At 72.2% G+C, this 54,620-nt stretch carries 51 protein-coding genes (1 of these 51 running past the window's edge); 31 read left to right on the forward strand and 20 right to left on the reverse strand.

Going from position 1 to position 54,620, the window contains the following annotated elements; genetic code table 11:
- A protein-coding gene (locus tag ACHFIV_RS23585) for a carbohydrate kinase family protein (RefSeq protein ID WP_398972424.1) crosses the window boundary here: on the reverse strand, positions 1–498 show its 5' portion. 477 nt of this gene lie to the left of the window's left edge; the window shows 498 of its 975 coding nt (coding positions 1–498); it begins with the start codon at positions 496–498; its stop codon lies off the left edge, out of view.
- A gap of 159 nt (positions 499–657) precedes the next feature.
- Here ACHFIV_RS23585 and ACHFIV_RS23590 point away from each other — a divergent pair, with 159 nt between their 5' ends.
- Positions 658–855, forward strand: a complete 198-nt coding sequence (locus tag ACHFIV_RS23590) for a hypothetical protein (protein WP_398972427.1) — start codon at positions 658–660, stop codon at positions 853–855.
- A 128-nt stretch (positions 856–983) separates the two neighbouring features.
- A complete protein-coding gene (locus ACHFIV_RS23595) occupies positions 984–2,441 on the forward strand; it encodes a hypothetical protein (RefSeq protein WP_398972430.1) in 1,458 nt (485 codons plus the stop codon).
- A gap of 74 nt (positions 2,442–2,515) precedes the next feature.
- Here the strand turns inward: ACHFIV_RS23595 and ACHFIV_RS23600 are convergent, their stop codons facing one another.
- Complete coding sequence (locus ACHFIV_RS23600; RefSeq protein WP_018103583.1) at positions 2,516–2,872, reverse strand: iron-sulfur cluster assembly accessory protein; 357 nt, start codon at positions 2,870–2,872, stop codon at positions 2,516–2,518.
- 220 nt (positions 2,873–3,092) lie between these two features.
- Here ACHFIV_RS23600 and nadA point away from each other — a divergent pair, with 220 nt between their 5' ends.
- Positions 3,093–4,280: a quinolinate synthase NadA gene (nadA, locus tag ACHFIV_RS23605; RefSeq protein WP_398972433.1), complete on the forward strand. Its 1,188-nt coding sequence runs from the start codon at positions 3,093–3,095 to the stop codon at positions 4,278–4,280.
- 106 nt (positions 4,281–4,386) lie between these two features.
- Here the strand turns inward: nadA and ACHFIV_RS23610 are convergent, their stop codons facing one another.
- From ACHFIV_RS23610 to ACHFIV_RS23630, 5 genes are all read right to left on the reverse strand, one after another.
- Entirely contained in the window at positions 4,387–7,539 is a 3,153-nt protein-coding gene (locus ACHFIV_RS23610; RefSeq protein ID WP_398972436.1) for an efflux RND transporter permease subunit, read from the reverse strand.
- A gap of 211 nt (positions 7,540–7,750) precedes the next feature.
- Entirely contained in the window at positions 7,751–8,440 is a 690-nt protein-coding gene (locus tag ACHFIV_RS23615) for a response regulator (RefSeq protein ID WP_398972439.1), read from the reverse strand.
- A complete protein-coding gene (locus ACHFIV_RS23620; RefSeq protein ID WP_398972441.1) occupies positions 8,437–9,702 on the reverse strand; it encodes a sensor histidine kinase in 1,266 nt (421 codons plus the stop codon). The genes ACHFIV_RS23615 and ACHFIV_RS23620 overlap by 4 nt, the downstream gene beginning before the upstream one ends.
- A 121-nt stretch (positions 9,703–9,823) precedes the next feature.
- The gene (pspAA, locus tag ACHFIV_RS23625) at positions 9,824–10,102 is read right to left on the reverse strand and encodes a PspA-associated protein PspAA (protein WP_398972443.1); all 279 of its coding nucleotides are present in this window, start codon (positions 10,100–10,102) and stop codon (positions 9,824–9,826) included.
- Between the two features lie 10 nt (positions 10,103–10,112).
- Positions 10,113–10,895 carry a PspA/IM30 family protein gene (locus tag ACHFIV_RS23630; RefSeq protein ID WP_398972446.1) on the reverse strand — a complete coding sequence of 261 codons (783 nt, stop codon included), beginning with the start codon at positions 10,893–10,895 and terminating at the stop codon, positions 10,113–10,115.
- 296 nt (positions 10,896–11,191) lie between these two features.
- Between ACHFIV_RS23630 and ACHFIV_RS23635 the strand changes: the two genes are divergently transcribed.
- The 3 genes from ACHFIV_RS23635 to ACHFIV_RS23645 all read left to right on the forward strand — a co-directional run bounded on the left by ACHFIV_RS23635 (position 11,192) and on the right by ACHFIV_RS23645 (position 13,733).
- A complete protein-coding gene (locus tag ACHFIV_RS23635) occupies positions 11,192–11,791 on the forward strand; it encodes a DUF3043 domain-containing protein (protein WP_033299954.1) in 600 nt (199 codons plus the stop codon).
- Between the two features lie 59 nt (positions 11,792–11,850).
- Complete coding sequence (locus ACHFIV_RS23640; protein ID WP_398972571.1) at positions 11,851–12,585, forward strand: class I SAM-dependent methyltransferase; 735 nt, start codon at positions 11,851–11,853, stop codon at positions 12,583–12,585.
- Positions 12,586–12,659: 74 nt separating this feature from the next.
- Positions 12,660–13,733 (forward strand): S1C family serine protease, encoded by a 1,074-nt coding sequence (locus tag ACHFIV_RS23645; RefSeq protein ID WP_398972449.1) that lies wholly within the window; start codon positions 12,660–12,662, stop codon positions 13,731–13,733.
- A 72-nt stretch (positions 13,734–13,805) separates the two neighbouring features.
- On the opposite strand, the gene ACHFIV_RS23650 is transcribed toward ACHFIV_RS23645, so the two are convergent.
- Positions 13,806–14,009: a hypothetical protein gene (locus ACHFIV_RS23650; protein WP_099176312.1), complete on the reverse strand. Its 204-nt coding sequence runs from the start codon at positions 14,007–14,009 to the stop codon at positions 13,806–13,808.
- A gap of 86 nt (positions 14,010–14,095) precedes the next feature.
- On the opposite strand from ACHFIV_RS23650, the gene ACHFIV_RS23655 reads away from it, so the two are divergent.
- Together ACHFIV_RS23655 and cobT are read left to right on the forward strand one after the other, a co-directional pair.
- A complete protein-coding gene (locus ACHFIV_RS23655) occupies positions 14,096–15,298 on the forward strand; it encodes a bifunctional adenosylcobinamide kinase/adenosylcobinamide-phosphate guanylyltransferase (protein WP_398972453.1) in 1,203 nt (400 codons plus the stop codon).
- Positions 15,299–15,412: 114 nt separating this feature from the next.
- Positions 15,413–16,516 (forward strand): nicotinate-nucleotide--dimethylbenzimidazole phosphoribosyltransferase, encoded by a 1,104-nt coding sequence (cobT, locus tag ACHFIV_RS23660; RefSeq protein WP_398972454.1) that lies wholly within the window; start codon positions 15,413–15,415, stop codon positions 16,514–16,516.
- 6 nt (positions 16,517–16,522) lie between these two features.
- On the opposite strand, the gene ACHFIV_RS23665 is transcribed toward cobT, so the two are convergent.
- Entirely contained in the window at positions 16,523–17,299 is a 777-nt protein-coding gene (locus ACHFIV_RS23665) for a hypothetical protein (RefSeq protein ID WP_398972457.1), read from the reverse strand.
- Positions 17,300–17,387: 88 nt separating this feature from the next.
- Here ACHFIV_RS23665 and ACHFIV_RS23670 point away from each other — a divergent pair, with 88 nt between their 5' ends.
- From ACHFIV_RS23670 to ACHFIV_RS23705, 8 genes are all read left to right on the forward strand, one after another.
- Complete coding sequence (locus tag ACHFIV_RS23670) at positions 17,388–18,176, forward strand: adenosylcobinamide-GDP ribazoletransferase (protein WP_398972460.1); 789 nt, start codon at positions 17,388–17,390, stop codon at positions 18,174–18,176.
- Positions 18,177–18,347: 171 nt separating this feature from the next.
- Positions 18,348–19,895, forward strand: coding sequence for a leucyl aminopeptidase (locus ACHFIV_RS23675; RefSeq protein WP_398972463.1), 1,548 nt, complete (start codon positions 18,348–18,350; stop codon positions 19,893–19,895).
- A 345-nt stretch (positions 19,896–20,240) separates the two neighbouring features.
- Positions 20,241–21,629, forward strand: a complete 1,389-nt coding sequence (gene lpdA / locus ACHFIV_RS23680) for a dihydrolipoyl dehydrogenase (RefSeq protein WP_398972466.1) — start codon at positions 20,241–20,243, stop codon at positions 21,627–21,629.
- A gap of 56 nt (positions 21,630–21,685) precedes the next feature.
- Positions 21,686–23,503, forward strand: a complete 1,818-nt coding sequence (sucB, locus tag ACHFIV_RS23685; RefSeq protein WP_398972469.1) for a 2-oxoglutarate dehydrogenase, E2 component, dihydrolipoamide succinyltransferase — start codon at positions 21,686–21,688, stop codon at positions 23,501–23,503.
- Between the two features lie 148 nt (positions 23,504–23,651).
- Entirely contained in the window at positions 23,652–24,275 is a 624-nt protein-coding gene (locus ACHFIV_RS23690) for a GntR family transcriptional regulator (RefSeq protein WP_398972471.1), read from the forward strand.
- Between the two features lie 270 nt (positions 24,276–24,545).
- Positions 24,546–27,215, forward strand: coding sequence for a pyruvate dehydrogenase (acetyl-transferring), homodimeric type (gene aceE, locus ACHFIV_RS23695; RefSeq protein ID WP_398972472.1), 2,670 nt, complete (start codon positions 24,546–24,548; stop codon positions 27,213–27,215).
- Positions 27,216–27,294: 79 nt separating this feature from the next.
- Entirely contained in the window at positions 27,295–28,263 is a 969-nt protein-coding gene (locus ACHFIV_RS23700) for a helix-turn-helix transcriptional regulator (RefSeq protein ID WP_398972475.1), read from the forward strand.
- A gap of 83 nt (positions 28,264–28,346) precedes the next feature.
- Positions 28,347–28,868, forward strand: coding sequence for a DUF4240 domain-containing protein (locus ACHFIV_RS23705; protein WP_398972574.1), 522 nt, complete (start codon positions 28,347–28,349; stop codon positions 28,866–28,868).
- Here the strand turns inward: ACHFIV_RS23705 and ACHFIV_RS23710 are convergent.
- Positions 28,832–29,443 carry a GNAT family N-acetyltransferase gene (locus ACHFIV_RS23710; protein WP_398972478.1) on the reverse strand — a complete coding sequence of 204 codons (612 nt, stop codon included), beginning with the start codon at positions 29,441–29,443 and terminating at the stop codon, positions 28,832–28,834. The two genes, ACHFIV_RS23705 and ACHFIV_RS23710, sit on opposite strands and share 37 nt — an antisense overlap.
- Positions 29,444–29,531: 88 nt before the next feature.
- Between ACHFIV_RS23710 and ACHFIV_RS23715 the strand changes: the two genes are divergently transcribed.
- Both ACHFIV_RS23715 and ACHFIV_RS23720 read left to right on the forward strand, forming a co-directional pair.
- Positions 29,532–30,431 (forward strand): TIGR01777 family oxidoreductase, encoded by a 900-nt coding sequence (locus ACHFIV_RS23715; RefSeq protein ID WP_398972479.1) that lies wholly within the window; start codon positions 29,532–29,534, stop codon positions 30,429–30,431.
- A 185-nt stretch (positions 30,432–30,616) separates the two neighbouring features.
- Positions 30,617–31,930 carry an NAD(P)/FAD-dependent oxidoreductase gene (locus ACHFIV_RS23720; RefSeq protein ID WP_398972482.1) on the forward strand — a complete coding sequence of 438 codons (1,314 nt, stop codon included), beginning with the start codon at positions 30,617–30,619 and terminating at the stop codon, positions 31,928–31,930.
- Between the two features lie 64 nt (positions 31,931–31,994).
- Here the strand turns inward: ACHFIV_RS23720 and ACHFIV_RS23725 are convergent, their stop codons facing one another.
- On the reverse strand, positions 31,995–33,614 hold the full coding sequence (locus ACHFIV_RS23725; RefSeq protein ID WP_398972484.1) for a regulator: 1,620 nt from the start codon (positions 33,612–33,614) through the stop codon (positions 31,995–31,997).
- A gap of 315 nt (positions 33,615–33,929) precedes the next feature.
- Between ACHFIV_RS23725 and lipB the strand changes: the two genes are divergently transcribed.
- The 4 genes from lipB to ACHFIV_RS23745 all read left to right on the forward strand — a co-directional run bounded on the left by lipB (position 33,930) and on the right by ACHFIV_RS23745 (position 37,062).
- Positions 33,930–34,748, forward strand: coding sequence for a lipoyl(octanoyl) transferase LipB (gene lipB, locus ACHFIV_RS23730; RefSeq protein ID WP_398972487.1), 819 nt, complete (start codon positions 33,930–33,932; stop codon positions 34,746–34,748).
- Positions 34,749–34,875: 127 nt separating this feature from the next.
- Positions 34,876–35,841 carry a lipoyl synthase gene (gene lipA / locus ACHFIV_RS23735; protein ID WP_398972490.1) on the forward strand — a complete coding sequence of 322 codons (966 nt, stop codon included), beginning with the start codon at positions 34,876–34,878 and terminating at the stop codon, positions 35,839–35,841.
- 282 nt (positions 35,842–36,123) lie between these two features.
- Positions 36,124–36,324, forward strand: a complete 201-nt coding sequence (locus ACHFIV_RS23740; RefSeq protein ID WP_398972493.1) for an SCO2195 family GlnR-regulated protein — start codon at positions 36,124–36,126, stop codon at positions 36,322–36,324.
- Between the two features lie 30 nt (positions 36,325–36,354).
- Complete coding sequence (locus tag ACHFIV_RS23745) at positions 36,355–37,062, forward strand: DUF4191 domain-containing protein (RefSeq protein WP_398972495.1); 708 nt, start codon at positions 36,355–36,357, stop codon at positions 37,060–37,062.
- A 101-nt stretch (positions 37,063–37,163) separates the two neighbouring features.
- On the opposite strand, the gene ACHFIV_RS23750 is transcribed toward ACHFIV_RS23745, so the two are convergent.
- The gene (locus ACHFIV_RS23750) at positions 37,164–37,631 is read right to left on the reverse strand and encodes an RDD family protein (RefSeq protein ID WP_398972498.1); all 468 of its coding nucleotides are present in this window, start codon (positions 37,629–37,631) and stop codon (positions 37,164–37,166) included.
- Positions 37,632–37,853: 222 nt separating this feature from the next.
- Between ACHFIV_RS23750 and glnA the strand changes: the two genes are divergently transcribed.
- Positions 37,854–39,263 carry a type I glutamate--ammonia ligase gene (gene glnA / locus ACHFIV_RS23755; protein WP_398972501.1) on the forward strand — a complete coding sequence of 470 codons (1,410 nt, stop codon included), beginning with the start codon at positions 37,854–37,856 and terminating at the stop codon, positions 39,261–39,263.
- Between the two features lie 88 nt (positions 39,264–39,351).
- On the opposite strand, the gene ACHFIV_RS23760 is transcribed toward glnA, so the two are convergent.
- The 5 genes from ACHFIV_RS23760 to ACHFIV_RS23780 form a co-directional block, all read right to left on the reverse strand.
- Entirely contained in the window at positions 39,352–41,163 is a 1,812-nt protein-coding gene (locus tag ACHFIV_RS23760) for a choline/carnitine O-acyltransferase (RefSeq protein ID WP_398972503.1), read from the reverse strand.
- A gap of 82 nt (positions 41,164–41,245) precedes the next feature.
- Entirely contained in the window at positions 41,246–42,052 is an 807-nt protein-coding gene (locus ACHFIV_RS23765) for a class I SAM-dependent methyltransferase (RefSeq protein ID WP_398972506.1), read from the reverse strand.
- Positions 42,053–42,176: 124 nt separating this feature from the next.
- A complete protein-coding gene (locus ACHFIV_RS23770; protein ID WP_398972509.1) occupies positions 42,177–43,046 on the reverse strand; it encodes a HalD/BesD family halogenase in 870 nt (289 codons plus the stop codon).
- A 141-nt stretch (positions 43,047–43,187) separates the two neighbouring features.
- Entirely contained in the window at positions 43,188–43,994 is an 807-nt protein-coding gene (locus tag ACHFIV_RS23775; protein WP_398972511.1) for a hypothetical protein, read from the reverse strand.
- A gap of 84 nt (positions 43,995–44,078) precedes the next feature.
- Complete coding sequence (locus tag ACHFIV_RS23780) at positions 44,079–44,348, reverse strand: hypothetical protein (protein ID WP_398972514.1); 270 nt, start codon at positions 44,346–44,348, stop codon at positions 44,079–44,081.
- A gap of 119 nt (positions 44,349–44,467) precedes the next feature.
- Between ACHFIV_RS23780 and ACHFIV_RS23785 the strand changes: the two genes are divergently transcribed.
- A complete protein-coding gene (locus ACHFIV_RS23785; RefSeq protein WP_398972516.1) occupies positions 44,468–44,827 on the forward strand; it encodes an arsenate reductase family protein in 360 nt (119 codons plus the stop codon).
- On the opposite strand, the gene ACHFIV_RS23790 is transcribed toward ACHFIV_RS23785, so the two are convergent.
- Entirely contained in the window at positions 44,757–45,686 is a 930-nt protein-coding gene (locus ACHFIV_RS23790) for an alpha/beta fold hydrolase (RefSeq protein WP_398972518.1), read from the reverse strand. The genes ACHFIV_RS23785 and ACHFIV_RS23790 overlap by 71 nt on opposite strands.
- A 50-nt stretch (positions 45,687–45,736) precedes the next feature.
- Between ACHFIV_RS23790 and ACHFIV_RS23795 the strand changes: the two genes are divergently transcribed.
- Positions 45,737–46,204, forward strand: coding sequence for a MarR family transcriptional regulator (locus ACHFIV_RS23795; RefSeq protein ID WP_398972521.1), 468 nt, complete (start codon positions 45,737–45,739; stop codon positions 46,202–46,204).
- 98 nt (positions 46,205–46,302) lie between these two features.
- Here ACHFIV_RS23795 and ACHFIV_RS23800 read toward each other — a convergent pair whose 3' ends face one another.
- Positions 46,303–47,226, reverse strand: a complete 924-nt coding sequence (locus ACHFIV_RS23800; protein WP_398972524.1) for a Gfo/Idh/MocA family protein — start codon at positions 47,224–47,226, stop codon at positions 46,303–46,305.
- A gap of 347 nt (positions 47,227–47,573) precedes the next feature.
- Between ACHFIV_RS23800 and glnII the strand changes: the two genes are divergently transcribed.
- The 4 genes from glnII to ACHFIV_RS23820 all read left to right on the forward strand — a co-directional run bounded on the left by glnII (position 47,574) and on the right by ACHFIV_RS23820 (position 51,737).
- The gene (glnII, locus tag ACHFIV_RS23805) at positions 47,574–48,608 is read left to right on the forward strand and encodes a glutamine synthetase (protein ID WP_398972526.1); all 1,035 of its coding nucleotides are present in this window, start codon (positions 47,574–47,576) and stop codon (positions 48,606–48,608) included.
- Positions 48,609–49,026: 418 nt separating this feature from the next.
- Positions 49,027–49,656, forward strand: a complete 630-nt coding sequence (locus ACHFIV_RS23810; protein ID WP_398972529.1) for a winged helix-turn-helix domain-containing protein — start codon at positions 49,027–49,029, stop codon at positions 49,654–49,656.
- A 180-nt stretch (positions 49,657–49,836) separates the two neighbouring features.
- Positions 49,837–51,105, forward strand: coding sequence for a sensor histidine kinase (locus ACHFIV_RS23815; RefSeq protein ID WP_398972531.1), 1,269 nt, complete (start codon positions 49,837–49,839; stop codon positions 51,103–51,105).
- Positions 51,090–51,737: a LuxR C-terminal-related transcriptional regulator gene (locus tag ACHFIV_RS23820; RefSeq protein ID WP_398972533.1), complete on the forward strand. Its 648-nt coding sequence runs from the start codon at positions 51,090–51,092 to the stop codon at positions 51,735–51,737. The genes ACHFIV_RS23815 and ACHFIV_RS23820 overlap by 16 nt, the downstream gene beginning before the upstream one ends.
- Positions 51,738–51,757: 20 nt before the next feature.
- Here ACHFIV_RS23820 and ACHFIV_RS23825 read toward each other — a convergent pair whose 3' ends face one another.
- Positions 51,758–52,240: a MarR family winged helix-turn-helix transcriptional regulator gene (locus ACHFIV_RS23825; protein ID WP_398972536.1), complete on the reverse strand. Its 483-nt coding sequence runs from the start codon at positions 52,238–52,240 to the stop codon at positions 51,758–51,760.
- A 69-nt stretch (positions 52,241–52,309) separates the two neighbouring features.
- Between ACHFIV_RS23825 and ACHFIV_RS23830 the strand changes: the two genes are divergently transcribed.
- Positions 52,310–52,855, forward strand: a complete 546-nt coding sequence (locus ACHFIV_RS23830) for a carboxymuconolactone decarboxylase family protein (protein ID WP_398972539.1) — start codon at positions 52,310–52,312, stop codon at positions 52,853–52,855.
- A 99-nt stretch (positions 52,856–52,954) separates the two neighbouring features.
- On the forward strand, positions 52,955–54,481 hold the full coding sequence (locus ACHFIV_RS23835) for a DUF1996 domain-containing protein (protein ID WP_398972542.1): 1,527 nt from the start codon (positions 52,955–52,957) through the stop codon (positions 54,479–54,481).
- Positions 54,482–54,620 lie beyond the last annotated feature (139 nt).

Consider the following 54,620-nt stretch of genomic DNA (forward strand, 5'->3'; position numbering starts at 1 on the left):
GAAGGGAATGCCCCGCGAGCGGCACTCCTCGGTGTGCCGGAGCATCGCCTCGGGGTCGTCCGCCCCGATGGAGACGAGGTCGAGACCGCCCACGCGGTCGGCGACGCTCTTGAGCTCGATCAGCCTGGCCTCGCTCATCGCGCCCGTGTAGAAGGAACCGATCTGGTTGTGGTCGGAGTCCGTGGTGCAGACGAAGCGCGCCGTGTGCAGGACCTCCGAGATGCGGATCGACCCGGTGTCGACCCCGTGCCGGTCGAGCCAGGCGCGGTAGTCGTCGAAGTCGGCGCCGGCCGCACCCACGAGGACCGGCCGGGTTCCGAGCACGCCCATCCCGAAGGCGATGTTGGCCCCGACACCTCCGCGGCGCACGTCGAGGTTGTCGACCAGGAAGGAGAGCGAGACCGTGTGCAGCTGATCGGCGACCAGTTGGTCCGCGAATCGGCCGGGAAAGGTCATGAGGTGGTCTGTGGCGATGGAGCCTGTGACTGCGATGCGCACGAGGAGACTGCTCCTGCGGAAGGCGAAGGAAGCGCGTGAGCACCCCTCCGGGACGGCATGACAGTTCACGCTACCCGGTAACGCCTGCGCGCTCGAATAGGCAAAACTACCCGATAGTAGGTCTTTCTACCTGGCCGGTGCCGTGCGTACGGTGCGGTTATGTCGAACACCATCGTTCCGCGTGAGTCCGAGATGAGCCTGGCCGAGCTGCGCGGTGACTGCGCGCGGATGGCGCCGCACTGGGCCGTACCCGCGAAGACCGCCGCGAAGCCGGTGGAACCGTCCCGTATCCACGGCGTCACGGTGCCGCCGTCGTCCGCCCGGCTGCTCGACGCCATGTCCGACTACGGGGACTGACCGGCCGGGCCGGGCGGTTCCCCGCGTCCGCCGGGGAACCGCGCGCTCCTCCGCTCCGTCCCACCGTCGTCCCCACCCGGGGACGGGCGATGAGCCAGTGGCGGCCATGCAGGCGAAGGAGCGATCCGGTGAGCACCGAGCGACCCGAGAACGACGTGACCGGCCCACGGCGGCGGCGTTCGCCGTTCGCCGTGGCCTCGGTGGCGGCAGCGGTGCTGCTGGCCGGGGGTGGTGGAGCCTACTGGGCATCGAGCAGCGCGGGCGAGGCCGCGCCCGGGCTCCTGCCCGGCCCCGGGGCGGGCTCGCCCCCTCCTCTCTCCCTCGACGCCCCGGCGGACAGCGGCCCGGCCGCGCCCCCGCAGGGCATCGCCCCGGGCGAACCCGACCCCCATGGCGGCGTGACCGTCTACCGCGCCTCGGGGAAGCTGCCCGACGGCCCGGAGTCGGCCGCCGTCCACCGGGCGACGGGCACGGTCACCGCGGCGGAGGTGGCACGCCTCGCCGAGGCGCTCGGGGTGCGGGGGACGCCGCGCACGGAGGGCACGGCCTGGAAGGTGGGCAGTGACGGGGACGGGTCAGGACCGCTCCTGCGGGTGACCAAGCAGGCTCCCGGCACGTGGACCTTCGCCCGGTACGGCTCCGGCGGCCCGGACGCCTGCGAGGGGGTGTCCAGCTGCTCGAAGGGCGCCTCGCCGGGAACCGGCCCCGGCGACGGCTCACCGGTGAGCGAGAAGGCCGCCAGGGCCGCCGCCGCGCCGGTGCTGAAGGCCGTGGGGCAGGACGGCGCCGCGCTGGACGCGGACCAGCTGATGGGGTCCGTACGCGTGGTGAACGCCGATCCCGTGGTGGGCGGGCTGCCGACGTACGGCTGGTCCACCGGGATCCAGATCGGTGCCGACGGCGGGATCGTCGGGGGCAGCGGGCACCTGAAGAGTCTGGAGAAGAGCGACAGCTATCCCGTGACCGGCGCGGACGAGGCGCTGCGGCAACTGAACGCCGAGAGCCGGCGGGCGCCGGGGTCCGGCGTCGGCGGGTGTGCGACCTCCGAGCCGCTGACAGGCGATCCAGGGTCACCGGCGGCCGGCTGCGGGAAGCGGGGCGGCACTCCGCCGGCCACCACGGTGACGGTCGACGCGGCCGAGTTCGGGCTCGCGGCGCGGTACGCGGACGGCGAGCAGATCCTCGTACCCTCCTGGCTCTTCTCCGTACGGGCGGAAGGGGGCGGCCCCGGGAACACGGTCGTCCAGGTCGCCGTGGAGCCGGATCACCTGGCGGACGGGAGCACGTCGCCCTCTCCCGCCCCGACGCAGGACCCGGGGGGCACGGGGCCGGGCATCACCTCGTACAGCGCGGACGGCCGGACGCTGGAGGTGACGTTCTGGGGCGGCGTGTGCAGCACGTACACGGCCCGCGCATCAGAGGACGGCAGCACGGTGCGCGTCACGGTCGCCGAGGCGGAGCCCGAGCCCGGGAAGGCCTGCGTCATGATCGCCAAGGAGCTGTCCCGGACGGTCACGCTGGACGCGCCGCTGGACGGGCGGAAGGTGGTCGACGCGGAGTCGGGCAGGACGGTACCGCGCGCCTGAGGTCAGCACGCGGGCACGACAGCGGCGGCGTCCCCGGATCCGGGGACGCCGCCGCTGTCGGTACGACTCAGGGTTCAGCTGAAGGAGTCACCGCAGGCGCAGGAGCCCGTGGCGTTCGGGTTGTCGATCGTGAAGCCCTGCTTCTCGATGGTGTCCACGAAGTCGACGGAGGCGCCGCCCAGGTACGGGGCGCTCATCCGGTCGGTGACGACCTTGACGCCGTCGAAGTCCTTCACGACGTCCCCGTCGAGCGAGCGCTCGTCGAAGAAGAGCTGGTACCGCAGGCCCGAACAGCCTCCGGGCTGCACGGCGACGCGCAGCGCGAGGTCGTCCCGGCCCTCCTGCTCCAGCAGGGCCTTGACCTTGGCTGCGGCGGCGTCGGACAGGAGGATGCCGTCGCTCACGGTGGTGGTCTCGTCCGATACGGACATCTGCTTCTCTCCCGGGTTGTACGGACTGCTTGCCGACGGTCCAACCATCGGGGCCGCGGATTCATTCCGGGCCAGGCGCGTGTCTGTTCCCTTCATGCTCGCACACCGCGTACGCCGGGGGATGCGTCACATCGACGCTATCGGCATCGTCAAGCTGACACGAAGCGGTTATGATAGATAGCGTCAATTAGACGAAAAGGCGTTTCGCGGAAAAGAAAGGGTGCGTGTCGTGACCACCGCCCAGCCCCTGGATGTCCAGCCGACACCCCTCGCCCTTCTGCTGCTCGGCCGCGAGGCCGACCCGCGGAGCGAGCGCGGGGTCGATTGCCCCGGCGACCTGCCCTCCCCGTCCGACCCGGACCTGGTGGAGCGGGCCCGTGCCGCCAAGGAGAAGCTCGGGGACAAGGTCTTCGTGCTCGGCCACCACTACCAGCGCGACGAGGTCATCCAGTTCGCGGACGTCACCGGCGACTCCTTCAAGCTCGCCCGGGACGCGGCGGCACGGCCGGAGGCGGAGTACATCGTCTTCTGCGGCGTGCACTTCATGGCCGAGTCCGCCGACATCCTGACGGGTGACGACCAGAAGGTCGTCCTCCCGGACCTGGCAGCCGGCTGCTCGATGGCCGACATGGCCACCGCGGAGCAGGTCGCGGAGTGCTGGGACGTGCTGACCGAGGCGGGCGTGGCCGACCGGGTCGTGCCGGTCTCGTACATGAACTCCTCCGCCGACATCAAGGCGTTCACCGGCAGGCACGGCGGCACGATCTGCACGTCGTCCAACGCGAAGCGGGCGCTGGAGTGGGCGTTCGAGCAGGGCGAGAAGGTGCTCTTCCTGCCCGACCAGCACCTGGGCCGGAACACGGCGGTGCGGGACATGGGGATGACCCTGGAGGACTGCGTCCTCTACAACCCGCACAAGCCGAACGGCGGCCTGACCGCCGAGGAGCTGCGCGACGCGAAGATGATCCTGTGGCGCGGGCACTGCTCGGTGCACGGGCGGTTCTCGGTGGAGTCCGTGGAGGACGTCCGCGCGCGCATCCCCGGGGTGAACGTCCTGGTGCACCCGGAGTGCAAGCACGAGGTCGTGGCGGCCGCGGACCACGTGGGCTCGACGGAGTACATCATCAAGGCCCTGGAGGCGGCACCGGCCGGTTCCAAGTGGGCGATCGGCACGGAGCTGAACCTGGTACGCCGGCTGGCGAACCGTTTCGCCGCCGAGGACAAGGAAGTCGTCTTCCTCGACAAGACCGTGTGCTTCTGCTCGACGATGAACCGGATCGACCTGCCGCACCTGGTGTGGACGCTGGAGTCCCTGGCCGAGGGGAACCTCGTCAACCGGATCCAGGTCGACCCGGAGACGGAGAAGTTCGCGAAGCTGGCACTGGAGCGGATGCTGGCACTGCCGTAGGGGCCGGGGCTCCTCCCCCGCCCCCGGACCGGCCCTGCGAGAAGAAGGCCCCCGACGCCGTCGTACGGCGTCGGGGGCCTTCCCCTCGTCCTGCGGAGCCGTGCCGTCAGGCCTTGGCGGGCTCCGGCTCGTCGGTGGTGGCTTCCCGCGCCGTCTCCGAAGGGTTGCCGGTCTTCGCCTCGCGCTTGGCCGCCTTCTTCTTCGCGCGGCGCTCCTTGCGGAGTTCGACCATCGCGTAGAGCGTCGGCACCAGGAGCAGGGTCAGCAGCGTGGAGGTGATCAGACCGCCGATCACCACGACCGCCAGCGGCTGGGAGATGAAGCCGCCCTCACCCGTGACGCCGAGCGCCATCGGGAGCAGGGCGAAGATCGTCGCCAGTGCCGTCATCAGGATCGGGCGCAGACGGTGGCGTCCGCCCTCGACGACCGCCTCGACGACGCCCATCCCCTGCGACCTGTACTGGTTGATCAGGTCGATCAGCACGATGGCGTTCGTCACCACGATGCCGATCAGCATCAGCATGCCGATCATCGCCGGGACGCCCATCGGGGTACCGGTGACGATCAGGAGACCGAGTGCGCCCGTGGCCGCGAACGGGATGGAGACCAGCAGGATCAGCGGCTGGATGAGCGACCGGAAGGTGGCCACCAGCAGCATGAAGACGATCGCGATGGCCGCCAGCATGGCGAGGCCCAGCTTCATGAAGGCGTCGTTCTGGTCCTCGGAGACACCGCCGATGGTCGCGGTGGCGCCGTCCGGGAGGTCCAGTTCGTTGATCTTCGTCTGGAGGGAGGCGGTGACCGCGCCCGTGTTGTCGCCGGTCGGCTTGGCGGTGATCGTCGCCGCGCGCTGGCCGTCGATCCGGGTCATCGAGACCGGGCCGGGGACCAGCTTCACGTCGGCGATCTGACCGAGCTTCACCGGACCGAGCGGCAGGGCCTTCAGCTCCGCCAGCGTGGCGGCGGGCCTGGCCGGCTTCACCAGGACGTCACGCTCGGTGTCGTCCATGATCGCCTTGCCGGACGGGGTGCCGCGCACCGCGCCGGCGACCGCGGCGCCGAGCGTGGTCTCGTTGAACCCGGCGTCGGCCGCCTTGTCGTTGGCCTTGACCGAGATGCGCGGGACGCTCTGCGCCAGGTCGCTCTGGACGTCGGTGACGTCCTTGATCTCGGCGACCTCGGCCCGCACGGCTTCGGACGCCTTCTGCAGGACGTCCGCGTCGGCGGCCTTGACCACGACGCTGAGGTCCTGGCTGGCGAAGCCGTCGCCGCCGGCGATCGTGGTGTCGCCGATGCCGTCGAGCTCGCCCAGGGCCTCGTCGATCCGGTCCTGGGTGGCGTCGAAGTCCGCCGAGTCCTTGAGAGTGACCTGGTAGGAGGCCTGGTTGGCCCCCGTGCCGCCGCCGAAGGCGGCCATGAAGCCGGAGGAGCCGACGGTGACCTGGTAGTCCTCGACCCCGTCGTCGGCCGCGAGGACCTTCTCGACCTTCCGCGCGGCCTCGTCCGCCGCGTCCAGACCGGTGCCGGGAGTCAGCTCCTGTTTGATCGAGAGGACTTCCTGCTCGCCCTGGTCGAAGAAGTTCGTCTTCAGCAGCGGTGCCATGCCGAAGGTGCCGAACAGGACCACGAAGGCGATGACGATGCTGGTGACACGGCGGCGGGTCGCGAAGCGCAGCACCGGGACGTAGATCCGCTGGAGCCGGCTGGCGGCTTCCTTCTCCTCGGCCTTGCGGCGCGCCTCGTCCGGATCGGTGTCGGTGCCCTTGGGCGCCCGCAGGAACCAGTACGAGAGCACCGGGACCACGGTCAGCGAGACCAGCAGGGACGCCAGCAGGGCCGCCGTGACGGTGAGGGAGAACGAGCCGAAGAGCTGACCGACCATGCCGCCGACCAGCCCGATGGGCAGGAAGACCGCGACGGTGGTGAGCGTGGACGAGGTGACCGCGCCTGCCACCTCCTTGACGGCGGTGATGATCGCCGACTGGCGCTCCTCGCCGTAGCCGAGGTGCCGCTTGATGTTCTCCAGGACCACGATCGAGTCGTCGACGACACGGCCGATCGCGATGGTCAGCGCGCCCAGGGTGAGCATGTTCAGCGACAGGTCGCGGGTCCAGAGCACGATCAGCGCGAGGACCACGGAGAGCGGGATGGAGACCGCGGTGACCAGCGTCGACCGGATCGAGGCGAGGAACACCAGGATCACGACGACCGCGAAGAGCAGGCCGAGGGCGCCCTCCGTGGTCAGGCCGGAGATCGCCTTGGAGACGGCGGGGCCCTGGTCGGAGACGACGGTCAGCTCGGCGCCGGCGCCGAGGTCGTCGCGCAGGTCCGGCAGCTTGTCCTGGACCGCGTCCGAGATGGCGACGGCGCTGCCGTCCTTGTCCATCGTCGCCATGACGGCCAGGCTCGGCTTGCCGTTCGTACGGGTGATGGAGACGGCGGTGGCGGGCTCCTGCTTCACCGTGGCGACGTCACCGACGCGGACCGGCTTCCCCGCCCTGCCCGTCGCCGGGTTCGCCGCGGAGACCTTCAGGTCCTCGATCTGCTGGAGCGAGGTGAAGGATCCGCCCACCTGGATCGTGCGGCTCTTGCCCGCCTCGGAGAAGGAACCGGCCGGGACCGTGGCACCGCCGGCCTGGAGGGCCTGGGCCAGCGACCCGGCGTCCATGCCCGCCGCAGCGAGTTTCCTGTCGTCCGGGACGACGGCCACCTGGAGGTCCTGGACCCCGTCGACCGCGACCTGCCCGACTCCCTCGATGTCCTCGAGCGCCGGGACGACGGTGCGGTCCAGCTGGTCGGCGAGCGCCTGCTGGTCCTTGTCGGAGGTGACGGCGAGGACGACGGTCGGGATGTCGTCCGTCGAGCCGGCGATGACCTGGGGGTCCACGTCCTCCGGCAGCTGGGCGCGGGCCCGGTTCACGGCCTGCTGGATGTCGGCGACGAGCTGCTTCGTGCCCTCGTCACCGAAGTCGAAGGACGCCATGACGACGGCGCTGCCCTCGCCGGCGGTCGAGGTGATGCCCTCGACCCCGTCGACGGCCTTGATGGCGTCCTCGAGGGGTTCGACGACCTGCTTCTCGACCACGTCGGGGGACGCACCCTGGTAGGGGGCCAGCACCGACACCATCGGGAGTTCGATGGTGGGCAGCAGCTGCTGCTTGAGCTGCGGGATCGCGATCGCTCCGAACACGAGCGCGACGATCGAGATCAGCCCGATCAGGGCCCGTTGCGCGAGGCTGAATCTGGACAGCCAGGACATGGGTGGGTCTCTCTTCTGTGGCTTACGCGGCAGGTGGACGGCTGATCGGTGCTCACCTCGGCGCCCGCACTGCGGAGCTCACCTCGGCGATCACGGGGGGACACAGCCCGCCCACCTATACGATCGCCCGTCCCCCGGGCGGAATCGTCGCCCCCCGGGTTGCTTTCTTATGCCGCGCATACCGCAGCTGGAGTAGCCGGGACTACACCTGTCAGTCCGCCCTGGGGCGGACCAGGCCCGATTCGTAGGCAATGACGACCAATTGCGCCCTGTCCCGCGCACCGAGCTTCGCCATGGCCCGGTTCACATGGGTCTTGACGGTGAGAGGGCTGACGACGAGCCGGTCGGCGATCTGGTCGTTGGAGTGTCCGCCCGCGACCTGGACGAGCACCTCGCGCTCGCGCCCCGTGAGCGCGGCGAGGCGCTCGGCGTACTCCGCGCCGTCCGGGCCCTCGTCCGCACTGCCGCCCTGGGCGAGGAAGCTGGCGATGAGCCCCTTGGTCGCCACCGGGGAGAGCAGCGCCTCGCCGGCCGCGGCGACACGGATGGCGTTGAGCAGTTCGTCGGGTTCCGCGCCCTTGCCCAGGAATCCGGAGGCGCCCGCCCGCAGGGACTGCACCACGTACTCGTCCACCTCGAAGGTGGTGAGCATGACGATGCGTACGTCCGTCAGGTCCGGGTCCGCGCTGATCATCCGCGTGGCCGTGAGTCCGTCCGTGCCCGGCATCCGGATGTCCATCAGCACGACGTCGGCGCGGGTCGAACGGGCCAGGGCCACGGCCTCGGCCCCGTCGGCGGCCTCACCGACGACCCGCATGTCGGGCTCCGAGTCGACCAGCACCCGGAAGGCGCTGCGCAGCAGCGCCTGGTCGTCGGCGAGCAGCACCTTGATGGGCGTCATGCGCGTCCCCCCGTCGTCCCCGCCGTGCCCGGCCCTTCCGGCGCGCGTGTGCGGGACGTGACGGGCAGGATCGCATGGACCCTGAACCCGCCTCCGTAACGGGGGCCCGCCGTGAGGGTGCCGCCGAGGGCGGTGACGCGCTCGCGCATGCCGATCAGGCCGTGCCTTCCGCCGTCGGCCGGCACGGGCCGCGGTTCCGCTCCCCTGCCGTCGTCGAGCACGGTGACCTCGGCGGTCCCCCCGACCCGTACGACGCTCACCTCCGCCTTCGCGTCGGCTCCCGCGTGCTTGCGCACGTTGGTCAGGGCCTCCTGGATGATCCGGTAGGCCGCGAGGTCGACCGCCGCGGGCAGTGGGCTGTCGGGGTCGGTGCAGGCCACCTCGACGGGCAGCCCGGCGCGACGGAACGTGTCGACCAGGGTGTCGAGGACGGCGAGCCCCGGGGCCGGTTCGGTGGGCGCCTCCGGGTCACCGGACTGGCGCAGCAGTCCGACCGTGGTCCTCAGTTCGTCGAGGGCGGAGCGGCTGGCCTCCCGTACGTGGGCGAGTGCCTCCTTCGCCTGGTCGGGGCGCTTGTCCATGACGTGGGCCGCGACCCCGGCCTGGACGTTGACCAGGGCGATGTGGTGGGCGACGACGTCGTGCAGGTCCCGGGCGATCCGCAGCCGCTCCTCGGCGACCCTGCGGCGGGCCTCCTCCTCCCGGGTGCGCTCCGCGCGCTCGGCCCGCTCCCTGATCGCGTCGACGAACGCGCGTCTGCTGCGCACGGCGTCGCCCGCGGCCCCCGCGAGACCCGTCCAGGCGAGGACGCCGAGGTTCTCCTGGCTGTACCAGGGCGTCGTGCCGGCCACCATCGCGGTCACCGCGAGCACCACCATGGTCAGCAGTCCGACCCGGTAGGTGGTGGGGCGGTCGGTGCTGGCCGCGACGGTGAAGAGCGCGATGACGGCGCTGATCACGACGGGGGCGGGCGGATCCGTCAGGGCGAACTCTGCGGCGGACAGCAGTCCGGTCACGGCCAGTACCGCCATGGGCCTGCGCCGGCGCAGGACGAGCGCCGCGGCACCGAGCACCATCAGCAGCACGCTCGGCGCTCCGGGCGTCCGGGCGCCGAAGACGGGTGTGTGGCCCGGGCCGGGTTCGGCGAACGACACACAGATCATGCAGACCAGCACGGCCGCGGCGAGGCCGCCGTCGAAGGCGAGGGGATGGCCGCGAAGCCAGCGTCGGGCGCGTACGAGCCCGGTTCCGAGGGTGGTCACGTCGGACCACGCTACGGCGTACCGTCGGCCGGGCGGGAGCGGGCGGTGTGCGCACGGCACGACGCCCCGCGCCGGGCGTGCCGGAGCGGGGCGTCGTCAGGAGTGCGGAGCGGCCGGGCGGTCAGCCGGGGATCAGCCCGTCGTCGCGGAGCATGGAGCGCACCTCTTCGAGGGACGCGTCGGGTGACGGCAGGATCAGTTCGGACGGTTCGAGGGCGTCGTCGGGAAGCGGCGAGCCGAGCTCGCGCACCTTGTCCAGAAGCGCGTGGAGCGTGGTGCGGAAACCGGGTCCGTCACCGCTCTCCATCTCCGCGAGGAGTATGTCGTCGAGCTTGTTCAGCTCGACGACATGACTGTCGGCCAGTACGACCTGGCCCTCCCCCATGATCCGTACGATCATGACGCCGCCCTCACTGCTTGTCGAACCTGTGCGGAGACTGCTGCGACTGCGGTGCCGCGTCCTGGGCGCCACCCTCGATGGCCTGCTGCTGTCCGGCGGAACCGCCGGCCAGTTCGGCCTTCATGCGCTGCAGCTCCAGTTCCACATCCGTACCACCGGAGATCCGGTCCAGCTCGGCGGCGATGTCGTCCTTCGCCGTGCCGGAGGGGTCGTCGAGGGCTCCGGAGGCCAGCAGTTCGTCGATGGCTCCCGCACGCGCCTGGAGCTGCTGGGTCTTGTCCTCCGCCCGCTGGATCGCCAGGCCGACGTCGCCCATCTCCTCGGAGATGCCGGAGAAGGCCTCGCCGATCCGGGTCTGGGCCTGGGCGGCGGTGTAGGTGGCCTTGATGGTCTCCTTCTTCGTCCGGAAGGCGTCGACCTTGGCCTGCAGACGCTGGGCCGCGAGGGTGAGCTTCTCCTCCTCACCCTGCAGCGTCTGGTGCTGCGTCTCCAGGTCCGTGACCTGCTGCTGGAGGGCGGCACGCCGCGACAGCGCCTCGCGGGCCAGGTCCTCGCGGCCGAGCGCGAGCGCCTTGCGGCCCTGGTCCTCCAGCTTGGACGACTGCCCCTGCAGCTGGTTCAGCTGCAGCTCCAGCCGCTTGCGCGAGGTCGCCACATCGGCGACACCGCGGCGTACCTTCTGAAGCAGCTCCAGCTGCTTCTGGTACGAGTAATCGAGGGTCTCGCGCGGATCCTCGGCCCGGTCAAGGGCCTTGTTTGCCTTCGCGCGGAAGATCATTCCCATACGCTTCATGACACCGCTCATGGGCTTCGCGCGCCCCCTTCTGACGGACTGAGCTCCAGCACTCCAACAGAACCCACAGTACGGGCCCTGTCTCCATTACCGCACTGTTCGAGCACGGATGTGCTCCTCCGCAAGGACGACTGCCACCGGTGGCCGCTCCCGCCCAGGGAGTAGACGAACATCGGGGATGACGTCGGCAACGTCCGTTCTGCCCCTGTCGGGACGCTTATCGGGACGCGGGCCGTTGCCGGATCGTGCCCGGCCGGTCTCCGGTAGCTCCGGCCGACCCCGTACCCTTGGGTTTTGTGTTCCGTAGCCGCTCCAAGGAAGAGAAGGCCCCCACCGGCAAGGTGACGGCGGACCTCTCCAAGACGCCCCGCGACCCCCAGGCTCCCAAGGGTCGCCCCACCCCCAAGCGCAGCGAGGCCCAGACGCAGCGCCGGCGCGCCTCAAGCGGCGCTCCGACAGACCGCAAGGAGGCCGCGAAGCGCCAGCGTGAAGCGCGCCGGGCGGACATGGCCCGGCAGCGTGAGGCGCTCGCCTCGGGCGACGAGCGCTACCTGCCGGTGCGCGACAAGGGCCCCGTGCGGCGCTTCGTCCGTGACTTCGTGGACTCGCGCTTCTGCATCGCGGAGTACTTCCTCCCGCTCGCCGTGGTCATCCTGATCCTCAGCGTGATCCAGGTCCAGAACATCCAGAACATCTCGCTGCTGCTCTGGCTCGGCGTGATCGTGCTGATCGTCGTCGACTCCATCGGTCTCGGGTTCCGCCTCAAGAAGCAGCTGGCCCAGCGCTTCCCCGACACCCCGAAGCGCGGCGCGGTGGCCTACGGCCTGATGCGTACGCTCCAGATGCGCCGGCTGCGTCTGCCCAAGCCGCAGGTCAAGCGGGGAGAGCGGCCCTGAGCACGGAGATCTCCGGCTTCACGGGGGTGTCCTCCCGGTGGCTGGACGGGCTCGGCGGACTGCGCAACACGGTCCGCCAGGAGCTCGTCGCCCGGCAGCTCGACGAGCAGATAGCCGCGCGCTTCCCCGTGGGACAGCGGCTGCGGGTGCTCGACGTGGGCATGGGCCAGGGCACCCAGGCGCTGCGCCTGGCGCGGGCCGGGCACTCCGTGACCGGCCTGGAGTCCGACGCCGAGATGCTGCGGACGGCGAGGGAGTCGCTCGCGGGTGAGCCCGAGGGCATCCAGGAACGCGTGCGGCTCATCGAGGGCGACGGCCGTGAGACCGGGGTGCACTTCCTGCCCGGCAGCTTCGACGTGGTGCTCTGCCACGGCGTGCTGATGTACGTCCCCGAGCCCGATCCGCTGCTGGCCGGCCTCGCCCGGGTGCTCGCACCCGGCGGGCTGCTCTCCCTGCTCGTGCGCAACGCGGACGCCCTCGCGATGCGACCGGGGACGGCGGGCGACTTCGGCGCTGCCCTGGCGGCGTTCGACACGGACACCTACACGAACAGGCTCGGCCTCGATGTCCGGGCGGACCGGCTCGCGGTCCTGCGCGCCACACTCGCCGGGATCGCCGCCCCGCTGCACGCCTGGTACGGCGTACGGGTGTTCACGGACAACGTGAGCAACGACGCGGAGCTGCCCGGCCCCGAGGAACTGGCCCGGGTGTTCGCCGCCGAGGACCGTGCGGGGCGGACCGATCCGTACCGCGGCGTGGCCGCGCTGCTGCACCTGTGCGGGGTGCGCGGCTGACGCCGCTCCGGCCGTACGCCTGATCGGCCCACCAGCGCGGGCCGCCGGCCGTGGGCCCCGGCCATACTCCGGGCATGGACGCAACCCCTTCCCGCAGCCGGGCACGCCGCTCGCTCACGTCCCTGGCCGCCGGAGCCGGCGCGATCGCCCTGGCGGCCGGCTGCGCCGGGCCGGGCCCCGCCCCGTCCGCCGCCCCGGCCCGGCAGGCGGTGGTGTCCCGGGCGGCCGGGGACCTGGAGGACCGGTACCAGGCCGTGATCAAGGACGTGCTGCCCTCCGTCGTGCAGATCGGCGCCGGCGACGGGCTCGGCTCGGGCATCGTCTACGACGACAAGGGCCACATCGTCACGAACGCCCACGTCGTGGGTGACGAGAAGAGCTTCGAGGTCAGCGTCGCCACCGGCGAGAAGGTCCTCAAGGCCTCGCTGGTCTCCACCTATCCGGAGCAGGACCTGGCCGTCATCAAGCTCGGGGACGTCCCCGACGGGCTGCGCGCGGCGGAGTTCGGGGACACCGACGAGGTCGAGGTGGGACAGATCGTCCTGGCGATGGGATCGCCGCTCGGCCTGTCCAGCAGCGTCACCCAGGGCATCGTCTCGGCCGTGGGCCGGACCGTCAGTGAGAGCAGCTCCGGCGGTGGCACCGGCGCGACGCTCGCCGACATGGTGCAGACGTCGGCGGCCATCAACCCCGGCAACAGCGGCGGCGCCCTGGTCAATCTCGACAGCGAGGTGATCGGCGTCCCCACCCTCGCGGCGACGGACCCCCGACTGGGCGACAGCGCGGCCCCCGGGATCGGGTTCGCCATCCCCGTCTCGATGGTGAGGACGGTGGCCGACCAGATCATCGAGTCCGGGAAGGTCACCGACTCCGGCAGGGCGGCGCTGAACATCACGGGCCGGACCGTCGTCGACGACGCCTACCGGCCCGCCGGAGTCGCGATCGTCAGCGTCGAGGAGGGCGGGGCCGCGGACGACGCCGGCCTGCGCGTCGGGGACGTCATCACCCGCGTCGGCGACGCCCGGATCACGACGATCACCTCGCTCTCGGAGGCACTGGCGGGCGACGAGCCGGGCCGCGAGGTCACCGTGACGTACACACGGGGGGACGCGGCGAGGACCGCCGAGGTCACGCTGGGCGAGATCTGAGCGGCGGCCGGACGGGTCGCCCCGCGGCGGCGGGGCCCGCCCGGACACCTGGTCCGGGCGGGCCCGCGCGCCTCAGTCGGCCTGGAGACTCATCGGGCCGTAGATCTTCGTCGCGTCCTCGAAGAGCGTCACCTGGTCCGCGCCGCCCTCGAGGAGTTCCTTCCAGAACTCGCCGATCCAGGACTCCGCGTCGCCCTGGGTCGTGAACTCCTCCGGCTGCAGCGCCGGCTCCGTCTCCGTACCGTCGGACTTCTCGAACCGCCACGTCCACGCCATGTCCGCCTCCTGGGTCGCGTTGCTCCCCGAAGACTAGTGGGTGTCCCGGGCGCGCAGGTGGTTCATGGACACGGCAGGATCGGAGCGTGGAACTGACACTGCTCGGCACCGGAGCCCCCGACGGGCTGCCGCGGCCAGACTGCCCGTGCGCCGTCTGCGCGTCCTCCCGGGGCGCCGGGGCACGCGCCGCGACCGCGCTGCTCGTGGACGACGCGTTGCTGCTGGACCTCACCCCGGGCGCCGTGTTCGCCGCCGCCCGCGCGGGCCACTCGCTGGCCGCCGTACGGCAGGTGCTGCTGACCCACCCGCACGACGGACCCGCGGTGGAGCTGCCCGCCTCCCTCCCGCCGGCGGGGCGCGTCCCGGACGGCCAGGAGCTGACGCTGATCAGCGGGCACCGGATCCGTGCCGTGGCGATGGACGCACCGGGCACCGGGTACGAGGTGACGTCGCCTGAGGGTGAACGCCTGCTCTATCTGCCGCCCGGGGCCTCCCCGGCCGGTCTGGCCGACCGGGTCGCGCAGCCGTACGACATGGTCGTCTGCGACGTGATCGCACGGCCGGACGCCGTGGCCCGGCTGCGGGCCGTCGAGGCCGTGGTACCCGGTACCGAGGTGATCGCCGTCCATCTGGACCACGACGCCCCGCCCGGTGCGGGACTGGACCGGCGGCTCGCGGCCGGCGGGGCGCGGGCCGTGCCCGACGGGACGACCCTGCCGGTGGGCGCGTACCACGCGGTGCCCGAGGTGCCGCGGCGCACCCTGGTCACGGGCGGGGCCCGGTCGGGGAAGTCGGTGGAGGCCGAACAGCGCCTGGAGACGTTCCCCGAGGTGGTGTACGTGGCGACGGGCGGCCGCCGCGAGGGGGACGCCGAGTGGGACGCCCGGATCGGGCTGCACCGGGAGCGCCGGCCCGCCGCGTGGCGCACGGAGGAGACCTGCGAGCTGGCGGGTCTGCTGGAGCAGGACGGCCCGCCGCTGCTGATCGACTGCTTGTCGCTGTGGCTGACGGACGCGATGGACCGGGTCGGGGCGTGGGACGACGGCCGGTGGGCGGACGGCGGTCAGGAGGAGCTGCGCGAACGGGTCGCCGAACTGGTCCGGGCGGTGCGCGGAACACGTCGCACGGTCGTCGCCGTGACCAACGAGACCGGCTCGGGAGTGGTCCCGGCGTCGGCCTCCGGGCGGCGTTTCCGGGACGAGCTGGGCCGCCTGAACGCCGCTTTCGCCGCCGAGTGCGAGCAGGTGCTGCTGGTGGTGGCGGGGCAGGCGCTGGTGCTGCGCGGCTGAGCCCCGGGCGGGTGCGGGGCCGGGGATGCGGCAGGGAGCGCCGGGTACTGTTCCGCCCAGGAGCCCCCCGGCGGGTTCCGGCCCACCCCGTGACGACCCGCGAGGCAGTTTCCCGTGAACCTGGACGACTTCTCCGACCTGATCGAACGCCCCGACGGGGGCGTGCGGCGCGACGCCGAGGAACGGCGCGAGCGCCTCACCGTCCCCGTCGGCGCGCTCGGGCGGCTCGACGAGCTCGCTGAATGGCTTTCGGCCGCCCAGCAGTCGGTTCCGGTCAGGGCGATCGAGCGGCCGCGTGTCGTCCTGTTCGCCGGCGACCACGGCGTGGCGGAACTGGAGGTCTCCGGCCGGGCTGCCGGGACCGCGCACGAGCTCGTCCGGGCGGCGCTGGACGGGGCGAGCCCCGTCGCCGTACTGGCCCGCCGCTTCTCCGTCCCGGTGCGGATCGTGGACGCCGGCCTGGACTGCGATCCGCAGCTGCTGCCCGACGCCGTCGTACGCCACCGGGTGCGGCGCGGCAGCGGCCGGATCGACGTGGAGGACGCGCTGACGGCCGAGGAGGCCGAGGAGGCCGTGCGGCTCGGGATCCGCGTCGCGGACGAGGAGGCCGACTCCGGCACGGACCTCGTGGTGCTGGGTGATCTGAGTGTCGGCGGTACGACGGCCGCCTCGACCCTGATCGCCGCCCTGTGCGGGACGGACGCCTCGGTGGTCACGGGGCGCGGCGGGGCCGGCATCGACGACCTGGCGTGGATGCGCAAGTGCGCGGCGATCCGGGACGCGCTGCGGCGGGCCCGGCCGGTGCTCGGCGACCAGCTGGAGCTGCTGGCGGCCGTGGGAGGTGCGGACCTGGCGGCCATGACCGGGTTCCTGCTGCAGAGCGCGGTGCGCCGGATGCCCGTGGTCCTGGACGGAGTGGTCTCGGCGGCCTGCGCCCTGGTGGCCCAGCGGGCGGCGTTCCGGGCGCCGGACTGGTGGCTGGCGGGACAGGTGAGCGGCGAGCCGGCGCAGCTCAAGGCGCTGGACCGGATGGCCCTGACCCCGCTGCTGGACCACGGGGTGACCGTGGGCGAGGGAAGCGGGGCCCTGCTGGCGCTGCCGCTCGTCCAGGCCGCGGCCGCTCTGGCGGCGGAACTGCCCGAACGTGCGCAGGAGTCACCGCAGGACGACGCGGAGGAGCCCGCGGGGGATCCGGCGGCCACGGGGACGACTGCCTGAGCCGCCTCAGGGGCCGTCGCCGCCGGGGCGGGAGGCCGGCAGCGGGGTCCTGTTCGGGGCTCCGCCGATCAGGTCCTGGAACCGGCGGCGCGGCCCCGCCCAGCGGACGTCGTGGTGATACGCCCTCAGTACCGCTCGCGCGCGGGCCCGGTGGCGCCGGCGGTAGAAGCGCTTCGCCCACGGCGACGCGGGCCGGGCCAGCCGCAGCGCCGCGATCAGCGCGAGGAACGGGAGCAGGGTGCCGACCACCGCCATCCTGGTCTTGCCCTTGAACAGGGCGATCAGCACCAGCCCGAAGTTGAAGAGATAGGTCAGGACGACGCCCAGTCTGTTCTGCTGCTGCTCGCCGGTCAGTTCGTCCACGCCGAGCGGTGAGAAGCCCGCGAGCACGAGCAGGACGAGCGAGGCGGTGAGGACGACGACCTCCACGCTCTGACGGCCCTCCTCGGTCCAGTACACGTCGTCGAGGTGCAGGATCAGCGCGAACTCGTCGAGGACCAGACCGGCTCCCAGCCCGAAGACCACGGCGAAGAGATAGGCGGCGGTACCGTGCTGGCCGCTCGCGACCGCGCCGAAGCCGCCGACCACCGACAGCACGACACCGGGCACCACGTGGTGGACGTGGACCCCGCCCGGCGTGATGTTGCGGAACGGGCCCTTCCCGGCCCTGATCAGCCGGGTGATCATCCGGGTGACGGCGAAGGTCAGTACGAAGGCGCTCAGGGCGAGCAGGAGCGGCAGCTTCCCCGGATCGACGATGTTCTGCTCGAACCAGTGACCCATCCCACCTCCACCCGGGTACCCGCGTCTGCGGCCTTTCGGGTCACTTTGCCCGATCCGGGGTGCTCCCGCACCGGCTAGCCTGCGCGCGGTGACCACCCTGAACAGCCACGGCCTGCGCTTCGCCTTCGGCACCCTGACCGCGCTCCCCGTCCGCGTCTCCCGCTGGGACCGCGGTACCGCCCGGGCCGGCATGCTGTGCGCCCCGCTCGCCGGACTCGCCGTGGGACTGCTCGCGGCCTCGGCGGGAGCGCTGTTCCTGCTGGTCGGGTCGGGTCCCCTGACGGCGGCGGTCGCCTCCGCCGCGCTCCCCGCGGCGCTGACCCGCGGGCTGCATCTGGACGGGCTCGCGGACACCGCCGACGGGCTCGGCAGCGCCAGACCGGCCGAGGACGCGCTGCGGATCATGAAGCAGTCGGACGTCGGTCCGTTCGGGGTGGTCACCCTGGTCCTGGTGCTGCTGGCCCAGGTGGCGGCGCTCTTCGAGCTCTACGGGCGCGGCTGGGCGGACGGCGCCCTGGGCACGGTCGTCGCCGCCGTCACCGCCCGGCTCGCGCTCACGCTGGCCTCGCGCCGGGGTGTCCCGCCCGCCCGCCCGGAGGGCCTCGGCGCCGCGGTGGCGGGTGTCGTCCCGCGCCGGGGCGCGGCGGCCGTGGCGTGTGCGGTGGTCGTGGGCTGCGCGGCGGCCGGCGCCGCGGTGGGAGGGCACGGCGCCGCCCCGCACCACGCCCTCGCCGTCCTGGCGGGTCTGGGAGCCGCGCAGCTGATGCTGCGTCACTGTGTGCGGCGCTTCGGCGGAGTGACCGGTGACGTGTTCGGCGCACTGGCGGAGACGGCCGCCACGGTGGTCCTGCTGGCGCTGTCGCTGTCGGCGTCCTGACCGGCCCACTCGCCGGCTGCCCTCCCCGGACGGCCCCGCCCCTGTGAGCCGGAAGCACGGGCGCGCGTAGGCTCGTTCCCGGCGCGTCGCCGCGGCATCTACGATGCGCCGGGCACGGTCGGCCCACCCCTCGACCGGCACACAACTCAACGGAAGCGAGAATTCACCACCGTGACTGCTCTCACTCTCAGCACCTCAGGTGCGGCGACGCTGCGCGCCGACGCACTCGTCGTCGGCCTCGCCAAGGGAGCCAAGGGGCCGGTCGTCGCACCGGGCGCCGAGGCCGTGGACAAGGCGTTCGACGGAAAGCTCGCCACCGTCCTGGAGACCCTGGGCGCCTCCGGTGCCGAGGGCGAAGTGACCAAGCTCCCCGCCCCGTCCGGCCTCAAGGTCCAGGTCGTCGTCGCGGTCGGGCTCGGTCAGGTCCCGGCGAAGGACGACGCCTACGACGCCGAGGCGCTGCGCCGGGCCGCGGGCAGCGCCGCGCGTGCGCTGAAGGGTTCGAAGAAGGCCGGCTTCGCCCTGCCGGTGGAGTCCGCCGAGGACGCGGCGGCCGTCGCGGAGGGCGCTCTGCTGGGCGCGTACGCGTTCACCGCCTACCAGGGCGGCGAGAACAAGCTCGCCCCCAAGAGCGCCGGTTCCGGCAGGAACGACGCCAAGCTTCCGCTCGGCGAGGTCGTCCTGCTCGGCGCCAAGCCGCGCGACAAGGCCTTCAAGGCCGCCGCCGAGCGCGCCGTCGCGGTCACCGAGGAGATCAACCGGGCCCGCGACCTGGTCAACACCCCGCCGAACGACCTGTACCCCGAGTCCTTCGCCGCCGTGGCCAGCGCCGCAGGCAAGGAGCACGGCATCAAGGTGCAGGTCCTGGACGAGAAGGCGCTCGTGAAGGGCGGCTACGGCGGTCTGCTCGGCGTCGGCCAGGGCTCCACGCACGGCCCGCGCCTCGTCAGGCTGTCCTACACCCACCCCAAGGCGGAGAAGACGCTCGCCCTGGTCGGCAAGGGCATCACCTACGACTCGGGCGGCATCTCACTCAAGCCGGCCGGGCACAACGAGACGATGAAGTGCGACATGAGCGGTGCCGCCGCCGTGTTCGCGGCCGTCGTCTCGGCCTCCCGCCTCGGCCTCCGGGTCAACGTCACCGGCTGGCTGGCCCTCGCCGAGAACATGCCGTCCGGCAACGCCACCCGCCCCGGTGACGTGCTGCGCATGTACAGCGGCAAGACCGTCGAGGTCCTGAACACCGACGCCGAGGGCCGGCTGGTCCTCGCCGACGCGCTGACCCGCGCCTCCGAGGAGAAGCCGGACGCGATCGTCGACGTGGCGACCCTGACGGGTGCGATGGTCCTGGCCCTCGGCAACCGCACCTTCGGCGTGATGGCCAACGACGACGCGTTCCGTACGTCGGTCCACGAGATCGCCGAAGAGGTCGGCGAGGCCTCCTGGCCGATGCCGCTCCCCGCCGACCTGCGCAAGGGCATGGACTCCCCGACCGCCGACATCGCCAACATGGGCGAGCGGATGGGCGGCGGCCTGGTGGCCGGTCTGTTCCTGCAGGAGTTCGTGGGCGAGGGCATCGCCTGGGCGCACCTGGACATCGCGGGCCCCGCGTTCCACGAAGGCGCGCCGTACGGCTACACGCCCAAGGGCGGCACCGGTTCCGCGGTCCGCACCCTGGTCCGGCTGGCGGAGCGCACCGCGGCCGGCGACCTCGGCTGAGTCCCGGGGAGCGCGCGCCGCGAGCGGCCCCCGTGCGCGGGGGCCGCTCGCGGCGTGGACGGCCCCGGGCATACGTCCGGGGCCGCGGGTGTTCACCGTACGGCTCCGGCCGGCATATTTCCGGAAATCTGTACGCACCGGTAACCGGCCGGGCCGGATCCTGGTCCGGCCCGGAGCAGGGGCCCGCGTCCCGTCCGCCCCCAACAAGTGCGAAGATGGGTTCTCGGCAGGACAGGGCCCCCACCACAGGGCCGAATAACGCAAGCGGCCGAACACCAGCCGACCGGCCGGTCACACCCCAGCGACGGGGCCCGGCATACGGCGCACATGCATGGAGGACGTGACGTGGCGAACGACGCCAGCACCGTTTTCGACCTAGTGATCCTCGGCGGTGGTAGCGGCGGTTACGCCGCGGCCCTGCGCGGAGCTCAGCTGGGCCTGGACGTCGCACTGATCGAGAAGGGCAAGGTCGGCGGCACCTGCCTGCACAACGGCTGTATCCCCACGAAGGCGCTGCTGCACGCCGGCGAGATCGCCGACCAGGCCCGTGAGGCCGAGCAGTTCGGCGTGAAGGCCACCTTCGAGGGCATCGACATGGAGGCCGTCCACAAGTACAAGGACGACGTGATCTCGGGCCTGTACAAGGGTCTGCAGGGTCTCATCGCCTCGCGCAAGGTGCACTACATCGAGGGTGAGGGACGTCTCTCGTCGCCCACCTCGGTGGACGTCAACGGCCAGCGTGTCCAGGGCCGCCACGTGCTGCTGGCGACCGGCTCCGTGCCGAAGTCGCTGCCCGGCCTGGAGATCGACGGCAACCGGATCATCTCCTCGGACCACGCGCTGAAGCTGGACCGCGTCCCGAAGTCCGCGATCGTCCTGGGCGGCGGCGTCATCGGCGTCGAGTTCGCGTCCGCGTGGAAGTCCTTCGGGACCGAGGTCACCATCGTCGAGGGACTGAAGCACCTGGTCCCGGTCGAGGACGAGAACAGCTCCAAGCTCCTCGAGCGCGCTTTCCGCAAGCGCGGCATCAAGTTCAACCTCGGCACCTTCTTCGACAAGGCCGAGTACACGCAGGACGGCGTGCGGGTGACCCTCGCCGACGGCAAGACCTTCGAGGCGGAGGTGCTGCTGGTCGCGATCGGCCGCGGCCCCGTCTCGCAGGGCCTCGGTTACGAGGAGGCGGGTGTCGCGATGGACCGCGGCTACGTCCTCGTCGACGAGTACATGCAGACCAACGTCCCGACGATCTCGGCCGTCGGCGACCTGGTCCCGACCCTCCAGCTGGCTCACGTCGGCTTCGCCGAGGGCATCCTCGTGGCGGAGCGCCTGGCCGGACTCAAGACCGTGCCGGTCGACTACGACGGCGTGCCGAAGGTGACGTACTGCCACCCCGAGGTCGCCTCCGTCGGTATCACCGAGGCCAAGGCCAAGGAGATCTACGGTGCGGACAAGGTCGTCGCCCTCAAGTACAACCTCGCGGGCAACGGCAAGAGCAAGATCCTGAAGACCGCGGGCGAGATCAAGCTCGTCCAGGTCAAGGACGGTGCCGTGGTCGGCGTCCACATGGTCGGTGACCGTATGGGCGAGCAGGTCGGTGAAGCCCAGCTGATCTACAACTGGGAGGCGCTGCCGGCCGAGGTCGCGCAGCTCATCCACGCCCACCCGACGCAGAACGAGGCGATGGGCGAGGCCCACCTGGCCCTGGCGGGCAAGCCTCTCCACTCCCACGACTGATCCAGTCCCGGGGACGACCGACCACTTCCGCACATTTGTAAGGAGCAACTGAAACCATGTCGGTTTCCGTAACCCTTCCGGCGCTCGGCGAGAGCGTCACCGAGGGCACTGTCACCCGTTGGCTGAAGGCCGAGGGCGAGCGAGTCGAGGCCGACGAGCCGCTGCTCGAGGTCTCGACCGACAAGGTCGACACCGAGATCCCCGCGCCCGCCTCCGGCGTGCTCTCGTCGATCAAGGTCGCCGAGGACGAGACCGTCGAGGTCGGCGCCGAGCTGGCCGTCATCGACGACGGTTCGGGCGCGCCCGAGGCCGAGGCCGCGCCGGCCTCCGAGCCCGCGGCCGTTCCCGCGCCGGCCGCCGAGGAGGCCCCCGCCGCGCCGTCGACCGAGACCGAGGCCCCGGCCGAGGCCCCGGCCGCGCAGGACACCGCAGGCGCCTCCTCCGCCTCGGGCACCGACGTCACCCTCCCCGCGCTCGGCGAGAGCGTCACCGAGGGCACCGTCACCCGTTGGCTGAAGGAGGTCGGCGAGGAGGTCGCGGAGGACGAGCCCCTGCTCGAGGTCTCCACGGACAAGGTCGACACCGAGATCCCCGCGCCGGTCGCCGGCGTGCTTCTGGAGATCGTCGTCGGCGAGGACGAGACCGCGGAGGTGGGCGCCAAGCTCGCCGTCATCGGTGCTCCGGGTGCCGCCCCGGCGGAGGCCGCCCCGGCCCCGGCCCCGGCGGAGGCAGCCCCGGCACCCGCCGCTCCGGCTCCGGCCGCTCCGGCACCGGCTCCCGCCGCCCCGGCCGCTCCGGCACCGGCCGCCCCGGCACCGGCCCAGGCCGCTCCGGCTGCCCCGGCGCCCGCCCAGGCCGCCCCGGCCGCCCAGGCACCGGCTGCCCCGGCTGCTCCGGCCGCCCCGGCTCCGGCCGCCCCGGCTCCGGCCGCGCCTTCCGGTGACGACGGCGCGTACGTCACGCCGCTGGTCCGCAAGCTCGCCTCCGAGAACGGCGTCGACCTGGGCGCGGTCAAGGGCACCGGCGTCGGTGGCCGCATCCGCAAGCAGGACGTCGTCGCCGCCGCGGAGGCCGCCAAGGCCGCCGCGGCCGCTCCGGCTCCGGCCGCCGCCGCTCCCGCGGCCAAGGCCGCGCCGAAGGTGGAGGCGTCCCCGCTGCGCGGTCAGACGGTCAAGATGACCCGCATGCGCAAGGTCATCGGCGACAACATGATGAAGGCCCTGCACTCGCAGGCCCAGCTGACCTCGGTCCTCGAGGTCGACATCACCAAGCTGATGAAGCTGCGCAACCAGGCGAAGGAGTCCTTCGCCGCCCGTGAGGGCGTCAAGCTGTCCCCGATGCCGTTCTTCGTGAAGGCGGCGGCCCAGGCGCTGAAGGCTCACCCGGTCGTCAACGCCCGGATCAACGAGGGCGAGGGCACCATCACGTACTTCGACTCGGAGAACATCGGCATCGCCGTGGACGCCGAGAAGGGCCTGATGACCCCGGTCATCAAGGGTGCGGGTGACCTGAACATCGCGGGTATCGCGAAGAAGACCGCCGAGCTGGCCGGCAAGGCCCGCGGTGGCGGCCTGACCCCGGACGACATGTCCGGCGCGACGTTCACCGTCAGCAACACCGGTTCGCGCGGTGCGCTGTTCGACACGGTCATCGTGCCGCCGAACCAGGCGGCCATCCTGGGCATCGGTGCCACGGTCAAGCGTCCGGCCGTCATCGAGACCGCCGAGGGCACCGTCATCGGCGTCCGCGACATGACCTACCTCTCCCTCTCCTACGACCACCGTCTGGTGGACGGCGCTGACGCCGCCCGTTACCTGACCACGGTCAAGGCGATCCTCGAGGCGGGCGAGTTCGAGGTCGAGCTCGGTCTCTGAACCGTGCGGCTGTAACCAGCCTCACCAGCGGCGCCCCCGTCCGGAACCCTTCCGGGCGGGGGCGCCGCCGTATTGTCTAGACACCGCCGGTCATCTCCGGCCGCCGTGTCGGCGCAGGCAGCACCGGTTCGCCCCGAAGGAGCCCCTCATGACCCCGCCCGTCGTCCACTCGCTGCGCGAGCAGATCCGCGAGCACATCGTGGAAGGGATAGTCAGCGGGCGCTGGAAGCCGGGTGAGCGGATCGTGGAGCGCCGTATCGCCACCGAGCTGGAGGTCAGCCAGACGCCCGTACGCGAGGCGCTGCGGGAGCTGGAGACGCTGCGGCTGATCGAGTCGGCCCCCAACAAGGGCGTCCGGGTACGGAACCTCACCGCGGCCGACCTGGAGGAGAGCTACCCCGTACGGGCCGGGCTCGAGCAGATCGCGGCGGAGCTGGCGGCCCCGGCGCTCGGCGAGGACTGCTCGGCGCTCAGCCCGCACGTGGCGGCGCTCTACGAGGCGGACCGGCTGGCGGACGGTGAGGCGCAGGTGCGGCACACGGTGGCCTTCCACCGCGAGATGGTGCGGGCCGCCGGGAACGCCGTGCTGCTGCACACCTGGGAGGGGCTGGGCATCGAGGTGTTCACGGCCCTGTCGATCCGCTGGCTGGGGACCGTGCAGAAGTCGTACGCGGAGGAGCACGAGGCGCTCATCGAGGCGTTCCTGCGGCGGGACCCGCGGATCGCCGTCCTGGTGAAGGAGCATGTCCTCGGGTGCGCGCCGCGCGCCTGAGTCCACGGCGGGAGCAGACGCGCCCATCTGCGGCGCGGTCCGCTCGGCCGTGCAGGCCGGCGCCCGTTTCACCCCCTTGATCCCGTCACTCCGTGCCCTGTTTCGCGGCACCGCATGCCACTTTTCTTCATATCGAGAAGTTTTGCCCTTCACCCTTTGATCGATCATCGATCGGCGACTTACAGTTCAGTCGCGGGCCCACCGGCCCGATCGCCCTGTCCTGCCAGTCAGGGCCTTCTCCACCCCCCTCCACTCCGGAAGGCGGCGATCATGACCGACCCCGTAGCAAAGCTTCCGAGCGAGCTCGACCAGCTCCCGGACCGCGACCCCGAGGAGACCGCCGAATGGGCGGCCTCCCTGGACGCCGTCACCAAGGCCGCGGGCCCGCACCGCGCCGCGTACCTGATGCGGCGTTCGCTCCAGCACGCTGAGGGCGCCGGCATCGCGCTGCCCAAGCTGCTGGAGAGCGATTACGTCAACACCATCCCCACCTCCGCCGAGCCCGAGTTCGACGGCGACCTGGAGATGGAATCGAGGATCACCGCGTGGAACCGCTGGAACGCGGCCGCGATGGTCACCCGTGGCGCCCGGTACGGCGTCGGAGGCCACATCGCCACGTTCGCCTCGGCGGCCTGGCTGTACGAGACCGGCTTCAACCACTTCTTCCGCGGCAAGGAAGGTGACGGCTCCGGCGACCAGCTCTACATCCAGGGCCACGCCTCGCCCGGCATCTACGCCCGCGCCTTCCTCGACGGCCGGATCAGCGAGCAGCAGCTCGACAACTTCCGTCAGGAGTCCGGGGGCGACGGCCTGCCGTCCTACCCGCACCCCCGCCGGCTGCCCTGGCTGTGGGAGTTCCCCACCGTCTCGATGGGCCTCGGCCCGCTCTCGGCGATCTACCAGGCGCGCTTCAACCGCTATCTGACCAACCGCAGCATCAAGGACACGTCGAACTCGCACGTCTGGGCCTTCCTGGGCGACGGCGAGATGGACGAGCCCGAGTCGACCGCCGCCCTCGCCCTCGCGGCCCGTGAGCGGCTCGACAACCTGACCTTCGTCATCAACTGCAACCTGCAGCGTCTCGACGGCCCGGTCCGCGCCAACTTCCGCGTGGTCCAGGAGCTGGAGGGCGCCTTCCGCGGTGCGGGCTGGAACGTCATCAAGACGCTCTGGGGCAACGCCTGGGACGAGCTGTTCCAGCTGGACACGACGGGTGCGCTGCTGCGCCGCCTGCGCGAGGTCCCGGACGCGCAGTTCCAGACGTACGCGACGCGCGACGTGGCCTACATCCGCGAGCACTTCTTCGGCTCCGAGCCCGCGCTCGCCGAGCTGGCGAAGCTGCTGAGCGACGCGAAGATCGCCGAGTGCTTCTACAGCTCCCGCGGCGGCCACGAGGCCCGCAAGGTCTACGCGGCCTACCGCGCCGCCGTCGAGCACAAGGGCGCGCCGACCGTGATCCTGGCCCAGACGGTCAAGGGCTACACGCTCGGCAAGGGCTTCGAGTCCAAGAACGCCAACCACCAGATGAAGAAGCTGTCGGTCGACGAGTTCAAGGGCATGCGCGAGCTGCTCGGCCTCCCGATCCCGGACAGCGCCTTCGAGGACGGGCTGGTCCCCTACGGCCACCCGGGCGCCGACTCCCCCGAGGTCCGCTACCTCCAGGAGCGCCGTGCCGCCCTCGGCGGTCCGGCACCCGCCCGCCGGGTGCACGCGGTGGCGCTGCCGCAGCCCGAGGAGCGCGCCTTCAAGGCCCTGTACAAGGGGTCCGGCAAGCAGGAGATGGCCACCACCATGGCGTTCGTCCGCCTGGTGAAGGACCTGATGCGGGACAAGGAGACCGGCAGGCGCTGGGTCCCGATCGTCCCGGACGAGGCCCGTACGTTCGGTATGGAGTCGCTGTTCCCCTCGGCCGGCATCTACTCCCCGCTCGGCCAGACGTACGAGCCGGTCGACCGCGACCAGCTGATGTACTACAAGGAGGCCAAGGACGGCCAGATCCTCAACGAGGGGATCACCGAGGCCGGTGCCATGGCCGACTTCATCGCCGCCGCCTCGTCGTACGCGACGCACGGCGAGACGATGATCCCGTTCTACATCTTCTACTCGATGTTCGGCTGGCAGCGGACCGGCGACCAGATGTGGCAGCTCGCCGACCAGCTCGGCAAGGGCTTCATCGTCGGTGCCACCGCGGGCCGTACGACGCTCACGGGTGAGGGCCTCCAGCACGCCGACGGCCACTCGCACCTGATCGCCTCCACGAACCCGGCGTCGCTCAACTACGACCCGGCGTTCGCGTACGAGATCGCGGTGATCGTCAAGGACGGTCTGCGGCGGATGTACGGCCCCGACGCCGAGGACGTCTTCTACTACCTGACGGTCTACAACGAGCCGAAGCAGCAGCCCGCGATGCCCGATGGCGTCGAGGACGGCATCATCAAGGGCCTGTACCGCTTCAAGGAGGGCACGCCCGCCGCGGCGGACGCGCCGCGCCTCCAGCTGCTGGGCTCCGGTACGGCGATCCACTGGGCCCTGAGGGCCCAGGAGCTGCTGTCCGAGGACTGGGGTGTCACGGCCGACGTCTGGTCCGCCACGTCGTGGGGCGAGCTGCGCCGCGACGCCCTGGCGTCCGACGAGGCGCTGCTCCGCGGTGAGGAGCGCGTGCCCTACGTGACCCAGGCGCTCTCCGGTGCGCCGGGCCCGGTCCTCGCGGTCAGCGACTGGATGCGCGCGGTCCCGGACTCCATCAGCCAGTGGGTGGAGCAGGACTGGTCCTCGCTGGGCACGGACGGCTTCGGCCTCTCCGACACCCGCGAGGGGGCCCGCCGCCACTTCGGCGTCGACGCCGAGTCGGTCACGGTCGCGGCGCTGGCCCAGCTGGCCCGCCGTGGTGAGATCCCTGCCTCGAAGGTCAAGGAGGCCCGGGAGAAGTACGGGATGTGAGTCCGCGTGGAGGGCGGGTGCCGGGCCGCCCGGCACCCGCCCCCTCCGTGCCGGTCCGGGCCCGCCGCACAATGGGTCCATGCGCGCTGCCCGGCTGATCAAGATGGTGCTGCTCCTGCAGTCCCGGCCCTCCATGACCGCCGCCGAGCTGGCCGGGGAGCTGGAGGTGTCGGAGCGCACCGTGACGCGGGACGCCCAGGCACTCTCCGAGGCGGGGGTGCCGGTGTACGCCGAGCGCGGCCGGGCCGGCGGATACCGGCTCGTGGGCGGCTACCGGACACGGCTCACCGGGCTGGCCCGCCATGAGGCGGAGGCCCTCTTCCTGTCCGGGCTGCCCTCCGCCCTGCGCGAGATGGGGCTCGACGACGCCGCCTCCGCCGCCCGGCTGAAGGTCTCGGCCGCTCTGCTCCCCTCGCTCCGTGACGCCTCGGACTCCGCCGCCCGGCGCTTTCATCTGGACGCCCCCGGCTGGTACCACGATCCGGCCACCCCCGGACTGCTGCCCGCCCTGGCGGAGGCCGTCTGGGACGACCGGCTGGTCACGGCCCGCTACAGCCGCCGGCCGCCGGACGAGGTGGAGCGTGAGCTGGCCCCGTACGGGCTCGTCCTGAAGGCCGGGGTCTGGTACCTCTGCGCCCGGGCCGGCGACGACTTCCGGGTGTACCGGATCGACCGTTTCACGGCCGTAACCGTGTCGGGGACGCGTTTCGTCCGGGACGGGGGTTTCGACCTGCCGCGTTTCTGGGCGGAGCGGGCCGCGCAGTTCGCCCGGTCGATCCTGCGTACCGAGGTGACCCTGCGGCTGACGGAGGACGGTGCGCGGCGCCTTCCGCACGTCGTGGACCGGGCCGCCGTCGACGAGGCGATGGCGGGGGCCTCGGCGCCGGACGCCGAGGGCCGGCGCACGGTCGTCCTGCCGGTGGAGTCCGAGGAGGTGGCGTACAGCCAGTTGCTGTCCCTCGGAGCCGAGGTGGAGGTCCTTGCCCCCGCCACCCTGCGCGAACATCTTGCCGACACCGCCGAACGACTGCGCGACCTCTATCGCTGAAGTGGCCCGGAAGTGATGCCGAAGGCTTCATTTCGGTGTCTGGGCGTGCGTCGCCCGCCGTCGGGGCAGATGCTGGACCCGTGATGGACGAGACGGAGTTCTGGGAGATCATCGACAGTACCCGCGAGGCCGCCGGGGGCGACCCCGAGGACCACGCCGATCTGCTCGTCGACCGGCTGGTGCAGCTCGATCCCGACTCGGTGCTGGATTTCGCCAGGCACTTCGAGGCCCGCTACAACCGGGCCTACACCTGGGACCTGTGGGGCGCCGCGGCGGTCCTGCTCGGCGGTGCGGGCGACGACGCGTTCGACTACTTCCGCTGCTGGCTGATCGCACAGGGCCGGGAGGTCTTCGAGGGCGCGGTGCACGACCCGGACAGCCTGGCCGAGCTGCTGGACGACTTCGACGAGGAGGCCGACGGGGACGGCGAGGACGTCGGCTACGCAGCCGACGAGGCCTACGAGCAGCTCACGGGGGTGGTCACCCCCGACCTGGGACTGACGCCGCAGCCGACGCAGCCGGCGGGTACACCCTTCGGCCTCGACGACGACGCGGCGCTGGCGGAGCGTTACCCCGCGCTCTGGGAACGCTTCGGTCCGGTCTGAACCCCGTCCGGGGTGTCCGCCGGTCCGGGCGGGCGGTCCTCCGGGGCCCCGGCCGTCAGTGAACGGCCCATCAGGACGTCGTCGACGTACCGTCCTCCCAGGAAGAACTCCCCGGGGAGGACGCCCTCGACGGCGAACCCCTCCGCCTCGTAGAGCGTCCGCGCGGCGGTGTTGTGGCCGAGCACCCGCAGGGTGATGCGTCCGGCGCCCCGCCGCCGCGCCTCGGCGTACGCGGCGCGCAGCAACGCCCGTGCGACGCCGTGGCGCCGCGCCCAGCCGGCGACGGCGAGGCCCTGTATCTGACGGACATGGGCGTTGCATGCCAGCGGGGTGGGGCGGCCCAGGCGGAGGTAGCCGGCCGTGAGCACGTCGCCCGCGCCGGTGACGGCCTCGGCGACCAGGTAGTCGCCGGGCGGGTGCAGGTCGTCGAAGAAGGGCTCGTAGGGCGGCGTCGGTCTCGGCTGCACCGCGTGGAGGGTCGACCAGGTGGCCCGGTCGAGTTCCCCGAGAGCGGATTCGTCCTCGGGCCGGGCGGGACGGACGGGGCGGAGGGACCTGAACTGCGGCGCGGACATGCGCGCCACTGTGCCACGGCTTCACTTCCGGGGTCTCCACGCGTCCTTCTCCCGCGTGAGCGGGGGCACATGGGGCAGGATGGGCGTCATGCCGCATTCCCGCATCGCCGTCACCGGATCGACCGGACTCATCGGAGCGGCGCTCGTGCGTTCGCTGCGCGCCGACGGGCACGAGGTGGTGCGCATGGTGCGCCGCCCGGCCGCCGACGGCGACGAGGTGGAGTGGGACCCGAAGCGGCAGTACGTCGACGTCTCGGGTCTGGCCGGCTGCGACGCGGTCGTCCACCTCGCGGGCGCGGGGGTCGGGGACCACCGGTGGACCGAGGCGTACAAGCGGGAGATCCGCGAGAGCCGGGTGCTCGGCACGGCGGCCGTCGCGGAGGCGGTGGCCTCCCTGGACACCCCGCCGAAGGTGCTGCTGTCCGGGTCGGCCATCGGCTTCTACGGTGACACCGGCGACCGCGCGGTCGACGAGGGAGCGCCGCCCGGCGAGGGCTTCCTGCCGTCCGTGTGCGTGGAGTGGGAGGAGGCCACGGCGCCCGCCGAGGAGGCGGGTGTACGCACGGTCCACGCGCGGACCGGTCTGGTCGTCTCCCGGCGGGGCGGGGCCTGGGGCCGGCTCTTCCCGCTGTTCAAGGCGGGGCTCGGCGGGCGGATGGGGAGCGGCCGGCAGTACTGGAGCTTCATCGCCCTGCACGACCACATCGCGGCGCTGCGGCACGTCCTGGACACGGAGACGCTGTCCGGACCGGTCAATCTGACCGGCCCCTCCCCGGTCACCAACGGCCAGGTGACGGCCGCCATGGGGCGGGTGCTGCGGCGCCCCACCCTGTTCACCGCCCCGGCGCCCGCACTGAAGGCGGCCCTCGGGGAGTTCGCGGGGGACGTCCTGACCAGCCAGCGGGTGCTGCCCGGCCAACTTCTCGACTCGGGCTTCGCGTTCGCCTTCCCGGAGATCGAGGACGCCATCCGCGCCGCACTGCGCTGAACGACGGACCGGCCTGCCCTGGACCGCCGGACCGGCCGTCGTGCGACCCCGTGCACCGGTGCCCGGGGTGCGCGCGACTGCGCCTCTCTCGGCCATACACCTAGCGTCGACCCGAACTCGGGCATTCCGGGGGCCTGTCGGGGGCAGTAGCCCCCCACCAGTCGCACCGACTCGGGGAGGGGCACGTGCTCAGGGCACACACAGCAGACCACGCGGATGTGGTCATCATCGGGGCCGGGATCGCCGGCCTGTCGGCGGCACACGAGCTGATCAGCGCGGGGGTGGACGTCAGCGTGCTGGAGGCCGCCCCGCACGTGGGCGGCCGGATGGCCACCGACGACGTGGACGGGTTCCGGCTCGACCGTCTCGGGCCACTGCTCAGTTCCGCGTATCCGGAGCTCACCACCACCCCGGGGCTCACCGGGCTGGAGCTGCGGGACTTCGCCCCCGGCGTGCTCGTCCACAGCGGGGGGCGGCAGTACCGCGCCGGCGACGTACGGAGCGCGCGGGGCGCACTCCGTGCTGTGCGCTCCCGGTCGAGCGCCCCTCACGCGCCTCTGGGCGGGGCCATCGAACAGACCAGGCTCGGTGCCTGGCTGGCCCGTCTCGCCACCACCCCGGAGTCCCGGATCCTGGCCCGGCCCGACAGGACCGCGCTCGGGGCGCTGTCGGCACGCGGACTCCCACCCCGTCTGGTCGGCGGATTCCTCCGCCCCCTCCTCTCGGCGCTGCTCGGCGACCCCGGGCTCACCTCGTCGAGCCGCATGGCCGAGCTCACCCTCCGGGACTACGCGCGCGGCCGGCTCTGCGTGCCCTCGGGCGGGTCCGCGACGCTCCCCGGACTGCTGGCGGCCGCCCTGCCGCCCGGGACCGTGCGCACCGGGGTCCACGTCACGGCCGCCGACATCACCTCCGTACGCACCAAGGAGCACGGTGAGCTGGGCTGCCGGTCGCTCCTGCTGGCCACCGGCGCGGGCGCCGCCGCCGAACTGCTGCCGGGCCTGCGGGCGCCGGCCTTCCACCCGGTGACCGTGCTGCACCACACGGCCCGGGAGGCACCGGCGACCGGAGGCCGGCTGCTGCTGGACGCCGACCGCTCGGGGCCGGTCGCCCACACCGCCGTGATGAGCGAGGTCGATCCCACCCGTGCCCCGCGCGGCCGGGCGCTGATCACGTCCACGGTGCTCGGTCCCCCGCCGCCGGACCTGGACGGCGAGGTGCGCGCGCACCTCGCCGCGCTGTACGGGACGCCCACCGGCGACTGGGAGCTGCTGGCAGCGCGTCACGACCCCGAGGCCGTCCCCGCCATGCCACCGCCGCACGACCCGCACCGGCCGGTCCGGCTCCTGGCCGGGCTGTACGTGTGCGGCGACCACCGCGACACCAGCACGGTACAGGGGGCGCTGCGGTCGGGCAGGCGCGCCGCCTCGGCGATCCTCACCGACCTGGGGATACGTCCGGGACAGGCGGACGGGACGGAACTGCCGGCGGCGGCGTAGGCCTCCCGTCCGGACCGGGCGCCGGGCCGGCGGCCCGCCCCCGGTCCGGACGGGAGGCCCGGGGTCAGCCCAGCGCGGCGACCCGGTCGCGGTATCCCCGCACGGCGTGCGCGTCCCGGTACGGCTCCAGGCGGCGCTCGAAGTCCCGTACGTACTCCGTCGCGCGCACCGAACGCATCTCCGCCGCCTGCTGGGCCGCCTCGGCGCCCAGCAGGCACGCCTGGTCCAGCTCGCCGAGCCCGAGCCGCGCGGTGGCGAGCACCACCCGGCAGAAGAGCCTGCTCCGGGCGTACGCCGGTGCGCGCAGCTGGAGTGACCGCTCGGCGTGCTGGGCGGCGACGCGGTACTGCTGCAGATCGCGGTGGCAGTGGCCGAACTCGTCGGCGAGCTGGGCCTCGTCGAAGTAGCGGGCCCAGTGCGGCACGTCGTCCCCGGGGCGGGAGGTCCCGAGCGCGCGCTCCGCCCGTGCGAGCGCGGCGACGCAGGGCCTGGTCTCGCCGAGGACCCCGTGTCCGCGTGCCTCGACCGAGTGCAGGAGGGCCATGACGACGGGCGGCGCGGACGAGCCGATGCCCTGCTGGGCGACACGTGCGAGCTGGACGGCCTCCCTGCCGTGCCCGAGGTAGACCGCCTGCCTGCTCATCGTGATCAGGACGAAGGCGCCGTACGCCCGGTCCCCCGCGGCCTGGGCGAGCCGCAGGGCCTGGACGAAGTAGCGCTGGGCGAGGCCGTGGGCCGCGATGTCGTACGAGGTCCATCCGGCCAGCCGGGTCAGGTCGGCCGCCGCGGAGAACAGCCGGCGCCCCATCGCCTCGCCGTAGCTCCCCCGGAGCATGGGCTCGGCCTCGTGTTCCAGGTACCGGACGAGGGCCTGCCTGGCGTGGCCGCCGCCGTAGGCGTCGTCCAGCGTGCGGAAGAGCTCCCCCACCGAACGCAGGGCCGCGACGTCGCCGCTGCCGACCCGCTGGCCCGTGCCGCGGTCCGTCTGCCGCTGGCGCGGGACGCCGAGGGGCGGCGCCGCGGGAGAGGGCGGGCGGGCGGGGCCGGGACCACGGGCACCGCCTGCCCGGACGCCGGGGGCGCCCGCCGCGTGCGTCGTACCCGGCGCCTGAGGCGCGACCGCCCCGCCGGTCCGGTGCGGCCCGTGCGGGACCCGGGGTCCCTGGGCCTCGGCGGACGTACGCGGGGAAGGCAGTCCGGCGGTGCCGTGCACACGGTCGGGCGGCGCGCCCCGCCCGATCCATTCGTCGGGCCGGCCGATCAGCCAGTCCCTGCTGGGGACCACCAGTCCCGCGGGAGTGAACGCGATCTTGCGCAGCTCCGCGTGGCTGCCGGAGTCCTTGCGCCACAGCCCGCTGACGATGTCGACGGCCTCGGCCGGCGTGGCGGCGAACTCCAGACCGGCGTAGACGGGCGCACACGCGTCCAGGCCCAGGTCCTGAGCGGAGAGCCGGCGCCCGAGCCGCCTGGTGAAGACCTCGGCGATCAGCGCGGGAGTGGTGCCCCGGGGCTGCTGGCCACGCAGCCAGCGGGTCACCGAGGTCTTGTCGTATCGCAGGTCGAGCCCGTGTTCGAGGCCCAGCTGGTCCACCCGCCGGGCCAGGCCCGCATGGGAGAACCCTGCCTCCGCGATGAGGGCAGCGAGCCGCCTGTTCGGGGTGCGCTGCGGAGGTCGTTCCGACATCAGCTGTAAGGTCTCCTGCCTTCGGCGCCGGGCGGGCAGCCCTCACAGGCTCTCCCTCGATCGGGAGCGGGCGAGCCCGTCATGGAACGGCGCGAACTTAACCGCCCCGGCGGTGGCGTCGGCGACCTTCGCTCCACGTTCATCCGATCGTGTGAGGATTGGTGGAGTGATGACGGGAGCCCTCCCTCGCGCGACCTGCCGGATCCCGTGTTCCGGAGCGGTCGTACAGTGGCTCAGGGCGCACATCAGTGCATGGTGACGTGGCTCCGGGGACACCCCCCGGCCCTCCGGCACCGCGAGTAGGGAGGCACCCGAGTGAGTGAGCTGCGGTTCGTCCGTCTGGGGTTCGGTGAGGAACGCGTCGACTACCAGGAGGCCTGGCAGAAGCAGCGCGAGGTGCACGCCGCCCGGTTCGAGGACACCGTCCCCGACACCTGCCTGCTCCTCGAGCACCCTCCCGTCTACACGGCGGGGCGCCGCACCACGGAGAGCGAACGCCCGCTGGACGGCACCCCCGTCGTCGACGTCGACCGCGGCGGGAAGATCACCTGGCACGGCCCGGGCCAGCTCGTCGGCTACCCGATCCTGAAGCTGCCCCGTCCGGTGGACGTGGTCGCCCACGTCCGTCGTCTCGAGGACGCGCTGATCGCCACGGCCGCCGAGTTCGGAGTGGAGACCAGCCGGGTCGAGGGCCGCAGTGGTGTCTGGGTGCTGGGCGACCCGGTCGCGGACCGCCCCGCGCTCGGCGGACTCTCCCTCGACTTCGACCCCCGCCTGCACGACGAGGAGTTCGACCCCCGGCTGAACGGCCCCGAGTACGCGCCGTCCAACGCCGGCCAGCGCCGCGAGGACCGCAAGCTGGCCGCGATCGGCATCCGGGTCGCCAAGGGCGTGACCATGCACGGCTTCGCGTTGAACGTGAACCCGGACAACACCTGGTTCGACAGGATCGTGCCGTGCGGCATCCGGGACGCGGGCGTGACCTCGCTCTCCGCCGAACTGGGACGCGAGGTCACGATCGCCGAGGTCCTGCCGGTCGCGGAGAAGCACCTGAGGGACGTCCTGGAGAACGCGGAGCTCGCACCCCGCGTCGTCGGGGCCCCGGAACCCCCGAGGGCCGCCGCCCCCGCCTAGGCGCCCGGGCCCCGTCGGAATAGGGCCTGCCGGCCACAGGTTGGCCATACGTAAGACCGTTCTAACCACGGGCGTACCCTGGTGTTCGCCGAAGAATCCAATGCAGCGAAAGCAAAGGGGTGCCGGAGTGTCCGGTGTCGCACCCGACGGGCGCAAGATGCTGCGCCTGGAGGTCCGAAACAGCCAGACCCCCATCGAGCGCAAGCCCGAGTGGATCAAAACCCGGGCGAAGATGGGCCCCGAGTACACGAAGATGCAGGCGCTGGTGAAGGGCGAGGGCCTGCACACCGTGTGCCAGGAGGCCGGCTGTCCGAACATCTACGAGTGCTGGGAGGACCGCGAGGCCACGTTCCTCATCGGCGGTGACCAGTGCACCCGGCGCTGCGACTTCTGCCAGATCGACACGGGCAAGCCGCAGGCGCTGGACCGGGACGAGCCCCGCCGCGTGGGCGAGTCCGTCGTCACGATGGACCTGAACTACGCCACGATCACCGGCGTCGCCCGCGACGACCTGGACGACGGCGGGGCGTGGCTGTACGCGGAGACCGTGCGGCAGATCCACTCCCAGACCGCCGGCCGGGAGGGCGGCGCCACGAAGGTGGAGCTGCTCATCCCCGACTTCAACGCGGAGCCCGCGCAGCTCGCCGAGGTCTTCTCCTCGCGCCCCCAGGTGCTCGCGCACAACGTCGAGACCGTCCCGCGGATCTTCAAGCGCATCCGCCCCGGCTTCCGTTACGAGCGCTCCCTGGAGGTCATCACGCGGGCCCGGGAGGCCGGCCTGGTGACCAAGTCCAACCTGATCCTCGGCATGGGCGAGACCCGCGAGGAGGTCAGCGAGGCGCTCCGGGACCTGCACGACGCGGGTTGCGAGCTCATCACGATCACGCAGTACCTCCGCCCCTCCGCACGGCACCACCCCGTCGAGCGCTGGGTGAAGCCGCACGAGTTCGTGGAGCTGAAGGACGAGGCCGACGCGATCGGTTACTCCGGCGTCATGTCGGGGCCCCTGGTGCGTTCGTCGTACCGCGCGGGACGTCTCTTCCAGCAGGCGATGGAGCGGCGCGGCGCGACCGCCGGGGCCCCGTCCGCCTGAGGCGCCGTGTGAACCGGCGCACAAGGGACTACTGACAGTAATACCCGCGACGACGCGGCCCGTACGTCCCCCCGCAGGTGGGGGGCCCGTATGGGCCGCGTCGGCGTGCGCGGCGCCGAAATCAGAGGTTCATTGGTGTTTGACCGACCGGTCATGCACTGGTAACACCAAGCAGTGACCCTAGGTACATACGCGGTGGTTCCCGAGGCCTCCGTCGTCATTGCTTCCCGCTACCCAGTGCGCGCCGGGCGCGCGCATCCGCTCCGAGGGGGCACACCCGCCATGCACGCCGCACCGGTACGAGCCACGGCCATCCCGACCGTCACCACCGCGCTCCGCGCGGTCGAGTCGCTGCTGATGAGCAGCGGCCAGCGCACAGCCCGCCGCAACGCCTGGACGGCGGTCCTCGAGGACCGCCGCAGGGCGCAGGACCGGGTCGAGGTGGACCACGTGCTGAAGGCTGTGGCCGACCACCGTTCCTAGGGCACTCCCGGGCCACGTAAACTTCGCTACATGGCGAGGAAGGCAAACACCGAAGGCGCGGACAGCGCCGAGAACGCAGGGCGGCTCAAGCAGATCGCCCTGACCTACAAGATGACCAGGCGGTCGGACCCCAAGGTGGGTCTCGTCGTCGCTGGTGTGGGAATCATCACCTTCGGTGTCCTCCTCGCCGTCGGTTTCCTGATCGGTCACCCTGTCTACGCGGGCATCCTGGGCTTCGTCCTGGCGTTCCTCGCGATGGCGATCGTCTTCGGGCGGCGTGCCGAGCGCGCGGCCTTCGGGCAGATGGAGGGGCAGCCGGGGGCGGCAGCGGCCGTGCTGGACCGGGTGGGCCGCGGTTGGACCACGACACCGGCCGTCGCGATGAACCGCAGCCAGGACGTCGTCCACCGGGCGGTCGGCAAGGCGGGCATCGTGCTGGTGGCGGAGGGCAACCCGAACCGGGTGAAGAGCCTGCTGGCGGCGGAGAAGAAGCGGATGGCCCGCATCGTCATCGACGTACCGGTGCACGACATCATCGTCGGTGACGGTGAGGGCCAGGTGCCCCTGAAGAAGGTGCGCACCACGATGCTGAAGCTTCCGAGGGTCCTGACCGGCCCGCAGGTGACGGCGGCCAACGACCGGCTCCGGGCGATGGGCGACCTGATGAGCAACATGCCGCTGCCCAAGGGCCCGATGCCGAAGGGCATGCGGATGCCGCGCGGCGGAAAGATGCGCTGACCGGGCACCTGCCGGCCAAGCACGTACGAAGGGGGGCGGCCCCGGACGAGACACTCGTCCGGGGCCGCCCCCCTTCGTCTGCGTCCGGCCGGGCGACGGGCTCAGGTACGGACCTGGACGGCGCGGGCCAGCCGGTCGTGGAGGCCCCGGCTGTCGCGGTCCCACACGAGGGCGGGGATCACCAGCAGGAGGAGCACGCTCCGGACCACGACCCGCACGACGCCGAGCCGCCTGCCGTCGTCACCGATGACGCGCAGGCCGAGAAGGCGCTTGCCAGGGGTGGAACCGACGGTTCCGACCGTCAGCAGGCTCATCACGAGGAAGACGCCGAGCGCCCAGTTACCGGCCGCCTGCTGGTCACCGCGAGCGAGCAGTCCGTATGCGATCACCATGCACACGGCCCAGTCGACGAAGAGGGCCCCGAAGCGCCGGCCGAGCGGGGCCACGGACCCCGGGCCTTCCTGGGGCAGACCGAGGCGCTCGCCCCGGTGACCGAAGTCGGCGCCCATCTCCTCGGCCGCCGCGCGCGGCCCCGAGAGCCACGATCCGATTGCTTGCCTGTTGTCCACCCGTCCACGGTACTGCGCCCGTGTTTGCACCTTGCCGGGCGGGGCACCGGACACGTCGCTGAGGTGCCGCCCACCGGCGCCCTGGTTAACTTGTGCGAAACAAATGGGTCATGCTGGAGAAATCCCGTTTGCCTAAGGTCAGGTCCAGCGTGTGCCACCGCACTGGCCACACAGACGAGCTGCAACCCCGCCCTTTCCCGGGTCGGGAGTAGGAGGAGTTGGATGTTCCAGAACGCCGACGAAGTCCAGAAGTACATCGCCGACAACGACGTCAAGTTCGTCGACGTCCGGTTCTGCGACCTGCCGGGTGTGATGCAGCACTTCACGATCCCGGCGGCGTCCTTCGACCCGGCCGAGGAACTGGCTTTCGACGGCTCGTCGATCCGCGGCTTCCAGGCCATCCACGAGTCCGACATGGCGCTCCGTGCGGACCTCACGACGGCCCGTGTCGACCCGTTCCGCCGCGACAAGACCGTGAACATCAACTTCTTCATCCACGACCCGATCACCGGCGAGCAGTACAGCCGTGACCCGCGGAACGTGGCCAAGAAGGCCGAGGCGTACCTCGCCTCGACCGGCATCGCCGACACCGCGTACTTCGGCCCGGAGGCCGAGTTCTACGTCTTCGACAACGTCCGCTTCCAGACGTCGGCGAACGAGAGCTTCTACCACATCGACTCCGAGGCCGGCGCCTGGAACACCGGCGCCGTGGAGAACAACCGCGGGTACAAGGTCCGCTACAAGGGCGGCTACTTCCCGACCCCGCCGGTCGACCACTTCGCCGACCTGCGCGCCGAGATCTCCATGGAGCTGGACAAGAACGGCCTCCAGGTCGAGCGCCAGCACCACGAGGTCGGCACCGCCGGCCAGGCCGAGATCAACTACAAGTTCAACACGCTGCTCGCCGCGGCCGACGACCTGATGCTCTTCAAGTACATCGTGAAGAACGTCGCCTGGCGCAACGGCAAGACCGCGACCTTCATGCCGAAGCCGATCTTCGGTGACAACGGCTCGGGCATGCACGTCCACCAGTCCCTGTGGTCGGGCGGCTCCCCGCTCTTCTACGACGAGCAGGGCTACGCGGGCCTGTCGGACATGGCGCGCTACTACATCGGCGGCATCCTGAAGCACGCCCCGTCGCTGCTGGCCTTCACCAACCCGACGGTGAACTCCTACCACCGTCTGGTCCCCGGCTTCGAGGCCCCGGTCAACATGGTGTACTCGCAGCGCAACCGCTCCGCCGCGATGCGCATCCCGATCACGGGCTCCAACCCGAAGGCGAAGCGCGTCGAGTTCCGCGCCCCGGACCCGTCCTCGAACCCGTACCTGGCGTTCTCGGCCCTGCTGATGGCCGGCCTGGACGGCGTCAAGAACAAGATCGAGCCCCCGGAGCCGATCGACAAGGACCTCTACGAGCTGGCCCCCGAGGAGCACGCGGGCGTCCAGCAGGTCCCGACCTCGCTCCCGGCGGTCCTCGACGCGCTCGAGGCCGACCACGAGTACCTCCAGGCCGGCGGCGTCTTCACGCCCGACCTGATCGAGACGTGGATCGACTACAAGCGCACCAACGAGATCGCCCCGATCCAGCTGCGCCCGCACCCGCACGAGTTCGAGCTGTACTTCGACCTCTAGGCAGTCCGGGGAGCGTGACTCCCCCGCACGCCGAAGGGCCGCCGTATCCGCGGATACGGCGGCCCTTCGGCGTGCCAGGCGGGGCGCGTCAGTCCGCCAGCAGCTCCCGCAGTTCCGCCACCGCCTCGCGGAGGTGTTCCGCGAAGGCGTGCATCTGGTCCGCCACCGCGCGCGGGGTGCTCAGGTAGAGGTTGAAGCGGTCCGGCAGCAGGACGTAGGCGACGCCGATGCAGCGGCTGCTCGTGGAGCCGAAGCCGAAGTACTGGATGTTCTCCGACGGCGCCGAGCTCGTGCTCAGGTAGTCGTCCCGCATGGTGAGCCAGCCAGGGGAGCGGTACAGGGCGGGCTGTTCACGCACGCCGAGTTCGTCGCCGCGGCGGCGCTGGATCAGTTCGAGCTCCCAGAGGTGCTGCTCGGGGGCCTCGCCCGCCTGGCATTCCCTCGCCCGCGCCACATGGGCCCGGGCGGCGGCCCGGAAGGCGTCGCGGCGGGTCCCCCGGCCGGCGGCGGGATCGTCCATCGCCTCGACGAAGGCGACGGCCTCGGGGGTGACGACGCGCATCGCCTCGGTGCGTCCGTAGCGGTACTGGCGCGTGGCGATCGACTCGTACGTGGCTCCCAGCCGGCCCTTGGCCCGCTGATGGGCCAGTTGGTACGCGGTCTGGACGAAGGCATCCGGGGACACCCCGAGCGCCTTGGCCGCGGTGCTGCCGAAGTCGTCGAACGACACGGTGCGGGTGGCGGTGTCACGGCCGTACGCGGCGAACGCCTCCGCGGCGGAGCGCACCCCGGAGCGCAGGGGCCCGTCCAGTTCGAAGGTCAGGGGACGCGGCACCGGCTCGCCCTGTGAGCGCGCCCCGGACCGGTGGGAGTGCTCCTCCGGCGGGGTGCCGAGCAGGGAGTCGGTGAAGCTGAGGATGGTGGTCCCGTCGAGCTCGCAGTGCTCGACGTTGACGCCCGCCCGGCCGTCCGCGTACACGACGAAGGAGACGGCCTTGTCGAACCAGCGGTTGCCGCGGTCGCCGTACAGCAGTTCGTCGCAGGCGGCCTGGGTGTCCTCGGGCGCGAAGTCCTCCAGGCAGACGCAGAAGAGGGCCGTCTCGACGTCGTCCAGCGTCCGGGCGTTGCCGGGGTGGCCGTCGACGAGGGACGCACGGGTGGCCGCCCATTCCGCCCGCGCCAGAGTGGTGAGGTGGCCGGCCCGCTCGTCCTCGGCCGTGTGGACGTCGGCCTCGGTGACGGCGCGCAGCCCGGCCTCGATCTCGTCGAGGCTGTGCGGGACGCCGTCGGGGCCGATCACGTCCAGCCGGTACATGGTGCCCCTGAAGAACACCACGATGTGCCGGGCCGTGGAAGGTCCGGGCGCCTGCTCGCTGTACGGGGCGCGGACGGTGTCCAGCGGTACCCCGGGGATGCGGGTCGTGGAGAAGAGGTACGTGTTCTGCACCATCGACTGGGGTACGCCGCGCTGCTCCACCGGCGCGATCAGCCCCTCGTCGAGCTGCCGCTTGTAGTGCAGCGCCCCCGCGACGAGTCCGGCCGCCCGGTCGAGCTGCCCCTGCCCGGTGTCCTGGAAGAGGAAGAAGAAGTTGGCGTTGAGCGCGATCCGGTCCCGGCGGCCGAGATAGCGGTACGGCCAGAAGGTGTCGAGCCAGCTGTGCACTCCCTCCGTCGCGTCGTACTCCGCCAGCGCCTCGTGCAGCGTCCGGCCGGGGCCGCCGGGCCTCAGGAAGGCGGTGACCTCGGCCTCCGTGGCCGCGCGCTCCTCGGGGGTCAGCAGTGGCGCGCACCAGGCGAGGAACCTCTCGCAGCTCGCCTCGAGCGTGGGCAGCGGCACGCGCGGAAGGCCGGCCTCACGCGCGAACACCGTCGTGGCTGCTGCTTCCTGACTGACGTTCAATGCGGCTCTCTTCTCGGTGAGTCGGTGAGTCGGTGAGTCGGGTAAGTCGGGTAAGCCGGTCGGGACGGCTGGGACGGGCGGTTCAGCGGTTCCGGGGCCTGGAGAGGTAGAGCTGAGCGTAGAGCCAGCCGTCCTCCTCCAGGCCGCTCGCGTCCACGCCTGCCGCGGCCAGGCTGTCCAGTACGCCCCGCTGTTCCTGCGGGCCCGCGAACCGCCGCTGTCTGAAGACCTCGTCGACCCGGGTGGTGCGGTAACCCAGCTCCTCCAGGGCCGCCTCGACGCGGCCGAAGGGGAACATCCGCAGCACGAAGTGCGCCATCCAGGGGAGGCGGCCGTCCTGTGCGCGGACGACGCGGGTGAGGGTGCGCTCGGTGACGTAGCCGATACAGCCCGTGGAGATCACCACGTCCGTACCGGCGAGCCGGTCCCGCTGCCGGGGTGTGGGGTCGTGCGACTCCAGATCGGCGTTGACGGTGTCGTCGAGGAACCCGGCCTCACGGGCGTAGGCCAGGGCGGGGGCCGACGCGTCCAGGCCGGTGAAGCGCAGCGGGTGCGCGGGGGTGCGCGAGCGGGAGAGGTGACGGTCGCGCTCGATCAGCCCCGCGCGGGTCGCGGGGCCGCTGCCGTCGTAGCGCGCGTACAGCTCGTCCATGGTGGCGTCGTACTTGAGCAGGGCGGCGTTGATCCCGTACGAGCAGCCGATGTCCAGTACGCGGGGGGCGGCCACCTGCTCCGCCTCCCCGTACTCCTTGACGGTCTTCTCGAAGTACGGTTTGGCCAGTTGGGGGACGCGGTAGCCGAGCGGGCGGAGCACCTGGAAGTACGTGCGCGGGTCGGGCGCGGTGTAGATGTGGTCCAGCGAGACTTTTCCGGACGCGTCGAGACGCAAGGGGCTTCTCCTCGGTAGGGGCGCGTGGCAGTGCCTGGGCCGTTCGCCGGGGTCCTGGAGGGGTGTCCGCCGGGACCCCTCGCACGCCCGGAGGGTGTGACGGGCCGGGGACTCGGCGGGCACCTCAGTCCAGGAGCTGGTCGCCCCGTACGGCTCGGCCCCCCGCGGCCAGGTGCTCGGGCAGGACGCGTCCGAAGAGCTGCCGGGTGCGTGCCGCGCTCCCGATGACCCCCGGGCGCTCGCTGTAGGCGAAGATCGCGCTGTGGCGTGCGAGGCGGCCTCGGACGGGGCTGACCCGGTGCAGTGAGTAGCGTCCCTTGAACAGTTGCAGGTCACCCGGCCGCAGGGGCAGGCGCTCGGGCTGCCGGGTGCCCCGCCCGTCCAGGACGTCCCGGACGGCGTCGAAGCACTCGTCGTCGGCGGACCTGATGTTCGGGCAGTACTCGAAGTGACCGCCCTCCTGTGCCTCCTGCGTCAGCATGCTGACGGTGTACTCGTTGGTGTCGAAGTGCCAGGGGTGTTCCATGCCCGGCTGTACGACGTTGAGCACGAGCCCGGAGAGAGGATCGGCGAGCTGGTACAGGCGCGGCAGCCCGAAGCAGTCGGCGACGAGGCGCCGGAACGACTCGTGGGAGTAGAGCCTGCTGATGAGCGAGGTGCCGGGGATGCGGTCGCGGGCGACGAACGCGTTGCCGCGCTCGAAGGTGCGACGGCCGGGATGGTGCTCGGGCAGGTCCGCGTCCACGTCGATGTTGTAGACGTTGACCGTCTCGACGTCGAAGTACGCCTGCGGGGCGAGGGCGGCGCACTCCTGCCGCAGGACCTCGTGGAGCGACGGCCTGATGAAGTCCGGCAGTACGGTGCAGCCGGCGTCGGCCAGTTCGTGCCTCGCCCGGGTGATCACGGCGCGGGCCTCGCTGCTTCCCGGGTCCGACAGGGGGTAGCGGTCCGTGTCCACCACCTGGTCGAGCGTGATGGCTTGCAGAGTGCTCATCCGACCTCTCCACGCGCACGTCGATGACTCAACTGACGAGTAACAGGGCTGAAGTTCCCACAGCCCCGCTGTGTTGTCTGTGACACGTCACACTTCCCGACCGCTCGGGCGGTGGCCAGGGGCCCTTTCCGGCCGTGTCCGTCAGTCCAGGTCGATGACGGGGCGCGCGTTGAAGTCCCCGAACGTGTCCTCGCCCTCGGGTCCGTGGAGGAACTCGGCGGTGGACGGATTGCGGTTGGCAGTGGCCAGCGGCAGCCATTCGAGCAGCGTGCCGTATCCCCCGCAGACCGCCTCTCCCCCGTCGCCGCCGTACACGGAAGCGGGGTCCGAGGTCATCTCGGCGCTGTCGTAGACGTCGAAGGCGATGTGCAGGCCGAAGGCGTTCGGCGAGTGGTGCGGGCCCTTCCCGCAGCCGTAGGGGGACGCGTCCGCCGGGAAGGTGTCCCCCCAGCGGAACAGCGTCCGCGCACCGGCCCCGCAGGCGTGCTCCCACTCGTCCGGGCGGGGCAGCCGCACGCCCTGGCCGGCGAGCAACGACGGTGTGGCCACGGGCAGTTCGGGAAGCCTCCGGGGCTCGACCGCCATCAGCACGGCGGGCAGGACGGCCGTGCGCGGCGGGGTCATCACCCGGGCGAGATACGCACGCGGGTCGGGATCGAAGCCGAAGCCTCCCGCGAGGCTCTCCTCACGGTAGGAGGCGAGTTGCCCGGGAGGCGGCTGCCAGGCGTCCACGTCGAAGCCGACGGTCACCTCGCCGCCGGGAATCAGCGCGTAGCGCTCGCCGTCCCGCTCGATCACCGCACGGTGCCGCACCCCGTCGGGGCGCGGGTGCGTGTCGAGTCCGACGAGCCGGCCGCCGGTCAGGCGGGCGGCCTCGTCCGCACGGCGCGTGGCGGCGGCCGTGTCCATGGCACGCCAGCGGGCGAGGGTCAGGTCGGCGAGGGACATGCCGTGCAGTCTCGCACCCGTCCCCCCACGGCGGGACGAGGTGCCCGCGCCCCCGGCTCCTGACGGGGGCGCGGACGGGCCGGGTCAGCGGCCGTGACGGATCAGGGCTCGGACCATGCGGCAGGTGGTGTCGGACGGCGGGTGGATGGCGAGCCGGTCCGCCACCGCGCGGATACGGGAGTTGTCGGCGCTCGACGGCTGGTACACCCCGGTGTCGAGCAGGGCTATCGCCAGGCGCATGGCCTTGAGGCGGCGGTTGTGGGAGACGTACCACTCGCGGGGCCGGCCCGCGGGCAGCGGCTTCTTGCGCAGCGGCTTGTGGAGCGGCTCGGTCGTGACTGTGGCGACGGCCATCGGCAACCTCCTGGCAGGGTGGTGGAACCCTCACGAACTCCCTTCATTCTACTGCCCCCCACTGACAATCCCCCCTGGCCAGAGGCACTTTCGGAGGTCCCTCGCGTACCCTGGGCCCCATGGAGATCTGGATCAATCCCGCTTGTTCCAAGTGCCGCAGCGCGGTGAGTCTGCTCGACGCGGAGGGCGCCGACTACACGGTCCGCCGCTACCTGGAGGACGTGCCGTCGGCCGGGGAGATCCGCGACGTCCTCGGCCGGCTCGGGCTCGAGCCGTGGGACATCACCCGGATCCAGGAGGCGGAGGCGAAGGAGCTCGGGGTCGAGGGGTGGGCGAGGGACGCCGGCTCACGGGAGCGGTGGATCACCGCTCTGGCGGAGCACCCGAAGCTGATCCAGCGCCCGATCATCACCGCGCAGGACGGCTCGGCCGTGGTGGCCCGGACCGACGAGGCCGTGCGGGACGCACTGGGTCGCTGAGGAACTCGTCCACGCGGCGGCTGATCTCCTCGGCCCCGGGGCTGCCCAGCGGCATCGAGTGATGGGTGGCGTCCGTGACCGTCGCCGTCCTCACGTCGGGGAGCAGCCGTCCTGCCGCGGCGGCGACCCGTCGCGCGTCGTGCGCCCGGCTGCCCCCGGCCAGCAGGACGAGCGTCGGCACGTCCATGCCGCGCAGCTCCTGCGGCGAGGGGCGCGGGCCGGTGACGGGGCGCGCGGAGGGGAAGCCCACCGCCTCGTCCCGCAGCCGTGACCGGGCGGGGCCGAAGGAGGCGCCTCCGGTCTCCCAGGCCAGGAAGGCGCGGGTGCGGCGGACCGTGGGCCGGAGCAGCATCGGCAGGGCGCGCAGCAGATAGCGGGGGTGGAAGCCGGCGAAGCACAGGGTCGGGTCCAGCAGGACGAGCCGGCTCACCCGCCGGGGCGCGTGCAAGGCGTATCGCAGGGCGATCCAGCCGCCGTAGGAGTGGCCGCAGAGGGCGGCCTGTTCCGTGTGCAGCCCGTCCAGCAGCGCGTCGAGCCATCCCATGAGGTCGGCTGCCGTCCGGAGCGGGAGCTCCCCCGTCGTGCTGCGGCCCGGCTCGCCGACGAGGTCGACCGCGTGGACCCGGTGGGTACGTCCGAGGCGGGCCGCCTGCGCGGACCACACGGTGGAGGTGGCGCCGCCGCCCCCGGGCAGGAGGACCACGGGGGGCGCGCCCTCGGGTCCGTAGCTGTTGACGTGTGTCCCGCCGTACGGGGTGGGGACCACGGACGAGGCCGCACCGGTGGGCCAGTGGGCGGCCAGGACCTCGTCGTAGGCGGCGAGGAACTCCGGTGGTGCGGTGCGGGGTGCGTGCGTCATCGGTGCCTCCTGGGACCAGTTTATCTCGCTGAGCGAGATAAACTAGGCGTATGACCGAGGAAGAGGGAATGGGCGGTCCGGACGGACCCGAGATGGCCACGGTTCACCTGCTGCGCCGCGTCGCGGTCGAATTCGGGCTGCGGCAGGGCGAGTTCGCCACCCGGAACGGGATGCACCCCACCGACGTACGCGCCTTGGTCTGCCTGCTCGACGCGAGCCGCTCGGGGACGCCGGCGACCGCCGGGTGGCTCGGAGCGCAGCTGGGGCTCAACTCCGCCGGGACGACCGCGCTCATCGACCGGCTGGAGCGCCTCGGCCACATCACCCGCACCCGGGACGCCCGCGACCGCCGCCGCGTGCTGCTCGCGGTCGACGCGCGGATGGTGGAGCGGGGGCAGGAGTTCTTCGGCCCTCCCCTGGCCCGGATGGCCGATCTGCTGCGCACGTTCGACGACCGGGAGGCCGCGGCCGTCAGGCGCTTCCTCCTGGAGGCGCACGCCGCGCTCGCCGAGCGGTAGCTTCCTCCAGGAGGCGCACACCGCGCTCGCCGCGCGGTAGGGCGCCCGGCACCGCCGGGGTCATGGCAGACCCCGGCGCCCGGCACCGCCGGGGCGGTTCAGTGTCGTCCCAGCGCCGCCTCCGCCTGCGCGAGGACCTCGGTGATCCGCAGCCCGAACCGTACGTCGCAGGGGTGCGCCACCCCCGTGCGCGCGGCCTCGGACAGGGCGTCCACGGCCGCCCGGAACGCGCCGAGGGCGTCGCCGCCCCCCGGAGGCAGTGCCGACACTCCCCGCTCGCCCCGGAACTCGACCTCGGTGCCGACGGCGGCCAGCGGCGCGTCCAGGGCGAGCGTCACGGTGCTCGACGCGCCGGAACCGTGGCGCAGCAGCAGGTGTGCGGCGTCGGCCGGACCGCGGGCCGCGACCACCTCCGTCACGTCGCCCAGGACCGGGATGAGGACCGAGAGGGCGTGCGGACCCACGTCCCACAGGCCGCCCTTCTCGCGGCGCCAGGGCGAAGCGGCGAACTCGCTCTCCGAACCCGGGGCGAACAGCGCGCCCATCCAGAGGGCGCGCGCCGTGAACCAGCCTCCCGCCGCGGCCTGCTCGGTGATCCACCCGGCGGTGCCCTCGGCGAACCGCAGCGTGCAGAAGACCACGGAGGCGACGCCGGCCCGTCCGGCCGCGTCGGCGACCTCGCGCGCACCCGCCACGGAGGTGGCGACCGGCTTGTCCAGCAGGAGGTGGCATCCGGCGTCGGCGGCCCGGGCGGCGAGGGGCGCCTGGATGTCCGGCGGTACGGCGAAGGCCACCGCGTCGCTGGTGGCCAGGAGCGCGTCGATGCCCGCCTCGCCCGTGTGGGCCTGGGTGCCGTGGGCGGCGGCGAGCGCGTCCGCCGCCTCCGGGCGACGGCCCCATACGCCGGTCAGTACGGCACCGGGATGCGCGGAGAGGGCGGGGGCGTGGGTCAGGCGCGCCCAGGGGCCCGCCCCGACGAGGCCGACCCTCAGCGGACCGGCGGAAGCAGCGTGTGAGGTCATGACGCCAGTCTGCCCGGGCGGGCTCACGGGGGTGGAGTCGGTTCCGTGCTCCGCCCGGTGAGGCGGGCCCGTGGCACCGGGTGGCGGGCAAGGGTGCCCGAGGAGGCTCCGGCCCTCCCTCCGCGATCGACCGGGGCGACGGGCGCCCGGCGCTGTATCCAGTCCGGTCCGGGGCGGACCGCATCCGGTTCGCCGCTTGCTGAGACGCCTGCGGGCGGTGCGGGCCAGCCATCCGGCACCTGCGGGAAACCTCGGTAACACGGGGTTCACATTCGGGCAACGGTCGGGAAATCGCACCTTGCCAAGCTGCGCACCATAGACCGCAGCACCCGCAAAGGATGGCGTCCGTGACGTTCAAGGCTGAGTACATCTGGATCGACGGCACCGAGCCGACCGCGAAGCTTCGTTCCAAGACGAAGATCATGACCGGAGGCGCCGCGCGGGGCGTGGCGGACCTGCCCATCTGGGGCTTCGACGGTTCGAGCACCAACCAGGCCGAGGGCCACGCCTCCGACCGGGTGCTGAAGCCGGTCTTCGCGTGTCCGGACCCCATCCGCGGCGGTGACGACATCCTCGTCCTGTGCGAGGTCTTCAACATCGACATGACGCCGCACGAGTCCAACACCCGAGCCGCGCTGCGTCCCGTCGCCGAGCAGTTCGGGGCCCAGGAGCCGATCTTCGGCATCGAGCAGGAGTACACCTTCTTCGACGGTCACCGTCCGCTCGGCTTCCCCGAGGGCGGCTTCCCGGCCGCGCAGGGCGGCTACTACTGCGGCGTGGGCTCCGACGAGATCTTCGGCCGCGACATCGTCGAGAAGCACCTGGACAACTGCCTGAAGGCGGGCCTCGCCATCTCCGGCATCAACGCCGAGGTCATGCCCGGCCAGTGGGAGTTCCAGGTCGGCCCGGTCTCCCCGCTGGAGGTCTCCGACCACCTGTGGGTGGCCCGCTGGCTCCTGTACCGCACCGCCGAGGACTTCGACGTCTCCGCGACGCTCGACCCGAAGCCGGTCAAGGGCGACTGGAACGGCGCGGGCGCGCACACCAACTTCTCCACCAAGGCGATGCGCGAGGGCTACGAGGCGATCATCACCGCGTGCGAGTCGCTCGGTGAGGGTTCGAAGCCGATGGACCACGTCAAGAACTACGGCGCGGGCATCGACGATCGTCTGACCGGTCTGCACGAGACCGCCCCGTGGAACGAGTACAGCTACGGCGTCTCGAACCGCGGTGCCTCGGTCCGCATCCCGTGGCAGGTCGAGCAGGACCAGAAGGGCTACATCGAGGACCGTCGCCCGAACGCCAACGTCGACCCGTACGTGGTCACGCGGCTGATCGTGGACACCTGCTGCGCCGCGCTGGAGAAGGCCGGCCAGGTCTGAACGCCCTCCTGACCGTACGAAGGGGCGCCCGCCGTGCGGGCGCCCCTTCGGCGTGCCCGGCCTTCGTCAGGACCGGAAGGCCCGGGAGGCCCGGGAGCACGGGTGAGCGGGGCGGGAACGGGCGGTGCGGGAGGGGATGGTGAGGAACCTGACACAGCGGTCCGTACCGACGGGTGAGAGAGCCCTGCTGCGCGGCGCCGAACTCTGCTTCAATGGGGGCATGGCCAGCTTCCAGCACACCGCGTCGGGTCGCAGCGACCTCGAGCCGTTCTGGCCCTCCCGTCAGCACCATGACTTCGACCGGGTGTGTTGCCGCGCGTGGAACGCGCAGGCCCTCTAAAGCCGCCTCACCCCGGCCTTCGGCCCGCGCGTACGACGTACGTCCTCGACGACTCCTCGCGCGAAAGAGCTGACCCTCATGGCGAACACCCGTACCTTCTCCGCCGCGTCCGCCGCCACCACGGCGTCCGCGGTGTCCGCTGCGGCCACCACCACCGCCCGCAACACCCTGTCCCCCAACCGCCACCGGCTGCGTGCCGTCGACCGTGACGAGGTCGCCGAGTTCGCCGACGTGGCCGGTTTCCTGCCGCCGGGTGCCACCTGGCTGCCCGCGCCCAGCCACACGCTGCCGGCCCTGCCGGGCCGGCCGCCGATGGTCGGCTACCTGGTGCTCGTGCCCGCCGACCAGCAGTCGGCTCTGGCCGGGGCCGTGGCCTCGGGCGCGTACCGGGAGGCCGCTCCGGCCCCGTCGGCCGACGCTCCGGCGGACGGGCCCGTACGGATCGACTCCACGCGGCGCACCGCCGCCGTGGACGGTGCCACCCTCGATCTCACGTACCTCGAATTCGAGCTGCTGGCACACCTGGTGGCACATCCGCACCGGGTGCACACCCGCGATCAGCTGGTGACGACGGTCTGGGGCTACGGGCATGTGGGTGACGGGCGCACCGTGGACGTCCACGTGGCCCGGCTGCGCCGCAAGCTGGGCGCCGAGCACCGCCGGTCGATCCAGACCGTGCGGCGCGTGGGCTACAAGTACGCGCCCTGATCGCATCCACCGCCCGTACGGGAGGCCCCGGGACCGGTCCCGGGGCCTCCCGCCGTTCCCGGGGTGGTGCCAGGTACACCCCCCACCGGGTGGCGGGACGGCTGACGGTGTCCCGCGCGCGGAGGAGAGACTGGGTGCCGAACGGGATCCGACGGGGGTCCATGTGAGGGGAGAGAACACATGACGGAACCGGCGCAGTCCCGGGTACGGGCCGCGATGCTGGCGGGCGGGCGGGCGTTCGTCCTCTCCTTCGCGAGCCTCGCGGGCTCGGTCACCCTCTTCGTCCTGTCGGTCCTCTCGATCGTCCTCGTCGTGCTCGGCGTCGGGCTGGTCACCACGCCCCGGATCATGGAAGCCGTGCGCAAGCACGCCGATCAGCGCAGAAGGCTCGCTGCGAGCTGGTCGGGCGTGCGCATACCGGCCGCTTACCGGCCGTTCCCCGGGGATGTGCGCACCGGGTTCCCCGGACAGGCCGAACGCACCGTGCTGCTGCTGAAGGACCCGGCCACCTGGCGGGACCTGCGGTGGCTCGTGCTCGACATGACGGCGGGTTACGTGGTGCTCGTGTTCGCCTTCGCGCTGCTGGTCTATCCCGTGGAGGGGCTGGTCCTGGCGGCCGGGCTGTGGCGGGTGTTCGAGGACAGCACGTACTGGTACGGCTTCGTGCCCGTCAGCAGCCAGATGACGGGTCTGGCGGCCGCGGCGCTCGGCCTCGCGGTCCTGGTCGTCGGGCTGTGGGCGAGCCGGCCCCTGCTGCGGCTGCACTTCACGCTCGCCCGGTCGGCGCTGGCGCCGTCCCAGGAGGAGCTCGCGCAGCGCATCGACCGGCTCACCGAGACCCGTCATGAGGCCGTGGACACGGCGGCTTCCGAGCTGCGGCGCATCGAGCGGGACCTGCACGACGGGGCGCAGGCCCGGCTGGTGGCCATGGGCATGCACCTCGGCACCGTCGAGGCGCTCATGGAGAAGGACCCGGCGCAGGCGAAGAAGCTGCTGGCGACGGCCCGCACGTCCTCCGCGGAGGCGCTGACCGAGCTGCGTGACCTCGTACGGGGCATTCACCCGCCGGTGCTCGCCGAACGCGGGCTGGGGGACGCGGTGAAGGCGCTGGCGCTGCGGATGCCGGTCGCGTCGGACGTGACCGTGGATCTGTCGGGCCGTGCCGAGGCGCCGGTGGAGTCGGCGGCGTACTTCGCCGTCAGTGAGGCCCTGACGAACGCGGTGAAGCACGCGGACGCCGACCGCGTGTGGGTGGACGTGCACCACGCCGGGGGCATGCTGCGCATCTCCGTCACGGACAACGGCAAGGGCGGTGCCGCGCCCGGGAACGGCTCGGGGCTGAGCGGCATCGAACGCCGGCTGGGTACATTCGACGGCGTCCTGGCCGTCAGCAGCCCCGCCGGCGGTCCCACCATGGTGACCATGGAGATCCCTTGCGCGTTGTCCTAGCCGAAGACCTCTTCCTGCTCCGCGACGGTCTCGTGCGGATGCTCGAAGCCTACGACTTCGAGATCGCGGCGGCTGTCGAGTCCGGACCGGAACTGACCAGGGCGCTGGCCGAGCTGAAGCCGGACGTCGCCGTCGTCGACGTCCGGCTCCCGCCGTCCCACACGGACGAGGGCCTGCAGTGCGCGCTCGCGGCGCGCCGCGAGCGTCCAGGGCTGCCGGTGCTCGTCCTGTCGCAGCACGTGGAGCAGTTGTACGCCCGGGAGCTGCTGGCCGACGGCAACGGCGGTATCGGGTACCTGCTGAAGGACCGGGTGTTCGACGCCGACCAGTTCATCGACGCGGTACGCCGGGTCGCCGCCGGCGGTACGGCGATGGACCCGCAGGTCATCTCGCAACTGCTGTCCCGTCGCTCGGCGGACGCGCCGATGGGAGGCCTGACACCCCGCGAGCGTGAGGTCATGGAGCTGATGGCGCAGGGCCGTTCCAACGGGGCGATCGCGTCGCAGATGGTGGTCACGGAGCGGGCGGTGGCCAAGCACACCTCGAACATCTTCGGCAAACTCGGCCTCCCCGTGTCGGACGACGACAACCGCCGCGTGCTCGCGGTCCTCGCCTACCTCGACCGGGGCTGACCGCCGCCGCCCGGCGCACCTCAGCCCGCGAACCACCGTTCGGCGTCCAGCCGGAAGGCGCCCGCGGGCGCCATCCTGCGCAGGTCCGCCTCCAGGGCACCGACCCGCTCCGCGCCGAGCACCCCGACCCACTCCGCGCGGAGCCGGTCGAAGCCCTCGGCGGACCTGACCAGCACGTCCGTGCCGCGCGCGGTGAGCCTGACCAGTCTGCGCCGGCCGTCCTCGGGGTCGTCGACCCGCTCCACGTAGCCGAGACCCTCCAGCTTGTCGACCGTCTTCCCGGCCGCCTGCTTGGACACCCCCAGCCGCCGGCCGATCTCGCTGGCGCTCGCGCCCTCGCGGCCGACCGCCTGAAGCGCGAAGCCGTAGGCCGGGCGCAGGTCCTGGTGGCCCTGGGCGGCCAGGTCGCGGTGCAGCGCGTCGATGATCGACCGGAATCCCGCGAACAGCAGCAGGGGCAGCTCGAAGCCGGGCTCTTGGCCTCCCCTCCTTCGCTCAGCCATTGCGTACCTCGACAACCTGGTTTACCTTTTCGACAATCACGTTGTCGAGTTTACCGCGAGGAGACAGCCATGCCCGGTACCCACTTCCCCGACCACACCCCCGACTCCGCGCCGCCCGCGGCCCGTCGCGCCATGGAGGCCGTGGCCCGGAAGCGGGGAGGCCGCGTCCCGTCCGCCGTCGCCCGGCTCGCCGCTTCGCCCGAGACGCTCAACGGTTTCCTCCAGGCGAGCGCGGCCTTCGAGTCGAGCACCCTGGATCCGCTGTCCCGTGAGGTCGTCATCATGACGATGGCCACCCGCAACGACTGCCACGTGTGCGTGGAGATGCACACGGCGCGACTGGTGTCCCTCGGCGCCGCACCGGAGCTCGTCACGGCTCTGCGCACACCCGGGGGGTGCCCCTTGCCGGACGAACGGCTCGACGGCGTACGGCGGTTCACCCTCGCGGCGCTGGATGCGGCCGGGGCGGTCGAGGACCGCGTCCTCGAGGAGTTCCTGGCACTGGGCTACACCTCGCGCAACGCCCTGGAGGTCGTTCTCGGCATCGGCACCTACACCGTCTCGACGCTGGCCAACCGGATGACGGGAGCGCCTGTGGACGCCTTGCCGGTGTGACGCGCCCGCACGATTTCCGCGGCGTGCTGAACGCGCGGGGCCGCCGGTCCGTATGGGACGTCACGCTTCTGACCCGAAGCACCGAAGCGGAGGAGTTCCATGGGACGCACATCGCGCAAGAAACGTTCGACGCTCGCCAACCGGGCGATCGCCGCCTCGGCCGCGCTGATCCTGGGTGGAGGTGGGCTGGTCGCCGTCAACGTCTACGCGAGTGCGGGTGAGGGCGCGCCCGGTTCGCCTTCCGGCCGGCCCCTGGACGCGGCCCGCCAGATGTCCACCATCGACTGCCCCGACGCGGGGATCTCCCTCCCCGGCGTCCCGGAGGGGGCACGGCCGGAGGCCGACCGTGAACTGGCCGCCATGGACACGCAGATCACCGACGCCTACCGGCAGTTCGCGGACCGCAAGGAGCAGATCGCCCGGGACCCGGCTCTGGCCGAGAACGCTGTGCTCGGCCCGCTGAAGAGCAAGCGGGCGGCCAGCCTCGACCGGATCGGGACCGCCGTCGAGCGGGCCGGGGGCGAGCGGCCGCAAGGCCTGGAGGGGCTGGCCGGATGCAGTCTGCGCGCCGACGACGAGGACGGCACCGGCGGCGACCGGGGCGGCGATGCCGGTGACGGCGGTCAGGACCCCGGCGAGGGCGCGGACCAGGGGCAGGACGGCGGTCAGGGAGAAGGCGGGCAGGAAGGAGACGAGCAGGGGGAGGGAGAGCAGGGAGAGGACGGCCAGGAGCAGCAGGGCAACGGTCCGGAGGCGTCCGACTTCGTCGAGATCCAGTCCGTCCGGCCGGACGCCGACCGGCCCCGCAACCGGCGGGGCGCGTCCCGGGGCACGTTCACCACCGACTGCGGCCGTAACGAGAACGGCAAGTTCAACCCGGACAACGTCATCGCCGCCCCCGGCGTGAGCAACGGCGCCCATCACATGCACGACTACGTCGGCAACCAGGCCACCGACGCCTTCTCCGGCGACGACGACCTGGCCGGCGGCGCGACGACCTGCCGGAACCAGGGCGACAGGTCGACGTACTACTGGCCGGTGCTGCGCCTGCAGAACGGCCAGGACGAGAACGACGTGGACGCGGACGGCGGCGGCAGGGACCAGAACACCGGGGAGATCCAGACCCCGTCCCAGGTCACGCTGAGGTTCGTCGGCTCCCCCGCCGGGAAGGTCACGGCCATGCCGCGCTTCCTGCGGATCATCACCGGGGACGCCAAGGCCTTCACCAACGGCGACGCCAACGCCAACGCCTCCTGGAGCTGCACCGGCTTCGAGGACCGGCAGCTGGAGGACAAGTACCCCATCTGTCCGGAAGGCAGCCAGGTGGTGCGGTCGTTCGCCTTCCAGAGCTGCTGGGACGGGCGCAACACCGACAGCGCCAACCACCGCACCCACGTGGCGTTCGCCCAGGACGACGGGCGGTGCCCGGACGGTTTCCGGGCCATCCCGCAGCTGGTCCAGCGCATCGTGTACGACGTCCCGCCGGGCCCCGGCTTCGCGGTCGACTCGTTCCCCGAGCAGCTGCACAAGCCGGTCACCGACCACGGCGACTTCATCAACGTCTTCGACGACAAGCTGATGAAGAAGGTGGTGAGCTGCATCAACGGCGGACGCAAGTGCCGCTGACGCGGCGACGACGGCGGCGGTCGCCGCCCCTCCTGCCTGCGCGGTCAGCTCCCGGTGTGACCGGAGTGCCCTTCCTCGCTCCCCCCACCGCCACTCCCCGAGTGGTGCGGCGAGGCGGTCTCCACGGTCCCCCCGAGCC

The organism is Streptomyces sp. ALB3 (assembly GCF_044385685.1).
Classification (GTDB): Bacteria; Actinomycetota; Actinomycetes; order Streptomycetales; family Streptomycetaceae; genus Streptomyces.

What these genes read in the sequence shown, in the direction of transcription:
- ACHFIV_RS23590 (WP_398972427.1), top strand. Translation starts at nt 658, where the DNA reads ATGTCGAACACCATCGTTCCGCGTGAGTCCGAGATGAGCCTGGCCGAG.
- ACHFIV_RS23600 (WP_018103583.1), bottom strand. Translation starts at nt 2,872, where the DNA reads ATGTCCGTATCGGACGAGACCACCACCGTGAGCGACGGCATCCTCCTG.
- ACHFIV_RS23610 (WP_398972436.1), bottom strand. Translation starts at nt 7,539, where the DNA reads ATGTCCTGGCTGTCCAGATTCAGCCTCGCGCAACGGGCCCTGATCGGG.
- ACHFIV_RS23615 (WP_398972439.1), bottom strand. Translation starts at nt 8,440, where the DNA reads ATGACGCCCATCAAGGTGCTGCTCGCCGACGACCAGGCGCTGCTGCGC.
- pspAA (WP_398972443.1), bottom strand. Translation starts at nt 10,102, where the DNA reads ATGATCGTACGGATCATGGGGGAGGGCCAGGTCGTACTGGCCGACAGT.
- ACHFIV_RS23630 (WP_398972446.1), bottom strand. Translation starts at nt 10,895, where the DNA reads ATGAAGCGTATGGGAATGATCTTCCGCGCGAAGGCAAACAAGGCCCTT.
- ACHFIV_RS23645 (WP_398972449.1), top strand. Translation starts at nt 12,660, where the DNA reads ATGGACGCAACCCCTTCCCGCAGCCGGGCACGCCGCTCGCTCACGTCC.
- ACHFIV_RS23650 (WP_099176312.1), bottom strand. Translation starts at nt 14,009, where the DNA reads ATGGCGTGGACGTGGCGGTTCGAGAAGTCCGACGGTACGGAGACGGAG.
- ACHFIV_RS23665 (WP_398972457.1), bottom strand. Translation starts at nt 17,299, where the DNA reads ATGGGTCACTGGTTCGAGCAGAACATCGTCGATCCGGGGAAGCTGCCG.
- sucB (WP_398972469.1), top strand. Translation starts at nt 21,686, where the DNA reads ATGTCGGTTTCCGTAACCCTTCCGGCGCTCGGCGAGAGCGTCACCGAG.
- ACHFIV_RS23690 (WP_398972471.1), top strand. Translation starts at nt 23,652, where the DNA reads ATGACCCCGCCCGTCGTCCACTCGCTGCGCGAGCAGATCCGCGAGCAC.
- aceE (WP_398972472.1), top strand. Translation starts at nt 24,546, where the DNA reads ATGACCGACCCCGTAGCAAAGCTTCCGAGCGAGCTCGACCAGCTCCCG.
- ACHFIV_RS23700 (WP_398972475.1), top strand. Translation starts at nt 27,295, where the DNA reads ATGCGCGCTGCCCGGCTGATCAAGATGGTGCTGCTCCTGCAGTCCCGG.
- ACHFIV_RS23705 (WP_398972574.1), top strand. Translation starts at nt 28,347, where the DNA reads ATGGACGAGACGGAGTTCTGGGAGATCATCGACAGTACCCGCGAGGCC.
- ACHFIV_RS23710 (WP_398972478.1), bottom strand. Translation starts at nt 29,443, where the DNA reads ATGTCCGCGCCGCAGTTCAGGTCCCTCCGCCCCGTCCGTCCCGCCCGG.
- ACHFIV_RS23715 (WP_398972479.1), top strand. Translation starts at nt 29,532, where the DNA reads ATGCCGCATTCCCGCATCGCCGTCACCGGATCGACCGGACTCATCGGA.
- ACHFIV_RS23725 (WP_398972484.1), bottom strand. Translation starts at nt 33,614, where the DNA reads ATGTCGGAACGACCTCCGCAGCGCACCCCGAACAGGCGGCTCGCTGCC.
- ACHFIV_RS23740 (WP_398972493.1), top strand. Translation starts at nt 36,124, where the DNA reads ATGCACGCCGCACCGGTACGAGCCACGGCCATCCCGACCGTCACCACC.
- ACHFIV_RS23745 (WP_398972495.1), top strand. Translation starts at nt 36,355, where the DNA reads ATGGCGAGGAAGGCAAACACCGAAGGCGCGGACAGCGCCGAGAACGCA.
- glnA (WP_398972501.1), top strand. Translation starts at nt 37,854, where the DNA reads ATGTTCCAGAACGCCGACGAAGTCCAGAAGTACATCGCCGACAACGAC.
- ACHFIV_RS23770 (WP_398972509.1), bottom strand. Translation starts at nt 43,046, where the DNA reads ATGAGCACTCTGCAAGCCATCACGCTCGACCAGGTGGTGGACACGGAC.
- ACHFIV_RS23775 (WP_398972511.1), bottom strand. Translation starts at nt 43,994, where the DNA reads ATGTCCCTCGCCGACCTGACCCTCGCCCGCTGGCGTGCCATGGACACG.
- ACHFIV_RS23780 (WP_398972514.1), bottom strand. Translation starts at nt 44,348, where the DNA reads ATGGCCGTCGCCACAGTCACGACCGAGCCGCTCCACAAGCCGCTGCGC.
- ACHFIV_RS23785 (WP_398972516.1), top strand. Translation starts at nt 44,468, where the DNA reads ATGGAGATCTGGATCAATCCCGCTTGTTCCAAGTGCCGCAGCGCGGTG.
- ACHFIV_RS23790 (WP_398972518.1), bottom strand. Translation starts at nt 45,686, where the DNA reads ATGACGCACGCACCCCGCACCGCACCACCGGAGTTCCTCGCCGCCTAC.
- ACHFIV_RS23795 (WP_398972521.1), top strand. Translation starts at nt 45,737, where the DNA reads ATGACCGAGGAAGAGGGAATGGGCGGTCCGGACGGACCCGAGATGGCC.
- ACHFIV_RS23800 (WP_398972524.1), bottom strand. Translation starts at nt 47,226, where the DNA reads ATGACCTCACACGCTGCTTCCGCCGGTCCGCTGAGGGTCGGCCTCGTC.
- ACHFIV_RS23810 (WP_398972529.1), top strand. Translation starts at nt 49,027, where the DNA reads ATGGCGAACACCCGTACCTTCTCCGCCGCGTCCGCCGCCACCACGGCG.
- ACHFIV_RS23815 (WP_398972531.1), top strand. Translation starts at nt 49,837, where the DNA reads ATGACGGAACCGGCGCAGTCCCGGGTACGGGCCGCGATGCTGGCGGGC.
- ACHFIV_RS23825 (WP_398972536.1), bottom strand. Translation starts at nt 52,240, where the DNA reads ATGGCTGAGCGAAGGAGGGGAGGCCAAGAGCCCGGCTTCGAGCTGCCC.
- ACHFIV_RS23830 (WP_398972539.1), top strand. Translation starts at nt 52,310, where the DNA reads ATGCCCGGTACCCACTTCCCCGACCACACCCCCGACTCCGCGCCGCCC.
- ACHFIV_RS23835 (WP_398972542.1), top strand. Translation starts at nt 52,955, where the DNA reads ATGGGACGCACATCGCGCAAGAAACGTTCGACGCTCGCCAACCGGGCG.